The sequence below is a fragment of the Streptomyces sp. NPDC051173 genome, assembly GCF_040689515.1.
GTDB lineage: Bacteria > Actinomycetota > Actinomycetes > Streptomycetales > Streptomycetaceae > Streptomyces.
This window is the reverse complement of the sequence record NZ_JBFBBD010000015.1, coordinates 54,696-109,524: the sequence shown is the minus strand read 5'-3', so window position 1 is coordinate 109,524 and position 54,829 is coordinate 54,696. Positions and strand designations below refer to the sequence as shown.

At 72.4% G+C, this 54,829-nt stretch carries 56 protein-coding genes (2 of these 56 only partly in view); 32 read left to right on the top strand and 24 right to left on the bottom strand.

Annotation, left to right across the window (positions count from 1 at the left end):
* Window positions 1–210, bottom strand: partial view of a prolyl oligopeptidase family serine peptidase gene (locus tag AB0435_RS11970; RefSeq protein ID WP_366426796.1) — the 5' portion only. 1,842 nt of this gene lie to the left of the window's left edge; only the first 210 of its 2,052 coding nucleotides appear in the window; the start codon lies at window positions 208–210; its stop codon lies beyond the left edge, outside the window.
* Between the two features lie 70 nt (window positions 211–280).
* On the opposite strand from AB0435_RS11970, the gene AB0435_RS11965 reads away from it, so the two are divergent.
* The 5 genes from AB0435_RS11965 to AB0435_RS11945 all read left to right on the top strand — a co-directional run bounded on the left by AB0435_RS11965 (window position 281) and on the right by AB0435_RS11945 (window position 3,977).
* Entirely contained in the window at window positions 281–1,105 is an 825-nt protein-coding gene (locus AB0435_RS11965) for a HipA family kinase (RefSeq protein ID WP_366426795.1), read from the top strand.
* Window positions 1,102–1,497 carry a DUF3037 domain-containing protein gene (locus AB0435_RS11960; RefSeq protein ID WP_366002674.1) on the top strand — a complete coding sequence of 132 codons (396 nt, stop codon included), beginning with the start codon at window positions 1,102–1,104 and terminating at the stop codon, window positions 1,495–1,497. Before AB0435_RS11965 ends, AB0435_RS11960 begins: the two co-directional genes overlap by 4 nt.
* A 160-nt stretch (window positions 1,498–1,657) precedes the next feature.
* Complete coding sequence (gene fabG, locus AB0435_RS11955; RefSeq protein ID WP_366002673.1) at window positions 1,658–2,419, top strand: 3-oxoacyl-ACP reductase FabG; 762 nt, start codon at window positions 1,658–1,660, stop codon at window positions 2,417–2,419.
* Window positions 2,420–2,436: 17 nt separating this feature from the next.
* The gene (locus AB0435_RS11950) at window positions 2,437–3,189 is read left to right on the top strand and encodes an SDR family oxidoreductase (RefSeq protein WP_366002672.1); all 753 of its coding nucleotides are present in this window, start codon (window positions 2,437–2,439) and stop codon (window positions 3,187–3,189) included.
* A 101-nt stretch (window positions 3,190–3,290) separates the two neighbouring features.
* Window positions 3,291–3,977: a uracil-DNA glycosylase gene (locus AB0435_RS11945; protein WP_366002671.1), complete on the top strand. Its 687-nt coding sequence runs from the start codon at window positions 3,291–3,293 to the stop codon at window positions 3,975–3,977.
* 55 nt (window positions 3,978–4,032) lie between these two features.
* Here the strand turns inward: AB0435_RS11945 and AB0435_RS11940 are convergent, their stop codons facing one another.
* The 3 genes from AB0435_RS11940 to AB0435_RS11930 form a co-directional block, all read right to left on the bottom strand.
* Window positions 4,033–4,701: a hypothetical protein gene (locus tag AB0435_RS11940; protein ID WP_366002670.1), complete on the bottom strand. Its 669-nt coding sequence runs from the start codon at window positions 4,699–4,701 to the stop codon at window positions 4,033–4,035.
* 98 nt (window positions 4,702–4,799) lie between these two features.
* A complete protein-coding gene (locus tag AB0435_RS11935; protein WP_366002669.1) occupies window positions 4,800–5,315 on the bottom strand; it encodes a DinB family protein in 516 nt (171 codons plus the stop codon).
* A gap of 41 nt (window positions 5,316–5,356) precedes the next feature.
* Complete coding sequence (locus AB0435_RS11930) at window positions 5,357–5,953, bottom strand: TetR/AcrR family transcriptional regulator (RefSeq protein WP_366002668.1); 597 nt, start codon at window positions 5,951–5,953, stop codon at window positions 5,357–5,359.
* Window positions 5,954–6,027: 74 nt separating this feature from the next.
* Between AB0435_RS11930 and AB0435_RS11925 the strand changes: the two genes are divergently transcribed.
* From AB0435_RS11925 to AB0435_RS11915, 3 genes are all read left to right on the top strand, one after another.
* The gene (locus AB0435_RS11925; protein ID WP_366002667.1) at window positions 6,028–7,239 is read left to right on the top strand and encodes an FAD-dependent monooxygenase; all 1,212 of its coding nucleotides are present in this window, start codon (window positions 6,028–6,030) and stop codon (window positions 7,237–7,239) included.
* On the top strand, window positions 7,236–8,144 hold the full coding sequence (locus AB0435_RS11920; RefSeq protein WP_366426794.1) for a Gfo/Idh/MocA family oxidoreductase: 909 nt from the start codon (window positions 7,236–7,238) through the stop codon (window positions 8,142–8,144). Before AB0435_RS11925 ends, AB0435_RS11920 begins: the two co-directional genes overlap by 4 nt.
* A 91-nt stretch (window positions 8,145–8,235) precedes the next feature.
* On the top strand, window positions 8,236–8,871 hold the full coding sequence (locus AB0435_RS11915; RefSeq protein WP_366002665.1) for a maleylpyruvate isomerase family mycothiol-dependent enzyme: 636 nt from the start codon (window positions 8,236–8,238) through the stop codon (window positions 8,869–8,871).
* On the opposite strand, the gene lnt is transcribed toward AB0435_RS11915, so the two are convergent.
* Entirely contained in the window at window positions 8,840–10,396 is a 1,557-nt protein-coding gene (lnt, locus tag AB0435_RS11910; RefSeq protein WP_366426798.1) for an apolipoprotein N-acyltransferase, read from the bottom strand. The two genes, AB0435_RS11915 and lnt, sit on opposite strands and share 32 nt — an antisense overlap.
* Before the next feature lie 343 nt (window positions 10,397–10,739).
* Between lnt and AB0435_RS11905 the strand changes: the two genes are divergently transcribed.
* Window positions 10,740–11,921 (top strand): hypothetical protein, encoded by a 1,182-nt coding sequence (locus AB0435_RS11905; protein ID WP_366002664.1) that lies wholly within the window; start codon window positions 10,740–10,742, stop codon window positions 11,919–11,921.
* Here AB0435_RS11905 and AB0435_RS11900 read toward each other — a convergent pair.
* From AB0435_RS11900 to AB0435_RS11880, 5 genes are read right to left on the bottom strand one after another with little or no spacing between them, the layout of a single operon-like run.
* Window positions 11,813–13,246, bottom strand: coding sequence for a cytochrome P450 (locus AB0435_RS11900; RefSeq protein WP_366002663.1), 1,434 nt, complete (start codon window positions 13,244–13,246; stop codon window positions 11,813–11,815). The two genes, AB0435_RS11905 and AB0435_RS11900, sit on opposite strands and share 109 nt — an antisense overlap.
* On the bottom strand, window positions 13,243–13,881 hold the full coding sequence (locus tag AB0435_RS11895; protein ID WP_366002662.1) for an ATP/GTP-binding protein: 639 nt from the start codon (window positions 13,879–13,881) through the stop codon (window positions 13,243–13,245). Before AB0435_RS11895 ends, AB0435_RS11900 begins: the two co-directional genes overlap by 4 nt.
* On the bottom strand, window positions 13,862–14,227 hold the full coding sequence (locus tag AB0435_RS11890) for a DUF742 domain-containing protein (RefSeq protein WP_366426793.1): 366 nt from the start codon (window positions 14,225–14,227) through the stop codon (window positions 13,862–13,864). Before AB0435_RS11890 ends, AB0435_RS11895 begins: the two co-directional genes overlap by 20 nt.
* A complete protein-coding gene (locus tag AB0435_RS11885) occupies window positions 14,224–14,631 on the bottom strand; it encodes a roadblock/LC7 domain-containing protein (protein ID WP_361534179.1) in 408 nt (135 codons plus the stop codon). The genes AB0435_RS11890 and AB0435_RS11885 overlap by 4 nt, the downstream gene beginning before the upstream one ends.
* A gap of 4 nt (window positions 14,632–14,635) precedes the next feature.
* Window positions 14,636–16,165: an ATP-binding protein gene (locus tag AB0435_RS11880; RefSeq protein WP_366002660.1), complete on the bottom strand. Its 1,530-nt coding sequence runs from the start codon at window positions 16,163–16,165 to the stop codon at window positions 14,636–14,638.
* Window positions 16,166–16,575: 410 nt separating this feature from the next.
* Here AB0435_RS11880 and AB0435_RS11875 point away from each other — a divergent pair, with 410 nt between their 5' ends.
* Entirely contained in the window at window positions 16,576–19,293 is a 2,718-nt protein-coding gene (locus AB0435_RS11875) for an AAA family ATPase (RefSeq protein WP_366426792.1), read from the top strand.
* A gap of 18 nt (window positions 19,294–19,311) precedes the next feature.
* Here AB0435_RS11875 and AB0435_RS11870 read toward each other — a convergent pair whose 3' ends face one another.
* Window positions 19,312–20,322, bottom strand: a complete 1,011-nt coding sequence (locus AB0435_RS11870; RefSeq protein WP_366002658.1) for a Ku protein — start codon at window positions 20,320–20,322, stop codon at window positions 19,312–19,314.
* A 32-nt stretch (window positions 20,323–20,354) separates the two neighbouring features.
* On the opposite strand from AB0435_RS11870, the gene ligD (AB0435_RS11865) reads away from it, so the two are divergent.
* Complete coding sequence (ligD, locus tag AB0435_RS11865; protein ID WP_366002657.1) at window positions 20,355–21,257, top strand: non-homologous end-joining DNA ligase; 903 nt, start codon at window positions 20,355–20,357, stop codon at window positions 21,255–21,257.
* Between the two features lie 3 nt (window positions 21,258–21,260).
* Here the strand turns inward: ligD (AB0435_RS11865) and ligD (AB0435_RS11860) are convergent, their stop codons facing one another.
* Window positions 21,261–22,214, bottom strand: a complete 954-nt coding sequence (ligD, locus tag AB0435_RS11860; RefSeq protein WP_366002656.1) for a non-homologous end-joining DNA ligase — start codon at window positions 22,212–22,214, stop codon at window positions 21,261–21,263.
* 55 nt (window positions 22,215–22,269) lie between these two features.
* Entirely contained in the window at window positions 22,270–23,295 is a 1,026-nt protein-coding gene (locus tag AB0435_RS11855; protein ID WP_366002693.1) for a PHP domain-containing protein, read from the bottom strand.
* A 129-nt stretch (window positions 23,296–23,424) separates the two neighbouring features.
* On the opposite strand from AB0435_RS11855, the gene AB0435_RS11850 reads away from it, so the two are divergent.
* The gene (locus tag AB0435_RS11850) at window positions 23,425–24,846 is read left to right on the top strand and encodes an FAD-dependent monooxygenase (protein ID WP_366002655.1); all 1,422 of its coding nucleotides are present in this window, start codon (window positions 23,425–23,427) and stop codon (window positions 24,844–24,846) included.
* Between the two features lie 107 nt (window positions 24,847–24,953).
* Here the strand turns inward: AB0435_RS11850 and AB0435_RS11845 are convergent, their stop codons facing one another.
* Entirely contained in the window at window positions 24,954–26,381 is a 1,428-nt protein-coding gene (locus tag AB0435_RS11845) for a lipase maturation factor family protein (protein ID WP_366426791.1), read from the bottom strand.
* Window positions 26,382–26,449: 68 nt separating this feature from the next.
* On the opposite strand from AB0435_RS11845, the gene AB0435_RS11840 reads away from it, so the two are divergent.
* From AB0435_RS11840 to meaB, 4 genes are all read left to right on the top strand, one after another.
* Window positions 26,450–28,564 (top strand): SpoIIE family protein phosphatase, encoded by a 2,115-nt coding sequence (locus tag AB0435_RS11840; RefSeq protein ID WP_366002653.1) that lies wholly within the window; start codon window positions 26,450–26,452, stop codon window positions 28,562–28,564.
* A 148-nt stretch (window positions 28,565–28,712) separates the two neighbouring features.
* Complete coding sequence (gene mutA / locus AB0435_RS11835) at window positions 28,713–30,599, top strand: methylmalonyl-CoA mutase small subunit (protein WP_366426790.1); 1,887 nt, start codon at window positions 28,713–28,715, stop codon at window positions 30,597–30,599.
* Window positions 30,599–32,809 (top strand): methylmalonyl-CoA mutase, encoded by a 2,211-nt coding sequence (scpA, locus tag AB0435_RS11830; protein WP_366426789.1) that lies wholly within the window; start codon window positions 30,599–30,601, stop codon window positions 32,807–32,809. The genes mutA and scpA overlap by 1 nt, the downstream gene beginning before the upstream one ends.
* A gap of 4 nt (window positions 32,810–32,813) precedes the next feature.
* Complete coding sequence (gene meaB / locus AB0435_RS11825; RefSeq protein WP_366426788.1) at window positions 32,814–33,797, top strand: methylmalonyl Co-A mutase-associated GTPase MeaB; 984 nt, start codon at window positions 32,814–32,816, stop codon at window positions 33,795–33,797.
* Between the two features lie 189 nt (window positions 33,798–33,986).
* On the opposite strand, the gene AB0435_RS11820 is transcribed toward meaB, so the two are convergent.
* The 3 genes from AB0435_RS11820 to AB0435_RS11810 all read right to left on the bottom strand — a co-directional run bounded on the left by AB0435_RS11820 (window position 33,987) and on the right by AB0435_RS11810 (window position 35,984).
* On the bottom strand, window positions 33,987–35,039 hold the full coding sequence (locus AB0435_RS11820; protein ID WP_366426787.1) for an enoyl-CoA hydratase/isomerase family protein: 1,053 nt from the start codon (window positions 35,037–35,039) through the stop codon (window positions 33,987–33,989).
* 61 nt (window positions 35,040–35,100) lie between these two features.
* Window positions 35,101–35,622, bottom strand: a complete 522-nt coding sequence (locus AB0435_RS11815; RefSeq protein WP_366002648.1) for a hypothetical protein — start codon at window positions 35,620–35,622, stop codon at window positions 35,101–35,103.
* Window positions 35,623–35,660: 38 nt separating this feature from the next.
* Window positions 35,661–35,984 (bottom strand): nuclear transport factor 2 family protein, encoded by a 324-nt coding sequence (locus AB0435_RS11810; RefSeq protein ID WP_366002647.1) that lies wholly within the window; start codon window positions 35,982–35,984, stop codon window positions 35,661–35,663.
* A 129-nt stretch (window positions 35,985–36,113) separates the two neighbouring features.
* Here AB0435_RS11810 and AB0435_RS11805 point away from each other — a divergent pair, with 129 nt between their 5' ends.
* The gene (locus tag AB0435_RS11805) at window positions 36,114–36,911 is read left to right on the top strand and encodes a DUF4097 family beta strand repeat-containing protein (protein WP_366002646.1); all 798 of its coding nucleotides are present in this window, start codon (window positions 36,114–36,116) and stop codon (window positions 36,909–36,911) included.
* Window positions 36,912–36,930: 19 nt separating this feature from the next.
* Here the strand turns inward: AB0435_RS11805 and AB0435_RS11800 are convergent, their stop codons facing one another.
* Entirely contained in the window at window positions 36,931–37,662 is a 732-nt protein-coding gene (locus AB0435_RS11800) for a TVP38/TMEM64 family protein (protein WP_366426786.1), read from the bottom strand.
* Window positions 37,663–38,129: 467 nt separating this feature from the next.
* Here AB0435_RS11800 and AB0435_RS11795 point away from each other — a divergent pair, with 467 nt between their 5' ends.
* Together AB0435_RS11795 and AB0435_RS11790 are read left to right on the top strand one after the other, a co-directional pair.
* Complete coding sequence (locus AB0435_RS11795; RefSeq protein ID WP_366426785.1) at window positions 38,130–39,254, top strand: GTP-binding protein; 1,125 nt, start codon at window positions 38,130–38,132, stop codon at window positions 39,252–39,254.
* A 50-nt stretch (window positions 39,255–39,304) separates the two neighbouring features.
* The gene (locus tag AB0435_RS11790; RefSeq protein ID WP_366002643.1) at window positions 39,305–40,150 is read left to right on the top strand and encodes a fused MFS/spermidine synthase; all 846 of its coding nucleotides are present in this window, start codon (window positions 39,305–39,307) and stop codon (window positions 40,148–40,150) included.
* A gap of 34 nt (window positions 40,151–40,184) precedes the next feature.
* On the opposite strand, the gene AB0435_RS11785 is transcribed toward AB0435_RS11790, so the two are convergent.
* Entirely contained in the window at window positions 40,185–41,222 is a 1,038-nt protein-coding gene (locus tag AB0435_RS11785) for a hypothetical protein (RefSeq protein WP_366002642.1), read from the bottom strand.
* Between the two features lie 83 nt (window positions 41,223–41,305).
* Between AB0435_RS11785 and AB0435_RS11780 the strand changes: the two genes are divergently transcribed.
* The 3 genes from AB0435_RS11780 (at window position 41,306) to AB0435_RS11770 (ending at window position 43,657) form a co-directional block, all read left to right on the top strand.
* The gene (locus AB0435_RS11780; RefSeq protein ID WP_366002641.1) at window positions 41,306–41,761 is read left to right on the top strand and encodes a DUF4442 domain-containing protein; all 456 of its coding nucleotides are present in this window, start codon (window positions 41,306–41,308) and stop codon (window positions 41,759–41,761) included.
* 172 nt (window positions 41,762–41,933) lie between these two features.
* A complete protein-coding gene (locus tag AB0435_RS11775) occupies window positions 41,934–42,593 on the top strand; it encodes a DedA family protein (RefSeq protein WP_366002640.1) in 660 nt (219 codons plus the stop codon).
* 299 nt (window positions 42,594–42,892) lie between these two features.
* A complete protein-coding gene (locus AB0435_RS11770; protein WP_366002639.1) occupies window positions 42,893–43,657 on the top strand; it encodes an acyltransferase in 765 nt (254 codons plus the stop codon).
* Window positions 43,658–43,679: 22 nt separating this feature from the next.
* Here AB0435_RS11770 and AB0435_RS11765 read toward each other — a convergent pair whose 3' ends face one another.
* Complete coding sequence (locus AB0435_RS11765; protein ID WP_366002638.1) at window positions 43,680–43,907, bottom strand: hypothetical protein; 228 nt, start codon at window positions 43,905–43,907, stop codon at window positions 43,680–43,682.
* A gap of 137 nt (window positions 43,908–44,044) precedes the next feature.
* On the opposite strand from AB0435_RS11765, the gene AB0435_RS11760 reads away from it, so the two are divergent.
* A complete protein-coding gene (locus tag AB0435_RS11760) occupies window positions 44,045–44,866 on the top strand; it encodes a helix-turn-helix transcriptional regulator (protein ID WP_366426784.1) in 822 nt (273 codons plus the stop codon).
* Window positions 44,863–45,081: a DUF397 domain-containing protein gene (locus tag AB0435_RS11755; RefSeq protein WP_366426783.1), complete on the top strand. Its 219-nt coding sequence runs from the start codon at window positions 44,863–44,865 to the stop codon at window positions 45,079–45,081. The genes AB0435_RS11760 and AB0435_RS11755 overlap by 4 nt, the downstream gene beginning before the upstream one ends.
* 129 nt (window positions 45,082–45,210) lie before the next feature.
* Here AB0435_RS11755 and AB0435_RS11750 read toward each other — a convergent pair whose 3' ends face one another.
* A complete protein-coding gene (locus AB0435_RS11750; RefSeq protein WP_366002635.1) occupies window positions 45,211–46,080 on the bottom strand; it encodes an EamA family transporter in 870 nt (289 codons plus the stop codon).
* 118 nt (window positions 46,081–46,198) lie between these two features.
* Between AB0435_RS11750 and AB0435_RS11745 the strand changes: the two genes are divergently transcribed.
* From AB0435_RS11745 to AB0435_RS11715, 7 genes are all read left to right on the top strand, one after another.
* Window positions 46,199–46,771 carry an XRE family transcriptional regulator gene (locus AB0435_RS11745; RefSeq protein WP_366002634.1) on the top strand — a complete coding sequence of 191 codons (573 nt, stop codon included), beginning with the start codon at window positions 46,199–46,201 and terminating at the stop codon, window positions 46,769–46,771.
* 307 nt (window positions 46,772–47,078) lie between these two features.
* Window positions 47,079–48,923, top strand: coding sequence for an asparagine synthase (glutamine-hydrolyzing) (gene asnB, locus AB0435_RS11740; RefSeq protein WP_366002633.1), 1,845 nt, complete (start codon window positions 47,079–47,081; stop codon window positions 48,921–48,923).
* Between the two features lie 30 nt (window positions 48,924–48,953).
* A complete protein-coding gene (locus AB0435_RS11735; protein ID WP_366002632.1) occupies window positions 48,954–49,379 on the top strand; it encodes a MarR family winged helix-turn-helix transcriptional regulator in 426 nt (141 codons plus the stop codon).
* Window positions 49,380–49,580: 201 nt separating this feature from the next.
* Window positions 49,581–49,790 carry a hypothetical protein gene (locus AB0435_RS11730; RefSeq protein WP_366002631.1) on the top strand — a complete coding sequence of 70 codons (210 nt, stop codon included), beginning with the start codon at window positions 49,581–49,583 and terminating at the stop codon, window positions 49,788–49,790.
* A gap of 4 nt (window positions 49,791–49,794) precedes the next feature.
* Window positions 49,795–50,328: a DUF6879 family protein gene (locus AB0435_RS11725; protein ID WP_366002630.1), complete on the top strand. Its 534-nt coding sequence runs from the start codon at window positions 49,795–49,797 to the stop codon at window positions 50,326–50,328.
* Window positions 50,325–51,161, top strand: a complete 837-nt coding sequence (locus AB0435_RS11720) for a helix-turn-helix transcriptional regulator (RefSeq protein WP_366002629.1) — start codon at window positions 50,325–50,327, stop codon at window positions 51,159–51,161. Before AB0435_RS11725 ends, AB0435_RS11720 begins: the two co-directional genes overlap by 4 nt.
* A gap of 287 nt (window positions 51,162–51,448) precedes the next feature.
* The gene (locus AB0435_RS11715) at window positions 51,449–51,739 is read left to right on the top strand and encodes a hypothetical protein (protein ID WP_366426782.1); all 291 of its coding nucleotides are present in this window, start codon (window positions 51,449–51,451) and stop codon (window positions 51,737–51,739) included.
* A 428-nt stretch (window positions 51,740–52,167) separates the two neighbouring features.
* Here the strand turns inward: AB0435_RS11715 and AB0435_RS11710 are convergent, their stop codons facing one another.
* Window positions 52,168–52,635 carry a CoA-binding protein gene (locus tag AB0435_RS11710; protein ID WP_366002627.1) on the bottom strand — a complete coding sequence of 156 codons (468 nt, stop codon included), beginning with the start codon at window positions 52,633–52,635 and terminating at the stop codon, window positions 52,168–52,170.
* A 58-nt stretch (window positions 52,636–52,693) separates the two neighbouring features.
* Between AB0435_RS11710 and AB0435_RS11705 the strand changes: the two genes are divergently transcribed.
* A complete protein-coding gene (locus AB0435_RS11705) occupies window positions 52,694–53,320 on the top strand; it encodes a YigZ family protein (RefSeq protein WP_366426781.1) in 627 nt (208 codons plus the stop codon).
* Window positions 53,321–53,392: 72 nt separating this feature from the next.
* Here the strand turns inward: AB0435_RS11705 and AB0435_RS11700 are convergent, their stop codons facing one another.
* Together AB0435_RS11700 and AB0435_RS11695 are read right to left on the bottom strand one after the other, a co-directional pair.
* The gene (locus AB0435_RS11700) at window positions 53,393–54,289 is read right to left on the bottom strand and encodes a polysaccharide deacetylase family protein (RefSeq protein ID WP_366002625.1); all 897 of its coding nucleotides are present in this window, start codon (window positions 54,287–54,289) and stop codon (window positions 53,393–53,395) included.
* A gap of 322 nt (window positions 54,290–54,611) precedes the next feature.
* On the bottom strand, window positions 54,612–54,829 hold the 3' end of the coding sequence (locus tag AB0435_RS11695; RefSeq protein ID WP_366426780.1) for a LysR family transcriptional regulator. The gene runs 676 nt beyond the window's last position; the window shows 218 of its 894 coding nt (coding positions 677–894); its start codon lies off the right edge, out of view — the gene reads right to left on this strand; it ends in the stop codon at window positions 54,612–54,614.

The window sequence follows — 54,829 nt, the reverse complement described above, 5'->3', positions numbered from 1 at the left end:
CGGCAGCGGGCCGTCCGTCACCTCAGCCGAGGCGAGCAGCCGTTCCCGCCCGCCCTCGTGGAGCCACAGCTCGCCGAGCGGGTCCAGGCCGCCGCGCGTGCGGGTGAACACGACGCGGCGGCCGTCGGGTGAGACGGTGAAGTGGCCCGGGGCGCCGAGCGAGAAGCGCCGGCTGAGGGCGAAGCGGCGGGGGAAGGCGGAGATGTCCATGGCGCACCCTGACAGGGAGCGGCCCGCGGCCGCGACCGGATTCCGCCCACCACCGCAGTAGCCTGGGGCAATGCTCCCCGAAGTCATCGCCACCCGCTATGTCACGCCCTTGCGTGAGGGTGGCTCGCTCCCCGGCATCGTCGAGGCCGACGATCTCGGCACGTACGTCATGAAGTTCACCGGCGCCGGACAGGGCCGCAAGACGCTGGTCGCCGAGGTGATCTGCGGACAGCTCGGCCGCGCCCTCGGGCTGCGCGTGCCCGACCTGGCGCGGATCCAGCTCGACCCCGTCATCGGCCGGGGCGAGCCGGACCAGGAGGTGCAGGGGCTGCTCAAGGCCAGCGGCGGGCTCAACCTCGCCATGGACTTCCTGCCCGGTGCCCTCGGCTTCGACCCGCTCGCCTTCGAGGTCGACGCGGCCGAGGCCGGGCGCGTGGTGTGGTTCGACGCCCTCATCAACAACGTCGACCGCTCCTGGCGCAACCCCAACCTGCTGGTGTGGCACGGCGAGATGTGGCTCATCGACCACGGCGCCACCATGATCTGGCACCACAACTGGCCGAGCGCGCGGGCCGCGGCGGGCAGGGCGTACGACGCCTCCGACCACGTCCTCGCCTCCTTCGGCCCGGACGTCGTCGCCGCCACGGCAGCCCTCGCCCCGCGGGTCACCGAGGAACTGCTGACGGCGGTCGCCGCCGACGTGCCCGACGAGTGGCTCGTGGACGAGCCGGGCTTCGACGGCCCGGACGCCGTGCGCCGCGCCTATGTGGAGGTGCTGCTGGAGCGCGCCGCGACCGTCGGCGACCGCGTCACCCTCGGCGAACGCAGCAAGGACAAGCCCTCGCAGGCGCCGGAGTGGGTGCGTGTCAGGCTCGACGGAAGGGCCGGGACATGACCGGGCGCCACAACGGACGTGACGTTTTCGAATACGCGCTGCTGCGCGTCGTCCCCCGCGTCGAGCGGGGTGAGCTGATCAACGCCGGGGTCGTCGTCTACTGCCAGGCGAAGTCCTTCGTCGCCGCCCGCGTCCACCTGGACGAGGCGCGGCTGCTGGCCCTGGACCCGACGGCCGACGTCGCGGGCGTACGGGCCGCGCTGGGCGCCGTCGAGGGCGTCTGCCTCGGCGGGGAGCGGGCCGGGCAGGCCGCAGGTGACGATCCGGGGCGGCGCTTCCGCTGGCTGATCGCCCCGCGCAGCACCGTCGTGCAGCCCGGCCCGGTGCACACCGGCCTCACCGCGGACCCGGAGCGTGAGTCCGAGCGCCTCCTCGACCTGCTGGTCAGGTGAGCGACGTCAGGTGAGCGACGAGGCGTTGACAGCGGGTGGCGGGGCTTCTAGCGTCTGATCCGCCGAAGGTACTAAGCGGTCGCTCACCCGCCGGTGCGGGAGGGCGGTCCGCCGGGGCCCCTCGGCGCCGTCGACGTTTCCGAGGTGAGGAGAGCCCCGCATGTCCACCACCGAGCAGCGCGTAGCCGTTGTCACGGGCGCGGCCCGTGGCATCGGCGCGGCGACCGCCGTCCGGCTGGCCGAGGAGGGCCGGGCGGTCGCCGTCCTCGACCTCGACGAGGCGGCCTGCGCGGACACCGTGGAGAAGATCGCGGCGGCGGGCGGCAAGGCCCTCGCCGTCGGCTGCGACGTCTCCGACGCGGCCCAGGTCGAGGCCGCCGTCGCCCGGGTCGCCGCCGAGCTCGGCGCCCCGGTCATCCTCGTCAACAACGCCGGTGTCCTCCGCGACAACCTGCTGTTCAAGATGAGCGAGGACGACTGGGACACCGTCATGAACGTGCACCTGCGCGGTGCGTTCCTGATGTCGCGCGCCTGCCAGAAGCACATGGTCGACGCGGGCTTCGGCCGTATCGTCAACCTCTCCAGCAGCTCGGCCCTCGGCAACCGCGGGCAGGCGAACTACGCCGCCGCCAAGGCCGGCATGCAGGGCTTCACCAAGACGCTCGCCAAGGAGCTCGGCAAGTTCGGCGTCACCGCCAACTCCGTCGCCCCCGGCTTCATCGCCACCGACATGACCGCCGCCACCGCGGCCCGCGTCGGCATGGGCTTCGAGGACTTCAAGACCGCGGCGGCGAGCCAGATCCCCGTGCAGCGCGTCGGCGAGCCCGCGGACATCGCCAACGCCGTCGCCTTCTTCGCCGGTGAGCAGGCCGGCTTCGTCTCCGGCCAGGTGCTGTACGTGGCCGGCGGACCGCTCAACTGACGGGGGAGGACGGACATATGACCGTGCAGGACAGCGGAAAGGTCGCGCTGGTCACCGGCGCCAGCCGCGGCATCGGCTACGGCATCGCCGAGGCGCTGGTCGCCCGCGGCGACCGCGTCGTCATCACCGGGCGCAACGAGGACGCCCTCAAGGCCGCCGTCGAGTCCCTGGGCGCCGACCGGGTGATCGGTGTGGCGGGCAAGGCCCACGACGAGGCCCACCAGGCCGCCGCCGTGGAGCGCGCGATGGAGACCTTCGGGCGCGTCGACCACCTCGTCAACAACGCCGGTACGAACCCGGTGTTCGGTCCGATCGCCGACCTCGACCTCGCGGTCGCCCGGAAGGTCTTCGAGACCAACGTCATCTCGGCGCTCGGCTTCGCCCAGCAGACCTGGAAGGCGTGGCAGAAGGAGAACGGCGGGGCGATCGTCAACATCGCCTCCGTCGCCGGGCTGGGCGCCGCGCCCTTCGTCGGCGCGTACGGCATCAGCAAGGCCGCCATGGTCAACCTCACGCTCCAGCTCGCGCACGAGATGGCGCCGGGCGTGCGGGTCAACTGCATCGCCCCGGCGGTGGTGAAGACCAAGTTCGCCGCAGCCCTCTACGAGGGGCGCGAGGAGGAGGCCGCCGCCTCCTACCCGCTCGGGCGGCTGGGGGTTCCGGAGGACATCGGGGGCGCGGCCGCCTTCCTGCTCTCCGACGCCGCGGGGTGGATCACCGGACAGACACTCGTCATGGACGGCGGGATCCTCCTCAACGCGGGCTTCTGACCGGCTCCCGGCCCTCCGCCGGAGGGCCGGGCGTCAGGCGTTGTCAGTGGGCGCCGGTAGGTTCTCCGATGAGAGTGGAACGAACCCCGGAGGTTGTTGGCGTGACCGTCACCGACATGCTGCCCGAGTCCTGGCGCGGAGTCCTCGGCGAGGAGCTGGAGAAGCCCTATTTCAAGGAGCTCACCGACTTCGTCGAGGAGGAGCGGTCGAAGGCGCCGGTCTATCCGCCGCGCGGCGAGGTCTTCGCCGCGCTGGAGGCCACGCCGTACGACCGGGTGAAGGTCCTCATCCTCGGTCAGGACCCCTACCACGGCGCCGGGCAGGGGCACGGCCTGTGCTTCTCCGTCCGGCCCGGCGTGAAGACCCCGCCCTCCCTGCGGAACATCTACAAGGAGATGCGCGAGGAGCTCGGCCACGAGGTGCCGGACAACGGCTTCCTGATGCCGTGGGCCCAGCAGGGCGTGCTGCTGCTCAACGCGGTCCTCACGGTCCGCGGCGGCGAGCCCAACTCCCACAAGGGCAAGGGCTGGGAGAAGTTCACCGACGCGGTCATCCGCGCCGTGGCCTCCCGGCCCGACCCGGCCGTCTTCGTGCTGTGGGGCAACTACGCCCAGAAGAAGCTCCCCCTGATCGACGAGACACGGCACACCGTCGTCAAGGGAGCCCACCCCTCGCCGCTGTCGGCGAAGAAGTTCTTCGGCAGCCGCCCCTTCACCCAGATCAACGAGGCGGTGGCGGCCCAGGGGCACGAGCCGATCTCCTGGCAGATCCCCGACCTCGCCGTCTGACCCGGCGGCTGCGAGGAGGCCGTGCCCTTTGAGGGAGCGGCCTCCTCGCCGGGCCTCAGTGCCCGTACACCTGGCCGCAGATGCGCGAGGCGTCGCTGCCCTGCTCCCAGTGGCCGTAGGTGTGCCCGAGCGAGCAGACGCCGCTGCCGGAGCTCCGGGGCGGTGCCGCCGGCCGGGGTTCGGCGGCGCGGCCGGAGGTGGGGGGCGCCTGCGGTGGATTGCGGGGGAGGGGGGAGTCCTCGCCGGTGGGGCCGGGCCGGCCCGGTGGCTCGGGCGGGCGGCCGGAGGTCTCGGCCGGGCCCGAATCACGCGAGGCCGGGCCTGAATCGCGTGAAGGGGACGAGGAGTTCCTCGGAGGGCTCTTCGTGGACTCCGAGGGGCGGGAGTCGTGCGAGCGGTCCGCCGGTTCCCGGGGGTCGGCCGGATCCGCCGGTGCCGGGTCGGCGGGGTCCCTGGGATCTCCGGGGCTCCAGCCGTCCGTGGGTGTCCCCGGTGGTGCGTGGGAGGTCGGGTCCCGGGAGGGATCGCCCGGTGGCCCGCCCGAGGCGTCCGGTCCGATGTCGATCAGGGCCTCGCGGGGCCGGCCCGGACCGGCCGGCCCGCCGGGGCGGGAGAGGGAGTGCTGCCGGCCGTGGCCGGTGGGCTGGGAGGGGACGGCCACGCACCCGGTGGCGGCCACGAGGGCCGCTGCCACCAGGGCGGTCGCCGCAGGCAGACGATGCATTCGGTCAACTCTGCTGCCCGCTCGGGTGCGTTGGGAATTCCCCGCAGGGGTGACGCGCGGGTGGTGGCGCTCTTCCGCCGGCTGTCCCGCCTCGGCTCTCAGTCCCCGGTCGCCCCGTCGATGCGCTCGCGGATGAGGTCCGCGTGGCCGTTGTGGCGGGCGTACTCCTCGATCATGTGCGTGTAGATCCAGCGGAGGTCGAACTCCGCGCCGTCGCGCTGGTGGATGCCCCGGTCGTCGAGGGAGCGGCCGCGTGCCGCCTCGCGGGCCGCCGCGATCTCCGCCTGCCATGTGGCGTAGGCCTCCTCCCAGGTGTCCTGCTCGGTGACGTGGATGTCGCCGTCGGGCTCCTCGTCGCTGTAGAAGATCGGCCCGGCCGACCGCTCGCCGCCGAGCACGCGCCGGAACCAGCCGCGTTCGACCTCGGCCATGTGCCGTACGAGGCCCATGAGGGAGAGCGGCGAGGGCGGCGCCGAGGGCTCGCGCAGCTGCCGGTCGTCCAGCCCGGCGCACTTGAGGGCCAGGGTCGCGCGGTGGTAGTCGAGCCAGCTCTCCAGGCTGGTGCGCTCGTCGGAGACGGTGGGCGGTTCGGGGCGTTCGCTCGTGGTCGTCATGGTGGGCATCCTTCCGCCCGGACGCGCCGCGCCGCCACGGATTATCGCTCCAGCATGCCGCGCAGCAGTTCGCCGGCGCCGGCGCGGAGCTGTCCGAGGTCCGGGGCGTCGGTGTGGAAGGACCCGGCGACGCAGGAGAACATCATCCCCTCGCACCACGCCACGAGGGACAGCGCGTGCCGTTCCGGGTCGCGGGACCCGTTCGCGGCCATCAGACGGGTGAGGGGGTCGCGGAAGACGCGGCCCGCCGAGTCGTAGATCCGCCGCAGTTCGGGCCGCCGGGCCGCCTCCAGCGCCAGCTCGTAGCGGGCGATCAGCAGGGCCTGCTGCCCGGTCAGCGAGCGGTGCAGCGCGAGCGCGACGGCCTCGGCCAGCGCGTCGCGCCCGGCGTCCGGGCCCGGCAGTTCGGGCAGGCCCAGCACCTCGCTCTCACGGAGGGCGAGCCGCCGCACCGCGACCTCCAGCAGGGCGAGCCGGGTGCGGGCCTGGTTGGAGGTCGAGCCGAGCGGAAGCCCGGCCGCCTCGTCCACGGCGCGGTGGGTCAGCCCGCGCATGCCGCGTTCGGCGAGCAGGGCGAGTGCGGTGTCGGCGATCAGCTGGGCGCGCGCGGGACCGGTGGCGGTCTTCTCGACTGGCATGCGACCCAACCTATCGCCATCACTACAACGGTAGTAACCTGATGGCAACTACACCCGTAGTAATGGAGGGGATCATGCGCGAACTCCGCGCGGTCGTCATCGGCGGCGGCATCGGCGGGCTCACCGCCGCGGCCGCCCTGCACCACCACGGCTGGACCGTCACCGTGCTCGAACGCGCCGCCTCGCTCGAACCCGTCGGCGCGGGCATCGCCCTGGCCGCCAACGCCCTGCGGGCCCTCGACACCTTCGGCGCGGGCGACGCCGTGCGCGCCCTGTCCGGCTGGCAGGCCGAGGGCGGCCTGCGCCTGCCGAGCGGCCGCTGGCTCTCCCGTACGAGCAGCGCGGCCGCGGCCGAGCGCTTCGGCGGCCCGGTCGTCGTCGCCCACCGCGCCGAACTCGTCGCCCTCCTCGCCGCGAGGCTCCCCGAAGGGGCCGTCCGCACCGGCGCCCCCGCCACGCTCACCGACCCCGGCGGCCCCGGGCGGCCCGCCAGGGTGGCCGCCCCCGAAGGCGACCTGGAGGCCGACCTCGTCGTCGGCGCCGACGGCATACGCTCCGCCGTCCGCGGCACCCTCTTCCCGCACCACCCGGCCCCGCGCTTCACCGGCCTCACCACCTGGCGCATGGTCGTCCCACCGCCCGCCCGGCCCTTCCCCGCCCACGAGACCTGGGGCCGCGGCCTGCTCTGGGGCACCGTCCCGCTGCACGACGGGCGCGTCTACGCCTACGCGCAGGCCAAGGCGCCCGCCGGGAGCCGCGCGCCCGACGGCGAACTCGCCGAGCTGCGCCGCCTGTTCGGCGGCTGGCACCACCCCGTCCCCGACATCCTCGCCGCCGCCGACCCCGCTGCCGTGCTGCGCAACGACGTCCACACCTCCGCGGCGCCGCTCCCCGCCCACCACCGCGGCAGGGTCGCGCTGCTCGGCGACGCCGCCCACCCCATGACCCCGCACCTCGGCCAGGGCGGCTGCCAGGCCGTCGAGGACGCCGTGGTCCTGGCCCACCTCCTCGGCGAGGCCGGCGGCGACCCCGCCCGCGCGCTGCCCGCCTACACCGCGCAGCGCCTGCCCCGCACCACGGAGGTCGTCCGCCGCTCCGCCCGCGTCGGCCGGCTCACCGCCCTCTCCTCCGCGCCCGCCTGCGCCCTGCGCGACGCGGCCGTCGCCGTGGTGAACCGCTTCGGGCCCCGCCTCGCCTTGCGGAGCCTCGACGGAGTGGCCGACTGGCGGCCACCAGTACACCCGTATGCTGCTCAAACGGAATCGCGATCCCAGGAGGCTCTGTGAAGGTCGGCTGCATCGGACTCGGGGACATCGCGGAGAAGGCGTACCTTCCCGTTCTCGCCTTCCGGCCGGAGCTGGAGCTCCACCTCCACACCCGCACCGAGGCCACCCTCCACCGGATCGGGGACTCCTGCCGGGTCCCCCGCGAGCGGCGCCACACCACGCTCGACGGGCTCCTCGCGGCCGGTCTCGACGCGGCCTTCGTGCACGCCGCCACCGCCGCGCACCCCGAGATCGTCACCCGCCTCCTCGACGCGGGCGTCCCGGTCTACGTGGACAAGCCGCTCGCCTACGACCTCGCCACCAGCGAGAAGCTCGTGCGCCTCGCCCAGGAGCGCGGGGTGAGCCTGATGGTCGGCTTCAACCGGCGCCACGCGCCCGCCTACACGCAGTGCGCGGACCACCCGCGCGAGCTCGTCCTCATGCAGAAGAACCGCGTCGGCCTCGCCGAGGACCCCCGCACGCTCGTCCTCGACGACTTCATCCACGTCGTCGACACCCTGCGCTTCCTCGTGCCCGGCACCGTCGACCACGTCGGCGTGCGGGCCAGGATCCGCGACGGGCTCATGGAGCACGTCGTGCTCCAGCTCTCGGGCGACGGCTTCACCGCCATCGGCACCATGAACCGGCTGAGCGGCTCCACCGAGGAGATCCTGGAGGTCTCCGGCCAGGACACCAAGCGGCAGGTCGTCAACCTCGCCGAGGTGATCGACCACAAGGGCCAGCCGACGGTCCGCCGCCGCGGCGACTGGGTGCCGGTCGCACGGCAGCGCGGCATCGAGCAGAGCGTGCTCGCGTTCCTGGACGCGGTGCGGGCGGGCATGGTGCTCGACGCGACCGACGCCCTGCGCACCCACGAACTGTGCGAGCGGATCGTCCTGACCGCACTGGAGCAGGCCACCTCCTGAGCACCGCCAGGCTTGGCCATAGCGAATGCTGCTGGCCGTGAGAAGCGGCCGTTCTTGGACGCCGGCCCGCGCTGCCCACACCCTTGGTGGCATGGACATCAGAAGCGCGATCGCCGCCGAACGCCGGGAATTCGCAGACGTGTTGGACGGCCTGTCCGCCGAGCAGTGGGACGCGCCCTCCCTGTGCGCCGGGTGGCGGGTGCGGGAGGTCGCGGCCCATATGTCGCTGGGCTTCCGCTACTCCGTCCCCCAGGTGGTCTGGCAACTCGTCAAGGCGCGCGGCGGCCTCCACCGGATGACCGACCGGTGCGCGCGTGAGGACGCGGCCCGCTTCGCACCGCGCGAGCTCGCGAACTTCCTCCGGGACAACGCGCACCACCCCTGGACGCCGCCGGTCGGCGGCTTCGAGTCGGCGCTGGGGCACGACGTCGTCCACGGCCTGGACATCACGGTCGCGCTCGGCCTCGACCGGCGGGTGCCCGAGGACCGGGTGCGGGTGCTGCTGGAGAACGCGACGCCCAAGAGCGCGAAGTTCTTCGGCGCGGACGTGGCGGGGGTCGAGCTGCGGGCGGTGGACCTCGACTGGTCCTTCGGGGCCGGAGCCCCGGTGTCCGGCACGGCGCAGGACCTGCTCCTGCTCCTCTTCGGCCGCAAGCTCCCGCCCGGCCGTCTCCAGGAGGGCGCCCCGGCCCGCTTCACGGCCGCGCAGGCCGGCCCGGCCGCCTGAACCGGCGGACCGTGAGCCGGCAGACATACAGCACCACGCACGCCGCCGAGCCGATCGCCGTCCAGTCGCCTGTACGTACATACGGGCTCGTGCCCCGCGCCAGCGGGAGTTCGTAGACCTCTGACGTACTGCGGTCGGTGCCGAGGCGGTGGCCCACGGTCCGGCCGCGGGCGTCGGTCGCCGTACTGACTCCCGTCAAGGTCGCATGGACCATCGGGCGCCAGCTCTCGGCCGCGCGGAAGGAGGCGAGGGAGGCGTGCTGCTCCGGGGCCCAGCTGTGCTGGAAGGTGGAGGTCGAGGACTGGGCGACGAGCACGTCGGCACCGTCGGCCGCCAGCTTCCGGCTCATGTCCGGGAACGCCGTCTCGAAGCACACCAACGGCCCGATCCGCACCGTGCCCTGACGTGTGGTCACCTTCATCACCACCTGGTGGGTGCCGCGCCTGCGGTCCTCGCCCGCCGCCTTGCCCACGGACGTGGCCCAGCCGAGGAGCGAGCGCGCCGGTACGTACTCCCCGAACGGCACCAGCCGCATCTTGTCGTAGCGGTCGCCCGTGGGCCCGTCCGGCCCGACCAGCACGGAGCTCTTGAAGATGCCGGGCCGGTCCGAGCCCCGCGCGTCCACGTTCACCAGCAGATCGGCGCCGACCGTACGGGACAGCGCGGCCAGCCGGTCGCGCAGGCCGGCGCCGCGGCCGAGGTCCTCGCCGACGCTGCTCTCGCCCCACACCACGAGGTCCACGTGTTCTCCCGCCAGTTGGCGGGTGAGCTCCTCCTCGCGGTCGAAGCGCCGCTGCGGGCTCAGGATGCCGGAGACGACCCCCGGCTGGACGACGGCGATCCGCACGCTGCCCGCGCTCCGCGGCTCAGGGGCCCACAGCCATACGGCAGTTACGCAGAGTGCGCACACCAGCACCCCCGCGAGACCGACGGCCGGCCCGCTCGTACGTACGCCAAGCGGCCGAATCATCAACGTGACAGCGGTGTTCAGCGCCACCAGGAGGAAACTAACCAGCCAGATCCCGCCCACCGAAGCGACCTTCAAAGCGGGTGCGACCTGCCACTGACTCGCCCCGAACACCCCCCATGGCCCTCCCAAATACTCCCAGGAGCGGGCAAGTTCGACCATCAACCAGCCGGACGGCACGAGGGCGAGAGCGGCCAGCGCCCGGCCTGTCCCAGGTGAGCCGCTCAGCAGCCGGTGTGTGAGCAGGCCCCACGGGGCCCACAGCAGCCCCAGCAGCGCGGCCAGCACCAGAATGAAGATATGGAGGCTCGGTAGCAGCCAGTGATGGACGGCCAGCAGGAAGCCCGCGCCGCCGAGCCAGCCCTCGAACGCCGCCCGGCGGCCGTCGGCGGCCGAGCGGAGCAGCATCAGCCACGGCACAAGGGCCACATAGGCAAGCCACCACCACGCCGGCACCGGGAATGTCAGCGCCGGCAGGGCGCCCACCAGGACCGCAGCGACGGCGCGCGGCCGGGGGCGGGTGAGAAGAGCGGCGCGCCGCTCGGCCGACGGTGTCATCGCCATCCCGTGCCTCCCTTGTGCTCGACGGCCCTCCGGCTCCGGAGATCGTCGATCGTTCGTCCGTCCTACGCGTGCGCGAGTTCCGGCCATCCCGGGGATCTTCGAACAGTGCAGGCCGCTCGGGAAAAAACCCCGACAACGACGCGCAATATTCAACCGTTCCTACCCACCTGGAAAATGCCTTTGGCTCGATTCGATCAAAAACGGTCCAGTGTGAACCTTGCGTCCCACGCTGGAAAGGTGTGAGCGGGTATGTGCAGCGGGTTATCCGTGGTCCACCATGGGCAGGTAACCGCGCAAAAGTGGACAGGAACGCTGTGAGTCGGCCCGGGGAGGCGGCGTGACAGGCGTGCGAGACCGCATCGCAGTACAGCCTTTGGAGAGCATGCCCTTCTACTGCCCGATACCGCCGGCCGCGCATCCCCGCCTCCGGGAGATCGACGACGCCTCGGTGGACTGGATGCTCGAACGGGAGCTCGACACCCCGCCCCACCAGCGGCAGCGTCTCGTCCGGTGCGACTTCGGCGGCCTGACCGCCAGGACCATGCCCTACGGCCAGACCGGCCCGCTGGGCGTGGTCGCGAAGCTGCACTCGGTGCTCTTCTCCCTCGACGACGCGGTCTGCGACGAGGCGGGTGCGACGGCTCACGGCCTGGCCCATGTGACCTCACGCATCATGCGCGTCCTGGAGGCACCCACGCCGCAGTGGCCGGACGACACCCCCCACGCGGCCGCACTTCGCGCCATCCGCACGGAGCTGGTCGAGCACGCCACACCCCGCCAGCTACGGCGCTGGACCGAGGGCATGCGCACCTATCTGTCCGGTCTGGTGTGGGAAGCGGCCTGCCGCCGTGACCGGGCGCTGCCGTCCCTCAGCGACTACGCCGCGATGTGGATGCGCGCGATCGGGATGGCCCCGTCCACGGCCCTCATGGACGTGGCGGGCGGCTACGACCTCAACGACCACGACCTCGACCGGCCCGAGGTCCGGGCCCTCACCGAGATGACCTGGACCCTCGTGGCCTGGGACAACGACTTCTACTCACGGAACAAGGAGATCCAGCGGGCCGGTGACAACCTCAACCTGATCGACGTCCTCGCCCAGGAGCGGGACTGCGAGCCCGCCCGCGCCCAGGAGGAGGCCATGGCGATGCGCGACCGCGTCATGACCCTCTTCCTGCGCTTACGCGATCAGCTCTGGCCGCGGGCCGGGGTCGAGCTGCGCTGCTATCTGGTGGCCCTGGCGCACTTCGTCCGGGGCCACCTCGACTGGGCCTCGGCGTGCGCCCGCTACGCCGACCCGTACGGCGCGGCCGTCGCCCGGTGGTGGAAGTCCGAACCCTCGGACGACAGCCTGGCACCGCTGCCCGTCCCCTCCATCGCCTGGTGGTGGGAACAGCTGGAGACCGATCCCTATCCGCGCCGCAGCCAGCTCCTGAACGACCGCCACCACGACCACGACCCGCGCGACGCCGGGGCCTGGGCCGGGGGAGCGGGCGTGGCCACCGGCTGCACCGGCTGAACGACCCGGTCCGACCCCGTCGGACCGGGATCCCCGGTCTCCTCCGGCGGGGCCGGGGCCCGGGGCGTGAACTTGGCGGGCAGCTCCAGCAGATGACGGGACATCAGTGCCGAGGAGTACCTCAGCTCGGACTCCTCCACCGCCAGCGTGAGGTCGGGCAGCCGCAGGAGCAGCGCGTCGATGCTCGTGTCGGCGATCGCCCGGCCCACGTCCTGGCCCGGGCACTCGTGCTGGCCTCCGCTGAAGGCCAGGTGCGAGCGGTTGCCGTGGATGGGGGTGTCCGGGTCGGGGCGGACCACCGTGTCCATGTTGGCGGCGGCCAGCCCCAGCACCAGGGCGTCACCCTGTTTGATGTGCTGCCCGGCCAGCTCGGTGTCCTGGGTGGCCCAGCGGCCGAGGATGGTGATGAACGGCGGCTCGTCCCACAGCACCTGCTCCACCGCGTCCGGCAGGGTCATGTGACCGCCGGCGAGCGAGGCCCGGAAGCGGACGTCGGTGAGCACCATCTTCAGCGTGTTGGCGATGAGGTTCGCCGTGGTCTCGTACGCCGCGATCAGCACCAGCCGCAGGTGCTGCATCACCTCGTCGTCCGTCAGCCCCGAGGGGTGTTCCAGCAGCCAGCTGGTGAAGTCGGCGCCTGGCTCCACGTGCTTGCGGGCCACGAGCTTGCGGAGCGTCTCCAGCACGAACTCGTTGCTGGCGACGGCCGTCTCGGTCCCCTTGATCATGTCCCGGGCGGCATTGACCAGTTGCGGGCTGTACGCCTCCGGCATGCCGAGCAACTGCGTCATCGCCATCATCGGCAGCTGCTCGGCGAACTGGTGCACCAGGTCCGTGCGGCCCGACCGGCAGAACCGGTCCACCAGCTCGTTGGAGAACCGGGTGACGTACCGCCGGATCCCGCGCCTGTCGAAGCGCGCGATGCTGTCGTTGACCGCGCCGCGCCAGCGCTCGTGCTGCTGGCCGTCGGCGAAGACGCAGATGGGCTGCCAGGTGGCGATCGGCGCCAGCGGGTGCTCGGGGGTGAGCCGGCCCTCCCGCGACTCCCGCCAGAGCCGGGCGTCGCGGGAGAACCGCGAGGGGGTGCGGGCCACGTCCAGGTTCTCGCGGTAGCCGAGGACCAGCCAGGCGGGGAGGTCGCCGTGCAGCAGGACGGGCGCCACCTGGCCGTGCTCCTTGCGGAGCCGCTCGTACAGCCCCATGGGGTTGCTCTCGGCCTCCGGCCCGTAGAGCCGCGTGACGCCGCCCGGGCCGTGGGCCGCCGGGCACTGGGGGGGAGGCGCGACGGCAGCGTCGGCGCGGGAGTGTTCTGGGGGGAGGTTCACTGGGGCTCCGGGGAGACGGTCGTGAGGGTGTAGAGATAGCGCATGAGGGTGAGCAGGGTGTCGCGGCAGGACGCCCGGTCCCGGGCGTCGCACTCGACCATGGGCACGGAATCGTCGAGGTCCATCGCGGCCCGCAGCTGGGCCATGGGGTAGGTGGGGGCCTCGGGGAAGCGGTTGACGCCGACGACGAACGGCACGCCGCGCTCCTCCAGCCGGCCGATCACGTCATAACTGACCTCCAGCCGCCGGGTGTCGAGCAGCACCACCGCGCCGAGGGCCCCCTCGAAGAGGCCGTTCCACAGGAACCAGAAGCGCTCCTGGCCGGGGGTGCCGAACAGATACAGCACCAGCTGCTCGTTGATGCTGATCCGGCCGAAGTCCATGGCCACGGTGGTCTCGGTCTTGTGCTCGATGCCGGCGAGGTCGTCGACGCCGACCCCGGCCTGGGTCATCGTCTCCTCGGTGGTCAGCGGACGGATCTCGCTGACCGCCCCCACCAGGGTCGTCTTGCCGACCCCGAACCCGCCGACGATGACGACCTTGACGGCCGCGGTGGCCGAGGCCGGCAGGACGTCCTCGCTGCGTGGCCCCGCGTGGGTGTCGGAGCCGCGAGCGTCAGAGCCTTTGCAGTCCATTCATCACCGCCTCCAGAAGTTGGACGTCGGGCAGCGCGGCCGCCGGCACCGGCGGCCGGGCGTCCACCTGGCTGCCGGCCAGCAGCTCCGTGAGCAGCAGCGTCAGCGTGCTGACGGGCAGCTCCAGATAGGCCGATATCTCGGCGACCGACAGGGGGTAGTCGCACATCCTGACAATGGCGGCGTGCTCGGGCTGGAGCCCCGGATCGGTCTCCGTCCGGGACACGATCAGCGTCACCAGGTCGAGCTCCGCCTTCTTCTCCGCGCGCGTCTGACCGCCAGTGAGGATGTACAGCCGGTCCGGACTGCCTGGCGCCGTCGCGGGGTCGGGTCCGGCGCCGTTCATGTCATGGACCCACTGACCCGCGGCGGGCTGGTGAGGTGCGAGCCGATGCGGGCCACCAGGTCCCGCATCCGCATGCCCATCAGTTCGGCGTCGACGTCGTCGTCGGCCAGCACCGCCAGGAAGGCTCCGGCCCCGGCGGCCATCAGATAGAAGAATCCGCCGTCGACCTCGATGACGACCAGGCGCATCTGCCCGTCCCCGTGCGGGAATTCCGCGGCGATGGCCGTCGAGAGACTCTGCAGACCGGCACAGGCGGCGGCGAGGCGGTCCGCGGCATCCGGATCCGTGCCGTGCTGAGCCATGCGCAGGCCGTCCGAGGACAGCACGATCACGTGGCGGGTCTGCGGAACACTGGTTGCCAGGTCCTTGAGCATCCAGTCCATGTTGAACCGCGGCTGCGTCACTTGGCTACTCTTCCTTGTCTGATGGGGTGTCACTGTCCGGCCGGGTGGCGTCCGGCTCCGGGAGCTCCCCGTTGAGTCCTCTGGTGAAGGCGCCCAGCCACATGCCGGGCTGCTTGGGGGGTTCCTCCTGGTCGGCCTGCCGGACCGGCCGCGCGGTCTCGGCCCGTTCCCGCTCCCGTTCCCGCTGGGCGGCCGCCGCCCGGCCGAAGGGGAGCGGCGCGGGGCCGCGGCGCCGACGGCGCTGGGGCAGCCCGCTGTCCCCGAGCGGCGGGGGCACGAGGTGCTCCATCATCGGCGGCGGTGCCTCGGGGCCGGGCGCGGGGATCTTCTGGCCGGGCCGCCGCTTGGACTTGAAGGGGGGAAGCTTGGGGGCGCGCGCGATGTCGCCGCCGGGGTGCTTGCTCGCGGTGATCAGGTCCATGGGGATGACCAGCACCGCGCGCACGCCGCCGTAGGCGGAAGGCCGCAGCGACACCAGGAAGTTGTAGTCGCGGGCGAGCCTGCTGACCACCGCCAGGCCCAGCCGCGGCGCCTCGCCGAGGTCGTCCAGGTCCAGGGCGCCCTCGCGGTTGAGCACCCGGTCGGTCCGGCGGCGGGCCTCGTCGGTCAGGCCGACGCCGGCGTCCTCGATCTCCACCGCGATGCCGGACTGGATGTCGACGGCGGTGAGGTGCACCCGGGTCTGCGGGGGCGAGTAGCGGGTGGCGTTGTCCAGCAGCTCGGCCAGCGCGTGGATCACGGGCTCGACGGCGGCCCCGACCACGGCGACGTCCGCCACCGAGTGCAGGTCGACCCGCCGGTACTCCAGGATCCGCGACATGGCGCCGCGCAGGACGTTGTAGAGGGGGATCTCGTTCTTCCACTGGCGGCCGGGGCGGGAGCCGCCCAGCACCGCGATGCTGTCCGCGAGCCTGCCGGTCAGGGCGTTGCCGTGGTCGAGGTGGAGCAGATCGCCGAAGACATCCGGGTCGTTGCCGTGCTTGTGCTCCATCTCCCGGATGTCGTAGGCCTGTTGGTGGACGATGGCCTGCACCCGGCGGGCGATGTTGACGAAGGCGCGCTGCGCGGAGTCGCGCAGCCCCTCCTCGGCCTGCACCGCCTCGATCACGGACCTCAGCACCGAGCGGTGCGCGGTCGCGTACCCCGGCTCCAGGTCGTGGGCCGGCAGGGTGTGGCGCAGGACGACCTCGGTCGGCTCCCCCCGCTGGAGCAGACGGATCGCCTTGGGCAGCAGCTCCTTGGCCAACCGCCGTGTCTCCGCCTCGTGTTCGTCGAGCTGGTGGCGGAGCGTGGCCTCCTGCTCGGAGCACCGGCGGCGCAGCGCGGCGATCACCCGGCCCCGCCGGGCGGCCTCCGAGGCGGCCAGCGCCACCGCCACCGTGGCGACGGATCCGCACCAGGCCACCGGTGCGCGGGCGTCCGGCGTCACGGCGAAAACCGCCGCTCCCGTGCATACCGCCAGCACCAATGGGGAGATCAGCCATATCAGCGCGGAGACGGGCCGCCGTTGAACAGACGAACCGGTACCAACCATCGAGATCCTCGGAACTTATCGGAAGGCGTGGGTGCCGGAGCGCAGCGTTCTCCATGACCTGTGAGAACGGCGGCAGCACAGCACTTGTCCGCAGCGTGTCGTGGTCGTCACGACCCGTTGCGCGTCTGGAGCGTAGCCTGTCGCGCGCCGCTCCCGTGTGAAGTTGTCATATTCGCTGATTGGCCTGACGAGAGAATTCGAAAGCCTTCATAATGCCCTGCGAGGCAAATTCCGAAAGTGCTTCCGAATTACCTGAATAAAATTTCGATCGGTTTCGGACGTCATGTTCAAGCCGGTACCGGCTCCGGCCTGAAGGTCACGCTCCCGAGTGGTGCCTCTGCCGAACGCTGCCCCTGGTCCTGCGGACGGGGTTAGGCTCGCCCCACCACATCCTCCGGGGAGACAACGCCATGTCAGGGCCTCAGAGTGAACAGAACGCATCCGCCGCCCTGTTCGAGCGTGAGCTCGAGCTCAATACCGCGGTGCAGGCCGTGCACCGCTTGTGCGGGCACGTCGAAGAAGGGAGGACACGGCTCGGTGGCCTGCTGCTCTACAGCGGCAAAGCGGGCCTCGGCAAAACGGCCTTGCTGACCGAGGTCCGGCGGTACGCCGCGGAGAGCTGCCGGTGCACCGTGCTCTTCGCCCGCGGCAGCGAGCCCGCGCAGTCCGTCCCGTTCAACGTCGTGCGGCAGCTGGTCCAGCCGCTCCTCGCCGGGATGTCGGCGGACGCGCGCAAGGAGCTGCTCAGCGGCTGGTACGACATCGCCGGCCCGGCGCTCGGCATCGCCCCGCCGATCGGGCCGCAGGACCCCCAGGGCGTCCGCGACGGACTCGACTGGCTCATCACCCAACTCGCCGCCATCCACGAGTCGGTGATCCTCGTCATCGACGACGCGCACTGGGCCGACGCCGAGTCGCTGGCCTGGCTGACCTCCTTCGCCGCGCGGCTGAGCGAGACGCCGATGCTCGCGGTCATCGCCTACCGCCCGGCCGAACTGCCCGAGCACACACCGGCGTTCCGCGATCTGGTGGAGGGCCGCTCCTCCCGGCCCGTCGCGCTGCGGCCCCTGACGCCCGACGCCGTCGCCCGGTTGGTGCACAGGTCCTACGGCGACAAGGCCGACGCCCCGTTCTGCCGTGAGGTCTGGGCGGTCACCGGCGGCAATCCCTACGAGGCCGTCGAGCTGATCGCCAAGTCCCGCGACCGCGAGCTGAAACCGGTCGAGGAGTCCGCCTCCCTCCTGCGCGACCTCGGCGCGGAGACCCGGGGCAGCGGTCTGGTGAGCGCCGTCGAGCAGCTCGGCGCCCCGGTCCTGCGGTTCGCGTTCGCCTCGGCCGTCCTCGGCACCGAGATCTCGCCGACCATGGCGGCGAACCTCGCCGCCATGGGCCCCGCGCAGGCCGACGAGTGCGCGGACAAGCTGCGCGAGGCCCGTATCCTCAACGGCGCCGACCGCCTGGAGTTCGTCCACCCGCTGATCGCCACCGCCTTCTACCGGGCGATCCCGGCGGCCACCCGCACGGCGATGCACGGCCAGGCCGCCTGGGCGGTCACCGACGCCGGACAGGGCGCGGCCGCGGCCTCCCGCCACCTGCTGGAGGTCCACCCGGACGACGACGCCGAGCTGGTCGCACAGCTGCGGGTGGCGGCCCGCGAGCACCTCGCCGTCGGCGCCCCCGACGCGGCCCGCCGCTGTCTGGAGCGCGCGCTGCACGAGCCCCCGCCCGAGGAGGAGCGGGCCTCGCTGCTCTACGAACTGGGCTGCGCCACCCTGCTGACGTCACCGCCCACCACCGTCAACCACCTCAGGATGGCGCTCGCCCTGCCGCACCTCACCGACGAGCTGCGGGTCGACGCCACCTTCCGGCTCTCCCAGGCCTACGCCCACAACAACCAGCTCCAGGAAGCGGCGCAAGTGGTCGCCTCACAGGCCGAGCACACCCCGCCGGGTCCGGGCAGGATGCGGCTCCAGGCCGCGCACTATCTGTGGCAGGGCATCCAGGTCGAGGAGAAGGACTCCCAGGGCCGGTCGCGGCGGATCGCCGAGCTCGCCGACCACCTCCCCGGCCGGGACAACTCCGAGCGCGCGCTGCTCGCGCTCCGCGCCTTCGACGGCATGATCCGCAGCGAGGACGCCGTCCACGTCGTCGAACTCCTCGACCGCATCATGGTGGACGGGCGGCTGCCCAAGGGCCTGGACTGGACGAACAGCCAGTGGGGCTTCGAGCTCCCCAGCATGATCGGTATCACCTACGCCTACGCCGACCGGCTCGACCGCGCGGAGGAGCTCTTCAGCGAGGCCGTGCACGACTTCGAGCTCTCCGGCTGGCGCGGCGCCCACCTCGCGTTCGCCCACCACTTCCTCGGCCTGGCACACCGGCGCCGCGGCGAGCTGGTGGAGGCCGAGAAGCTGATCCGCAACGGGCTCAAGCTGGCCGCCCGCCTCGGCCCCGGCCTGCCCATCCAGTGGGACGGCACCTGCCTGCTGATCGACACCCTGCTGGCGCGCGGTCAGGTCGAGGCCGCGCAGGTCGTCGCCGAGGAGAACGGATTCCGCGCGCCCTACTCACCGGCGATCGTCATCCCGGACGCCGCCTGTCTGGCCGGTCGGCTCCTGCTCGCCCGGGGCCGCACCAAGGAGGCCGTCGCCGAACTGGAGGCGGCGGGCCGCAGGCTGGATGAGCGCGGCAGGCACCACACCCTCTGGGCGCCGTGGGCCTTCGACCTGGCCGACGCGATCGCGCCCGAGGACCCCGAGCGCGCCCGGTCGCTCGTGGACCAAGCGCTGCGGCACGCCGCCCGGTTCGGCACCGACACCGCCGTCGGCGAGGCGCTGCGCCGGTCGGCCTCGGTGTGCGAGCCGGCCGAGGCACTGGTGAAGCTCGACCAGGCCGTGACCCACCTCCGCAGGTCGCCGTGTGTGTACGAGTTCGCGGCCGCGCTGGTCGACCACGGTGTGGCGCTGCGCAGGGCGGGCCGTGCCGAGGAGGCCGCCGAGCGGTTCCGTGAGGGGCTGGACCTGGCCGAGAAGTGCGGCGCGGACGGCCTGGTCGAGACGGTCCGCGTCGAGACCGAACTGGCCGCCGCTCCTGAGGAGGTGGAGTCGACGGTGACAGCGCAGGGGTGAGCCCGGCGGGGGAGCGCGTCAGGAGGCGCGGCGGCCCGTCTTCTTCGCGGCGGCCTTCTTCGTTCCCTTGCCGGTGGATCCCGTGGAGGCGGTGCTCTTGGCGGTGTTCTTCGCCGTGGCCTTTCCGGCCCGGGAAGAGGCCGCCGAGGGCGCCGCCTTCTTGGCGGCCGCCCGCTTCCCCGTGTCCGGCTTCTTCGCCGGGGCCCGCGCCGCCTTCCGGGCGGGCCCGGCTCTCCCCGGTCCCTCCGCGGGCTTCTTCGCGGCCGTGTCGATGGACGCCTGCAGAGCCGCCATCAGGTCGATGACGTTGTCCGGCGCGGGAGCCGTGTCCTTCCTGGACGGCGCGGGCCTGTCGGAGAGGTGGGCCGAGATGAGCTCGCCGAGGGCGACCTCGTACTCGTCCTCCAGCCCGTCGAGGTCGAAGTCCTCGGACAGCGTGTCCATCAGACTCGTGGCCATCTTCAGCTCCTGCGGCCGTACGGTCACCGAGCCGGGCGGGGCCAGGCCCGCGCTGTCGCGGATCTCGTCGGGCCAGTACATCGTGTGGAGGGTCAGCAGCTCGCCGTGGACCCGCAGCAGCGCCAGCGACTCCCGGGTGCGCAGCGCGATCTTGGTCACGGCGACCCGGTCGGTCTGCTTGAGGGTCTCGCGCAGCAGGACGTACGGCTTGTTCGCCGCGGCGCTCTCCGGGGCCAGGTAGTAGGAGCTCGTCAGCTGGAGCGGGTCGATGCGGCCCGCGTCGACGAACGCCAGGACGTCGATGAGCTTCTTGCTGGGCAGCGGCAGTCCCGCCAGCTCCTCCTGGGTGACGACGGCGGTGTGGCCCTCGTCGTCCTCGAAGCCCTTGGCGATGTGCTCGTAGTCGACCTGCTCGCCGCAGGCGTCGCAGACCCGCTTCAGGTGGATCCGCCCGCCGTCCGCGTCGTGGACCTGGTGCAGCTTGACGCCGTGCTCCTGGACCGCGGCGTAGAGCCGTACCGGCACCGAGACCAGCCCGAAGCCGATCGCACCCTTCCACATGGTTCGCATAGTTTTTTCCCTCCGAGGGGAATTCCTACCTTATGCCCGCATCTTCGGAGAGGCAGGCGGTGGAGATCGAGGGGCACCGGCTCGCCCTCACCCACCTCGACCGCGTCCTCTTCCCCGCCACGGGGCACACCAAGGCCCAAGTGCTGCGCTACTACGCCGAGGTCGCCGCGGTGATGGTGCCCCACACCGCCGGCCGCCCGGCGTCCTTCGTCCGCGCGCCCGAGGGGCCGGAGGGCCAGTCCTGGATCGCCAAGAACCCGCCCGGCGGGGCGCCCGGCTGGGTGCGCCTCGTCCCGGTGGAACACCGCGAAGGGGTCACCGAGCAGGTCGTCGTCGACTCCACCGCCGCCCTGATCGCCATGGCCAACCTCGGGGCGTACGAGTTCCACGTGCCCCAGTGGACGGCCGCCGCCGGGCCCGGCGCGCACGACCGCCTCGTCCTCGACCTCGACCCCGGGCCGGGCGCCGACCTGGTCGTCTGCTGCCGCGTCGCCCAGCGGCTGCGCCAGCTCCTCGACGACGACGGCCTCACCGCCCACGCCGTCGTCTCCGGCTCCAAGGGCCTGCACCTCTACGCCCCGCTGCACCCCGCCCCGGGGCGTACGGTCTCCGCCTACGCCAAGGAACTGGCCGCCCGCATGATGGGCGAACACCCCGGTCTTGTCGTGGTCTCCATGGCCCGCGTGGAGCGCCGGGGCAAGGTGCTCATCGACTGGTCGCAGAACGCGAGCGCCAAGACCACGGCCGCGCCCTACACCGTCCGGCTGCGCGACCGGCCCGGCGTGGCAGCCCCGGTCACCTGGGACGAGGTCGCGGCCTGCCGCGATCCGGGCGCGCTCGCCTTCACCCCCGAGCAGGTCCTGGACCGCGTCGCCGACTACGGGGACCTGCTGGCCCCGCTCACCGGCGACGCCACACGCGCCGCGCTGCCCTGACGGTCACCCCAGCCGGGTCAGGTCCGGGCGCAGCCGGTGCCAGACGGGGTGCCGCAGGTGGCCCGCGGGGGTCCAGCCGGAGAACGTGATCTCGGCGACCAGCTTGGGCTCGACCCAGTGCGCGGCCGGTACGTCCACCGGGCTCGCGAAGGGCGGGCCGGGGCGCGCGAGCACCTCCAGATAGCGGGCGAGCTCCCGCCGCTCCCGCTCGGACAGGCCGGAGCCCACGGAGCCGACGCAGCGCAGCCCGGCCGGCTCCTGAAGACCGACCAGGACGGCGCCGGGCAGCCCGGTGAGCATGCCGCGGCCCTCCGTCCAGCCGCCGATGATCACGTCGACGGTGTTCACGTGCTTGGTCTTGCGCCATTCGGGTGAGCGGACGCCCGGGGTGTAGGGCGAGGCCAGCCGTTTGGCGACGACGCCCTCGTAGCCCGCCTTCAAGGTGGCCTGCCACGCCCTCCGCCCGTGCCCCTCCATGTGGGCGGGCACCGAACAGTGCGGCCCGCCCAGGCCCAGCGCGGCGAGGGTGTCCCGGCGGTCGCGGTAGGGGGTGGCCAGCAGGGGCCGGCCGTTGAGGAACATGACGTCGAACAGCATCAGATGGACGGGGTACTCCATGGCCAGCTGTGCCGCGCGGCGCGGGTTCAGCACGCCCATCCGGCGCTGCAACAGCCCGAAGTCCGGCTGCCCCTGGGCGTTGAGCACCACCACCTCGCCGTCGAGGACCGCGGCCCGGCGCCGGAACCGCTCGCCGAGCGCGCGCAGCTCGGGATAGGTGACGGTCGCGTCGTTGCCCGCGCGTGTGACCAGCCGCAGGCTCCCGTCGCCGGGCGCCTCGACCACGCACCGCACGCCGTCCCACTTGACCTCGAAGGCCCACTCGGCGTCGTCGCCCTTGGCCGGCAGCGGGGCGGACGTGGCGAGCATCGGCTGGATCGCGGGGATGGGGGCGCCCATGTCTTCGATGATCGTGGCGAACGGGTGCGGGCGCAGCTCGGATCCGGAGAGTGGATCACCGCGACCCGGTCCAGGACAGCAGTTCCTCCAGCGGCCACGTCGTCACCACCCGGTCCGCCGGTACACCGCATTCCGCCGCCCGCGCGCACCCGTACACCTGCCAGTCCAGCTGGCCCGGGGCGTGCGCGTCGGTGTCGACGGAGAACAGCACGCCCGCGTCGAGCGCCTGCCGGATGAGCCGGCGCGGTGGATCCAGCCGCTCCGGGCGGCTGTTGATCTCCACGGCCTTGTCGAAGCGGGCGCAGGCGGCGAAGACCATCGCCGCGTCGAAGTCCGACTCCGGGCGGTGGCCGAGGAGCCGTCCGGTGCAGTGGCCCAGGACGTCCACGAGCGGGTTGGCGACGGCCGCGACCATCCGGCGGGTCATGCTGCCGGCGTCCATGCGCAGCTTGGAGTGGACGGAGGCGACCACCACGTCCAGCTCCTCCAGCAGCCCTGGCTCCTGGTCGAGGGAGCCGTCGTCGAGGATGTCGCACTCGATCCCCGTGAGCAGCCGGAACCCGCCGTCTTCCGCGGCGAGCCGCTCGTTGACCTCGGCCACGACGCGGAGCTGGGCGCGCAGGCGCTCGGGGGACAGCCCGCGGGCGATGGTCAGGCGGGGGGAGTGGTCGGTCAGCACGGCCCACTCGTGCCCGAGCGAGCGCGCGGCGCGGGCCATGGCCTCGATCGGGCTGCCCCCGTCCGACCAGTCCGAGTGCAGGTGGCAGTCGCCCCGCAGCAGTGCCCGCAGGCTCTCGCCGCCCTCGGCCAGCGGCTCGGCGGCCTCCTCCTTTTCCTCCTCCAGACGCGCCAGATAGCCGGGGACGGCACCGCTCAGCGCCTCGGCCACCACGGCGGCCGTCTTCGGGCCGATGCCCTTCATCTCGGTCAGCGAGCCGCTCTCCGCCCGCCGCCGCACCTCGTCCGCGGGCAGCGACCCGATCACCTCGGAGGCCGTACGGAACGCCTTCACCCGGTACGTGGGCGCCTGCGCGCGCTCCAGCAGGAACGCGATCCGGTCCAGGGCCTCCACCGGGTCCATGACTGCCACCGCCTCGACTCGTCGGCCGCCTCCGGTCCCACGGTGCGGGATCGCGGGGCGCCGCGCACGCCCGTCCGTCCGCGGGTGAGTCCGTGAGTAACGCCGGGCCCGCCAGGGGAGGGTTCCGGCATGAGTGCCTCCCACAACAGCAGCGCCCCCCGCCCCGGCAGCCGCGCGGTGGTCCTCGGCGCGGGCATGGCCGGGATGCTGGCCGCGTCCGTCCTCGCCCGCCACGTCGACGAGGTGGTGATCGTCGACCGCGACCGGCTGCCCGACGGCGCCCATCCGCGGAAGGGGCTGCCGCAGGCCCGCCACGCCCACCTGCTGATGTCCGGCGGGGCGCGGGCCGTCGACGCGCTGCTGCCCGGCACGCTGGAGCGGTGGGTGCGGGCCGGCGCCCGGCGGATGGCGCTGACGGCGGGGCTGGTGGTGCTGGGCCCGCGGGGGTGGTTCCCGCGCCTGCCCGGTACGCAGTTCCTCCTGGCCTGCACCCGTGACCTGCTGGACCTGGTGGTCCGCGAGCAGGTGCTGGCCCTGCCAGGCGTCGTCCTGCGTGACGGTACGGAGGCGGTGGCGCTGCTGGGCGACAGCGGCCGGGTCACGGGCGTGCGGGTCCGTGAGACCGGGGAGCACGCCGCGCGGGAGCTCGGCGCCGACCTGGTCGTCGACGCCTCGGGCCGGGGCTCCCAGGCCGCGCGCCGGCTGACGGACCTCGGGCTGCCGGTCGTCCACGAGGAGACCGTCGACTCCGGTCTGGTCTATGCCACCCGGATCTTCCGGGCGCCGCCCGGCACCGAGAGCTTCCCCGTGGTCAGCGTCCAGCCCGACCCCGGCTCGCGGCGGCCCGGCCAGGGCGCGACGATGCTGCCCGTCGAGGGCGGCCGCTGGCTGGTCACCGTCTCCGGCACGCGCGGCGGCGAACCCTCGCGCGAAGCCGGGGACTTCGAGCCCTTCATCCGTGGCCTGCGCGACCCGCTCATCGCCGATCTGATCGACCGGACCGAGCCCCTCACCGACGTCCACATCACCCGCAGCACCGTCAACCGGCGCCGCTTCTTCGAGAACCTCCCCTCGTGGCCCGAGGGTTTCGTCGCGCTGGGCGACGCCGTCGCCACGTACAACCCGGTCTACGGGCACGGCATGTCCGTGGCCGCGCAGAGTGCCACCGTGCTGCGGGACGCCCTGCGGGAGGCGGACGTCGACTCCCCGGGCCTGGCCCGGGGGATCCAGCGGTCGGTGGCCCGGGTGACGGGCGGCGCCTGGGACCTGGCCACCGGGGAGGACATCAACTACCCCGGCGCGATCGGCAAGAGGCCGCCCGCGGCGGCCCGGCTGCTGCGCGGCTACACCCAGCGCATGATGTGGGCGGCGACCGGCGACCCCCTGGTGCTGCGGGCGCTGATGGACGTCATGACGCTCTCCGCGCCCGTGACGCACCTGGTCAGGCCGTCGGTGGCGCTCGGTGTGGCACGCGGGCCCGGCGGCCGGGCGCAGTCCGGGCCGTCGATCACCCCGGCGGAGCTGGAGCTGTGCGGTTTGGCGCCGCGCTGAGGTGACGGCGGTGTCCGGCGGGTCTTCGGCTGCGGGGCGTTCGCCGCCTACGGCGGGAGCTCCCCACGGGAGCGTCCTCCGCGAAGCAGTGGTGCGGAACGGCGCGGTCAGCGGCGGAGGGCCACCGGCGGCAGGAATTCGTGTTCGAGCGTCCGGTGCCACCAGGCGCCGGTCTCCCGCCGCTCCCGCCGGGTGGTGAAGCGGTAGAGGTAGACCCGGGCGCGCACATGCGTGGGCGGCGCGCCGGGGAAGGGGTTGTGCCGGATCAGGCGCAGCGTGTCCGGGTCGTTGACCAGCAGGCGTTCCATGAACGGGCCGAACCACGGCTCGGCGTACGCGGGGGAGATCCCGGCGAACCACATCATCCAGTCGAGCCGCAGGTGGTACGGCGCGAACTGGCGCGGCAGCCGCAGGGGATCGCCGGGCTTGCCCTTGAAGCCGTACTCCCGCCACGCCGTGTCCCGGGTGATCCGCTCCTCGTCGGTGCCCTCGACGACGACCTCGTGGCGGCGGCGGTTGACGCTGCCGAACGCGCCGTAGGTGTTGACCAGGTGCAGGGCGTTGAAGGACATGTTCATCCGCTGGTGGTGCGAGAGCATGTTGCGGGCCGGCCACCAGCTCAGCACCGCCACCATGGCCGTCGCGGTGAGGACCAGGACGTCGAACCACAGCGGCGGCCCGGCGAGTGGGGCGTGCCGGGGGAGGGCGAGGAGGTCCGCCAGGGCCGCGCCGTCGACCGCGGCGAAGGCCAGCACGATGGTCAGCCAGTTGAGCCAGGCGAAGTTGCCGGAGATCACCAGCCAGAGCTGGGTGCAGATGATCACGCCCGCCGCGACGCTCGCGACGGGCTGCGGGGTGAAGAGGGCGAGCGGGACGACGAGCTGGGCCACGTGGTTGGCGCCGGTCTCGACCCGGTGCAGCGGCCGCGGCAGGCGGTGGAAGTACCAGCTCAGCGGGCCGGGCATCGGCTGGGTCTCGTGGTGGTAGTAGAGGCACGTCAGATCCCGCCAGCAGCTGTCCCCGCGCATCTTGATCAGCCCCGCGCCGAACTCGACGCGGAACAGCAGCCAGCGCATCAGCCACAGCACGAGCACGGGCGGGTCCGTCCGCGCGTTGCCGAGGAAGACCGCCAGGAACCCGGCCTCCAGCAGCAGCGACTCCCACCCGAAGCCGTACCAGGTCTGGCCGACGTTGACGACCGACAGATACATCACCCACAGCGCCGCCCACATCAGCATCGACGCCCACAGCGGCACCGCGTCCGCGCCGCCCGCCACGACCGCCGCCGACAGCAGCGCGCCCACCGCCGTCCACCCGGCGAAGAAACGGTCCGAGTAGTGGAGGTGGAAGACCCCGGGCGCCCGTCGGAAGGGCACTCTCCGGGTGAAGTGCGGCACCGGCAGCATGCCCCGCTCGCCGATGAGCGCGCGGAACTGGAGGAGGGCCGCCAGGAAGGCGACCAGGTAGACCGCGGCGAGCGCCCGCTGGAGGATCAGCCTGCTCAGCCAGTACCCCGATGCCGTGAACCACTCCATGGCGTATCCGTACCACTGAAGCGCACAGTCACATCGAAGAAACAGGCAAAAGGTGTCAGAGTAGCCCTATGGTTGATCGGGGAGCGACGCCTGCCGCCGTCCCGGACGCTTCGACGCCGGACGAATGGCCCGCTCGCCCGGAAGTGAGCCTTGCCCTCAACCGCGTCGGCAGCTTCGACTGGGACCTCGACAGCAGCCGGCTGCACCTGGACACGGTGGCGCTCGGCCTCCTCAACGTCCCCCCGGAGGACTTCGACGGCCGGATCTCCGGCCTCGCCGGCCACCTGCCCAGGGCCGACGCCACCAGGCTCGACAGCCTCGTCGCGCGGGCCATGAAGGACGGCAGCGAGACGTACGGCACCTACTACCGCGTACGCGACGACGACGGCACCCTGCGCTGGACCTACACCCAGGGCCGGATCCTGCGCGACGGCGACGGCCGTCCCCGCCGCATCATCGGGATCGTCCGCGACGCCACCGAGGAGCTCCGGCACGCCGCCGACCCGCGCGAGCCGCAGGAGGAGCACCGCGACCAGACCAGCGTCGTCGAGACCACCACCGCCGCCCTCGCGCACGCGCGGACCGTGCAGGACGTCATCGACTTCTTCAAGGACTCCCGCGCCGTGCGGCACCTCGGCGCCGACCTCCTCGTCCTCGGCCTGCTGGAGTCCGGACGCATCCACATGGTCGCCGAAGGGCCCGAGGAGCACTACATCCCCGGCACCCGCTACACCCGGATCGACGACAACTTCCCCATGAGCGAGGTCATCCGCACCCTCTCGCCCCGCTTCATCGAATCCCCCGAGGAGTTCGCCGAGCACTACCCCTGGCTCTGGGAGAACATCGAGGACATCGGCATCTGCTCCGCCGCCTACCTCCCGCTGATCGCCCAGGCCCGCCCCATCGGCGCCCTCGGCCTCCTCTACCGCGAGGGGCGCGGCTTCACCCGCCAGGAGCGCAACCTCTTCATCGCCCTCGGCAGCAGCCTCGCCCAGAGCCTGGCCCGCGCCATGCTCTTCGACCAGGAGCACGACCTCGCCGAAGGACTGCAGCAGTCCATGCTGCCCCGGCGCATCCCCGACGTCCCCGGCGCGCAGATCGCCGTGCGCTACCGCTCCGCCCGGATGGGCCGGGACATCGGCGGCGACTGGTACGACGCCGTCCCGCTGCCCGGCGGCCGGGTCGGCGCCGTCATCGGCGACGTCCAGGGCCACGACACCCACGCCGCCGCCGTCATGGGCCAGCTGCGCATCGTCCTGCGCGCGTACGCCTCCGAGGGCCACGCCCCCGCCACGATCATGGCCCGCGCCTCCACCTTCCTCCACGAACTCGACACCGACCGCTTCGCCACCTGCGCCTACGCCGAGGCCGACCTCTCCACCGGCCTCGTCCAGATCGTCCGCGCCGGACACATCGACCCGCTGCTGCGGCACAACGACGGCACCTGCCGCAGACTCCCCGTCGCCGGCGGGCTGCCGCTCGGCCTCTCCGCCGAGTTCGGCCGCCTCGACTACCCCGTGACGACCGTCGAACTCGACCCCGGCGAGACCCTGTTGCTCTTCACCGACGGCCTCGTCGAACAGCCCGGCTCCGACCTCGACGAAGGCATGCGGCTGCTCTCCGACATCGTCCGCGAGGGCCCCTACGACCTCCACGAGCTCGCCGACCGCCTCTGCGACGTCGTCGAGGAGCGCGTCGGCGAGGACGACACGGCCGTACTCCTCCTGCGCCGCCACGGCGCCACCACCCGCAGCGGCAGCCGCCTCCAGCAGCACATCGCCCCCGCCGACCCCGAGGCGCTCCAGGCCGCCCGGCACATGATCCGCGCGGCCGTGCGGTCCTGGGGTGCCCGGGAGCGCTCCGACGAGATCGAGCTGGTCGCCGACGAGTTGGTCACCAACGCCCTGCTGCACACCGACGGCCCCGCCGTGGTCACCATCCGCATGCTCCCGGGACCCGAACGCCGGGTGCGGGTCGAGGTCGAGGACAAGTCCAGCGCCCTGCCGAGGCGGCGCGAGCCGGGGGAGTCGGGCGTCTCGGGGCGCGGCCTGCTGCTGGTCGACCGGCTCGCGGACGTCTGGGGCGTGGAGTCGCGCGGCACCGGCAAGTCGGTCTGGTGCGAATTCGTCCTGCCGGAAGGGAAGGAGGAGCCGGAGGAGGGGCGGGAGGGGGAGACCGGCTGAGGGCGCCGACCGAGGGCACCGGGGTCAACCCGCCGGATGCCCCACGGAAGCGAATCAGAGTGAACCAGAAGCGAAACTGAAGCGAAGAGGTCAAGGTCACAGCCGTATGGGCTGCTGCCGGACGCGGGTGCTCCCCTAGCCTTCCCCCATGACGGTCCTGCCAGACGAAGGCTTCTCCCTGGCCGCCGAGTTCCCGGACTCCACCCGCGAGCAATGGCAGCGCCTCGTGGAGGGCGTGCTGCGCAAAGCGGGCACATCGGATGCATCCGGCTCGGCCGCCGAAGGCGCGCTGACCACCCCGCTCCAGGACGGGCTTGCCACCCGCCCCCTCTACACCGCGGAGGACGCGCCCCCCGCGCCCGGTTACCCCGGTTTCCACCCGTTCGTCCGAGGCGGGCGCACGGAGGGAACGGCCCTGTCCGGCTGGGACGTCCGCCAGCGCCACGCCCACCCCGACCCCCGGCGCGCCAACGAGGCCGTGCTCGCCGACCTGGAGAACGGGGTCACCTCGATCTGGCTGACCGTCGGCGCCCACGGCCTGCCCGCCGGCGGCATCGCCACCGCCCTCGAAGGCGTCTACCTCGACCTGGCCCCCGTCGTCCTCGACGCCGGACCCGACGTGGAAGCGGCCGCTCGCGAACTGCTGCGCCTGCACGACGAGCACGGTGTCCAGCGCACGGCCACCGGCAACCTCGGTGCCGACCCGCTCGGCACCCTCGCCCGCACCGGCGCGGACGCCGACCCGTCCGAAGGGCTCGCGGCGGCCGCCGACCTCGCGGCCCGCTGCCTGCGCGACCGCCCCGGCCTGCGCGCCCTCACCGTCGACGCCCTGCCCCACCACGACGCCGGCGGCTCGGCCGCCCAGGAGCTGGGCGCCTCCCTCGCCACCGGCGTCGCCTACCTCCGCGCGCTCACCGACCGCGGACTCGGCGTCGACCAGGCCTGCGCCCAGCTGGAGTTCCGCTACGCGGCCACCGCCGACCAGTTCCTCACCATCGCCAAGCTCCGCGCCGCCCGCCGCCTGTGGGCCCGCGTCGCCGAGGTCAGCGGAGCCACCACCACGGGCGCCGCGCAGCGCCAGCACGCCGTCACCTCGTCGGTCATGATGACCCGCCGTGACCCGTGGGTGAACATGCTGCGCACCACCATCGCCTGCCTCGGCGCCGGAGTGGGCGGCGCGGACGCCGTCACCGTCCTGCCCTTCGACGCCGCCCTCGGCCTGCCCGACGCCTTCGCCCGCCGCATCGCCCGCAACACCTCCTCCGTCCTCCTGGAGGAGTCGCACCTGGCCAGGGTCATCGACCCCGCGGGCGGCTCCTGGTACGTGGAGCGGCTCACCGACGAGCTCGCCCACGCCGCCTGGGCCTGGTTCCAGGAGATCGAGCGGGCCGGCGGCCAGGCCGCCGCACTGCGCTCCGGGCTGATCGCCGAACGCCTCGCCGACACCTGGCGGCAGCGGAGCGAGGACCTCGCCACCCGCCGCGAACCCATCACCGGCGTCAGCGAGTTCCCGAACCTCGGCGAGCAGCCCGTGCCCCGGGACCCCGCGCCCGCCGCCCCCGGCGGCGGCCTGCCCACGGTCCGCCGCGACGAGGCGTACGAAGCGCTGCGGGCCCGCTCCGACGCCCACCTGGCCGCGACCGGCACCCGGCCCCGCGTCTTCCTCGCCGCCCTGGGACCCGCCGCCGCGCACACCGGCCGGGCCACGTTCGCCGCCAACCTCTTCCAGGCGGGCGGCATCGAGCCCGTCCACGACCCGGTGGCCGTCGACGCGGACACCGCCGCCGCGGCCTTCGCCCGCAGCGGCGCCCGCGTGGCCTGCCTCTGCTCCAGCGACAAGCTCTACGCCGACCAGGCCGGAGCCGTCGCCACCGCCCTCAAGGAGGCGGGCGCGGCACGGGTGTTCCTCGCCGGCCGCCCGGAGGCCGCACAGGGGGAAACCTACCGACAGGCCGGAGTCGACGAGTTCGTCTTCGCGGGCGGCGACGCCGTCACCGTCCTCACCTCCGTCCTCGACCGCATGGGAGTGGCCTGATGCCCATCCCCGACTTCACCGGCATCGACCTGGACCCGGCGGGCTGTTCTCCTGATGCCCCCGCCGACTCCGGACCGTGGCGGGCCGCACTCAAGGAGAGCACCGGCCACAGCCCCGAGGACCTCGTCTGGGAGACCCCCGAAGGCATCGGCGTCAAGCCGCTCTACACCGCCGACGACCTGCGCGGACTGGACTTCCTGGGCACGTACCCCGGCATCGCGCCGTACCTCCGCGGGCCGTATCCCACGATGTACGTCAACCAGCCGTGGACCATCCGCCAGTACGCGGGCTTCTCCACGGCCGAGGAGTCCAACGCCTTCTACCGCCGCAACCTGGCGGCCGGTCAGAAGGGCCTCTCCGTCGCCTTCGACCTGCCCACCCACCGCGGCTACGACAGCGACCACCCGCGGGTGACGGGCGACGTCGGCATGGCGGGCGTCGCCATCGACTCCATCTACGACATGCGGCAGCTCTTCGACGGCATCCCGCTGGACCGGATGAGCGTGTCGATGACGATGAACGGCGCGGTGCTGCCCGTCCTCGCCCTCTACATCGTCGCCGCCGAGGAACAGGGCGTACCGCCCGAGAAGCTGGCCGGGACCATCCAGAACGACATCCTCAAGGAGTTCATGGTCCGCAACACCTACATCTACCCGCCCGGGCCCTCCATGCGGATCATCTCCGACATCTTCTCCTACACCTCGCAGAAGATGCCGCGCTACAACTCCATCTCCATCTCCGGCTACCACATCCAGGAAGCCGGGGCGACGGCCGACCTCGAACTCGCCTACACCCTCGCCGACGGCGTGGAGTATCTGAAGGCGGGCATCGACGCCGGGCTCGACGTCGACGCCTTCGCGCCGCGCCTGTCCTTCTTCTGGGCGATCGGCATGAACTTCTTCATGGAGATCGCCAAGCTCCGCGCGGCCCGCCTGCTGTGGGCCAGGCTCGTCAAGCGCTTCGAGCCGCAGAACGCCAAGTCGCTCTCGCTGCGCACCCATTCGCAGACCTCCGGCTGGTCGCTGACCGCGCAGGACGTCTTCAACAACGTCGCGCGGACCTGCGTCGAGGCCATGGCGGCCACCCAGGGGCACACCCAGTCCCTGCACACCAACGCCCTCGACGAGGCGCTGGCCCTGCCCACCGACTTCTCCGCGCGCATCGCCCGCAACACCCAGCTCCTCCTCCAGCAGGAGTCCGGCACCTGCCGGGTCATCGACCCCTGGGGCGGCAGCGCGTACGTCGAGAAGCTCACCCACGACCTCGCGCGCCGCGCCTGGCAGCACATCGAGGAGGTCGAGGCCGCGGGCGGCATGGCCCAGGCCATCGACGCGGGCATCCCCAAGCTGCGCGTCGAGGAGGCCGCCGCCCGCACCCAGGCCCGCATCGACTCCGGCCGGCAGCCCGTGATCGGCGTCAACAAGTACCGCGTCGACAGCGACGAGCAGATCGACGTCCTCAAGGTCGACAACTCCTCCGTGCGCGCCCAGCAGATCGAGAAGCTGCGGCGGCTGCGCGCCGAACGCGACGAGACCGCTTGCCAGGACGCCCTGCGCGCCCTGACCGCGGCCGCCGGCTCCGGCCCCGGCGCGGGCCTGGAGGGCAATCTGCTGGCCCTCGCCGTGGACGCCGCCCGCGCCAAGGCGACCGTCGGTGAGATCTCCGACGCCCTGGAGAAGGTCTACGGGCGGCACGCCGGGCAGATCCGTACGATCTCCGGTGTGTACCGCGAGGAGGCAGGGCCGTCGTCCGGGGTCGAGCGCACCCGCGCGCTGGTCGAGGCGTTCGAGCGGGAGGACGGCCGCCGGCCGCGCATCCTGGTGGCCAAGATGGGCCAGGACGGCCACGACCGCGGCCAGAAGGTCATCGCCACCGCCTTCGCCGACCTCGGCTTCGACGTCGACGTCGGCCCGCTCTTCCAGACGCCCGAGGAGGTCGCCCGGCAGGCGGTGGAGGCCGACGTGCACATCGTCGGCGTCTCCTCGCTCGCCGCCGGCCACCTCACGCTCGTGCCCGCCCTCCGCGAGCAACTGGCCGAGCAGGGCCGGGAGGACATCATGATCGTCGTCGGTGGTGTCATCCCGCCGCAGGACGTCGAGCCGCTGCGGGAGATGGGCGCCGCCGCCGTCTTCCCGCCCGGCACCGTCATCCCCGACGCCGCCCACGACCTGCTGAAGACCCTCGCCGGGGTCCTCGGCCACGAGCTGTGAGCCCATGGCACGCAGCATCGATGTGGACGCGTACGTCAAGGGCGTGCTCGACGGCGAGCGGGCGACCGTCGCCCGCGCCATCACGCTCGTGGAGTCGACCCGCGCCGACCACCGGGAGGCCGCCCAGCGGATGCTGACCGAGCTGCTGCCCCACGCGGGCACGGCCCGGCGCATCGGCATCACGGGTGTGCCCGGTGTCGGCAAGTCGACCTTCATCGACGCCCTCGGCACCCTGCTGACCGGGCTCGGCCACAAGGTCGCCGTGCTCGCCGTCGACCCCTCCTCCAGCCGGACCGGCGGCAGCATCCTCGGCGACAAGACCCGCATGGAGCGGCTCGCCGTCGACCCCGCCGCCTTCGTCCGGCCCTCGCCCACCGCCGGGACCCTCGGCGGGGTGGCCCGCGCCACCCGCGAGACCATCGTGGTGATGGAGGCCGCGGGCTACGACGTGGTGCTCGTCGAGACCGTCGGCGTCGGCCAGTCGGAGACGGCCGTCTCCGACATGGTCGACACCTTCCTCATGCTCACCCTCGCGCGCACCGGCGACCAGCTCCAGGGCATCAAGAAGGGCGTGCTCGAACTCGCCGACGTCATCGCCGTCAACAAGGCGGACGGTCCGCACGAGCGCGACGCGAAGTCCGCCGCGCGTGAACTGGCCGGTGCGCTGCGGCTGTTGCGGGCGCCCGACGCGGCGTGGAACCCGCCGGTCCTCACGTGCAGCGCGCGTGAGGGCACGGGCCTCGACACGCTCTGGGAGCGGCTGGAGCAGCACCGGCGGGTGCTCGACGCGACGGGTGCGCTGGCCGCGCGCCGCCGTGACCAACAGGTGGACTGGGTCTGGGCGATGGTCCGCGAACAGCTCCTGACGGAGCTGCGTGAGCATGCCGACGTACGCGGGCTGGCCCCCTCGCTGGAGTCCGCCGTCCGCGACGGCACGCTCCCCGCGAGCCTCGCCGCTGAGCGCTTGCTTCGCGCGTTCCGGTCTTGAGGCGGGGTGAGTGGGTGGGTGCGGGTGGTGTCGTCCCCGCACCACCGCTGCGCGGCGGTGTCCTCAAACGCCGGACGGGCTGGATTTGGCTGATATGGGTGCGTAATTCAGCCCGTAGTGGTATCTGGGAGAGTTTGAGGACACCGCGCGGAGCGCGGTCCGGGGTCTGGGGCGAAGCCCCAGTTTCGCCTACACCAGGCCCAACTCCGCACCCCCCAGCGGAGCGAAGTGGCGAGTCACGTCGGCCTCCGACACCTCGGCCAGGGTCGAAGGTGACCACCGCGGGCGGCGGTCCTTGTCGACGACCTGGGCCCTGATGCCCTCCACCAGATCCGCGTCGGCCAGCGACGCGCAGGAGACGCGGTACTCCTGGTTCAACACCTCGCCCAGCGTGGACAGTCGGCGGGCCCGGCGCAGCGCGGCCAGGGTCACCTTCAGTGCCGTGGGCGACTTCGTCGCCATGGCCTCGGCCGCCTCCTTCGCCTCGGGGACGCCGGAATCCCGCAGCCGGGCGAGGATCTCCTCGACGGAGCCGGCGGCGTAGCAGTGGTCGATCCACTCCTGGTGCGGGGCGAGCGCGCCGGGCGGGGCGGGTGCCGCGTGGGCGCGCACCGCTTCGGCCGGGTCGGTGTCCGCCAGGGCCGCGGCGAAGTCCGCCAGCCGGGCCCGCGGTACGAAGTGGTCGGCGAAGCCGCTCCGTACGGCGTCACCCGCGTCGAGCCGGGCCGTGGTCAGGGCCAGGTGCGTGCCCAGCTCGCCGGGCGCCCGGGAGAGGAGATAGGTGCCGCCGACGTCGGGGGCGAAGCCGATGCCCGTCTCCGGCATGGCGATCGCCGACCGTTCGGTGACGATCCGTACGCCGCCGTGTGCCGAGACGCCGACGCCGCCGCCCATCACCAGGCCGTCCATGAGGGCGACATAGGGCTTGGGGAAGGCGGCGATGCGGGCGTTGAGCCGGTACTCGTCCCGCCAGAACGCCCGGGTCGCCCCCGCCCCGCCGCCGGCGCGGGCGTCGTCGTGGATGAGCCGGATGTCCCCGCCCGCGCACAGCCCCCGTTCACCGGCGCCGTCGATCACCACGGTGGCCACCGCGTCGTCGTGCTCCCAGGCCGTGAGCGCCGCGTCGACGCGGCGCACCATGTCGTGGGTGAGGGCGTTGATGGCGCGGGGGCGGTTGAGGGTGATGCGGCCCGCCCGGCCGTCGCGGCGCAGGAGTACGGCGTCGTCGTCAGTGCTCGTCATCGTCCCACTCTCGCAGGAGCGGGGCGGGCGGCGGACGCGAGATCGGTCACCCTCCGCGTGCTCAGCGGACCGGGCCGACCCAGTGGACGCTGTCGTTCTTCCCGCCGAAGTCCGGGCGGACCTCGATGTCGACCCGGCCGGTGTTCGCGGGCGGCACGTCGAAGGCGAAGGTGGCCGTGGCGGACTTCCCGGCCGCCAAGGGCCCGCTCAAGGGGGTGCCCACGCCACGCGCGGTGTCGAAGATCTGCTCGGCCCGGTCGGCGCCCTGCCCCGCCGTCACGCTGACCAGCAGCCCGGTCACCTGGAACGTCCGCCCGGTGCCGTTCGTGACCGTCACCATGAACGTGATGGGGGAGTTCTCCGGCCTGTGGCCGAGCGAGGTGACGCTCGGCTTGAACGCCGTCGGCCGGGTCACCTTGACCTTCAGCCCGTCGTCGTACGCGTAGGTGTCCTCGAACGCCACCACGCGGGTGCCCCCCACCGACGAGGCCGCTCCCGACGGGGACACCGTGTGCCCGGCCGGCCCGCCGCCGCTGCCCCCGCACGCGGTCAGGAGGGCCAGCGCGCCCGCGGTGATCCCCACGCGCCGGGCCCGCCCTGCCGCGCGGGGCTGAAGGTTTGTCACGCCTGTCCGGTCTCGAAGCGGCTGACCTTGCCGCCCCCGTCGACGGTGAAGTGCCACCGCGTGCGCATCGCGCCCCAGGTGTCATTGCTGTAGCGGGCGACGAGCGAGCGCCCGCCGTCCGACTCGGACTCCACGTCCATGTGCCCGTGCGAGGAGAAGATCTCCTTGTCCGCCCACTGGGTCAGATCCCGGTCCGAGCCGTCGTCCGACATCGTCGCCCCGGGGGCCAGCGCGGCCCGGAAGGCGGCGGTGTCGTTGGCGTTGATGGCGTTCACCAGGGCGCGTACGGCAGGATCGGACAGGTCGTCGGTGGGGATCACGGGTCTGCTCCTCGCGTGTACACCTGATGTGTGGGCGTGTCCAGGACAGCACCGCCGGGCCTCGACCGCCCGTTGTGTTCCCCCGTCCGCGTCCCCGTCCGCCGCCTCCGCCAACAAGGAATCGCCCCCATGCCTCAGACGTTCCACCGCCTCCCGCACCGAGCCCGCCGGGTGCCCGAGGACCGCAGGGCGGGGCGGAGGAGCCTGGGTCTCGCGGCCCTCGCCACGGTCACGGGTCTCCTGCTGGCCGGGTGCGGCTTCGGCGACAGCGCCAGGAAGACGGCGACCGAGGAAGCCGTCGTCACGGAACCCGTGACGGCCGTCGAGATCCTCGGCAACCGCGGAGGGGCCATCGAGATCACGCCCGGCACGGGCCCCGGCGTCACCATCCACCGCACCCTCCACTACGGAGGCCCCACCAAGCCCACGCCCACCCACGAGCTCTCGGCGGGCGTGCTGACCTTCCACAGCGGCTGCGGTCACAACTGCTTCGTCGACTACGCGCTGACCGTGCCCGCCGCCGCCCACGCCAGACTCGGCACCAGCAGCGGCCCGGTCACGGTGCGCGGCCTGGCCGGCGCGGACATCGGCACCGGCTCGGGCGAGGTGACCGCCGCCGCCCTCACCGGACCGCTCGCCGTCAGGACCCACTCCGGCCGGATCACCGGGACCGAACTGTCCGGCACCACGGCCACCGTGTCCGCCTCCTCGGGCCCGGTGCACCTGTCCTTCGCCCGGCGCCCCGCCTCGGTGACCGCCCGCACCACCTCCGGGGACGTCGAACTGACCGTGCCCTACGGCACCTACCACGTGGAGACCGGCACCAGCTCCGGCAGCAGCGAGGTGGGGGTACGCAAGGAGGAGTCCGCCGACGCGAGGCTCTCGGTCCGTACCAGCTCCGGCAACGTGAGGATCGACGCGAGCTGACGTCCGGGTCCGGCAGGCGCTACGTACGGGCCGGCCAGCCCTGCGCACGCGACGCCCGCAGCGCCTGCCCCTTCCTGCGCCACGCCACGATCACCGCCGCGAGCCCCGTGATCGCGATGAACGCCGTGGCGGCGAGGAACGCCGGCGACGTCGGCGAGGAGGCGTGGCTGCCCGCGATGACGTACGCGGCCGTGTTCGGCAGGCTGCCGAGCCCGGTCGCCAGCAGGAACGGCGCCCAGCCCATCCGGGAGACCGACGCGCAGTAGTTGGCGGCCGCGAACGGGACGCCGGGGAACAGCCGGATCGCCATCATCGACCGGAAGCCGTGCCGGCTCAGCTGCCGGTCCGCCGCCGTCAGCCAGCGGCCGCGCAGCAGCGGCCGCAGCGCGTCCTGCCCCAGCAGCCGCCCCAGCCCGAAGGAGAGGCCCGACCCCAGCACCGTGCCCACCACGGCGACCGCCGTGCCGACGGGCCCGCCGAAGAGCGCGCCCGCCGCGAGGTTGAGGATCGGGCGCGGCACGAACGACGCCGTGCACAGCCCGTACGCGCCGGCGAACAGCACCACGGCCGCGCCGCCGGACGTGTGCGGCGGCCAGCCGTCGGCGAGCAGCCGCTCCGGCCGGAACGCCAGCACGGCCGCCGCGGCACCGGCCAGCAGCGCGACGAGCAGCCCCAGCCGGAACCAAGGGGACAGCAGCGCACGGGAGCGGCGCCCTGCGGGACCGGGGGAGGACGCGGCGGATTCGAGCATCGCTGGAGCCTAACCGACCCGCCCGTAAAGCCGCTGTGATCGCGGTGAGACGGTGCGGAACGCGCACATTCGGTCGTCGCCTGTTCGCCCGCCGGACACCACGCCCACCGCGAACCGGACACCACGCCCACCGCGAACCGGACACCACGCCCACCGCGAACCGGGCATCTCGTCGAGCGGCCGCGCGGAGCGCCAACGCCCGTGCGGGGGAAAACCATTCGACGCCCCGCACCCCGTGCGCGAGCATCGACAGCGTGTGCCGGCCCGCCCACCCCCTGCCGACGCCCGCCGCCGCGGGCGCGCCGGTGGCTGCCGCCGACCCCCGCCGGGCCATGGGCCCGAGCCACCACGGCCACAGGCGACGCTGACTCTTCCCGGATCGCTCCACGGACCCCGAAGGGAAGGGTCGGCCCGGCCCCCGGGGTCCGCGCGAAGGCACCGCACCACAGCACCCGGGGAAGGGAACCATGCCCAAGCAGGCATACGTGCGCACCAAGCCGCACCTCAACATCGCGACCATGGGACACACCGGCCATGGCAAGACCACGCTCACCACCGCCATCACCCGACTCCTCGGCACCCGCCCCGCTCCCCGCCGCCCCGGCACCGCGCCCGTCCCCCACGTCGCCTACGAGACCGGCACCCGCCACTACGCCCACGCCGACCTGCCCGGCGGCGCCGACCGCGTCAAGCACATGATCGCCGCGACGGCCGGGCTCGACGGGGCGATCCTCGTCGTCTCCGCGCTCGACGGCATCGGACCGCGGACCGCCGAGCACCTCCTGCTCGCCCGCCAGTCCGGCGTACGGCACCTGGTCGTCGCCCTCAGCAAGGCGGACGCCGGCGGGCCGGAGCTCACCGAACTCGTCGAACTGGACACCCGCGCGCTCCTCACCGCGCACGGCTACGACGGGGCCCACACGCCCGTCGTCCGCGTCTCCGCGCTGCGCGCCCTGGACGGCGACCCCCGCTGGACGGGCACGATCGAGGCGCTGCTCGACGCAGTCGACACCTATGTGCCCACACCGCGGCGCCGCACGGACGAGCCTCTCCTGCTCCCCGTGGAGCGGGTGTTCACCCTCACCGGGCGGGGCACCGCCGTCGCCGGGGCGATCGAGCGCGGCACCGTCCGCCCCGGAGCGGCGGTCGACATCGTCGGGCGGCCGGGCGGACCCCGCCGCGCCGAGGTCACCGGCCTGGAGACCTTCGGCGAACCCATGGCGGGCGCGCGGGCCGGGGACAGCGTCGCACTGCTCCTGCGCGGGGTGGAGCGCCACGAGGTGCACCGCGGCGATGTCATCGCCACGCCAGGAAGCGTCCTGCCCAGGCGCCGCTTCCGCGCCCGCGTGCGACTGCTGTCGGCGGCGGAGGGCGGCCGCTCCCGGCCGCTCGCCACCGGCTGCCGGGCGCAGCTCCACTTCCGTACGGCCGACGTGCCCGGCACGGTCGACCTCGGACCGCACGGCTCCGCGCTCCCCGGCCGTCCGCTCACCCTCACGGTCACCCTGGACCGCCCCGCACCCCTCGAACGGGGCGTTCCGCTGACCCTGCGCGAAGCCGGCCGCACGATCGGGGTGGGAGAGGTGGTGTGACCGGGCCCGTTCCGTCCGGAACGGGCCCTCGGGCGCCGCACAATGGGGGAGTGGAAGAACCCATACCCGTGACCCAGGACGTCGACTGCGGCACCGCCAAGCTGCTGCCCGACATCGACCGCCGAAGAGCCTGGCTGCTCACCGTCGACGGCGCACCGCAGTCGTACGTGGACCTGGACGACCCGGCGCACCTCGAATTCGAGTACGCCCGGCGCGTCGCCCACGTGCTGGACTCCGCCGCGGAGCCCGGCCGCGCGCTGGACGTGCTGCACCTCGGCGGCGGAGCCCTCACCCTGCCCCGCTACGTCACGGCCACCCGGCCCGGCTCCCGGCAGCGCGTCGTCGAGGCCGACCGCGGCCTCCTCGCCCTGGTCGCCGAACACCTCCCGCTGCGCGCGGACTCCGGCATCGACGTACGGGCAGGCGACGCCCGTACGGAACTGGAGGCGGCGGCCGACGCCTCCGCCGACGTGATCGTCGCCGACGTCTTCGGCGGCTCGCGGGTGCCGGCCCACCTCACCTCGGTGGAGTTCGCGCGCTCGGCCGCCCGGGTGCTGCGCCGTGACGGCCGCTACGCCGCCAACCTCGCCGACGGCGCCCCCTTCGACTTCCTCCGGTCCCAGGTGGCGACCTTCGGCGCGGTCTTCGCGCACCTGTGCCTGATCGTGGAGCCCTCGGTGCTGCGGGGGAGGCGCTTCGGCAACGCCGTGCTCGTGGCCTCGCACGGTGAGCTCCCGGTGGCGGCCCTCGTGCGCCGGGCCGCCGCCGACGCCTTCCCCGCGCGGGTGGAGCACGGGGAGGCGCTGGCGCGGTTCGCGGCGGGGGCGGCCGTCGTGGCCGACGCGGACGCGGTGCGGTCGCCGGAGCCGCCGGGCGGCGCGTTCAGCGTGGGCTGAGCCCAGGCTTGACACGCCGCGCCGGGGGCGCGGCTCAGGAGCTCTTGAGCGGGCGCAGCGAGCTCATGATCTTCTTGACGGTGTCGTCGGGCAGCTCGCCGTCGACACCCTTGTCCGCGTAGAGCACCCACGTCGCCAGGTCGTCATTGGTGTCCTTGTAGGTCACCGTGAAGGACTTGCCGTCGGAGGAGCACTTGTCGGTCTTCTTCACGCCGGTCACCGTGGCGGAGGCCGCGTAACCGGTGATGCCGTGGTCGCTCTTGAAGGGCTTGGCGTCGGTGCTGTCGAGCTTGCCCGTCTGCTTCTGGTCGTAGCCCGCGATCAGCCAGTTCCCGGCCTCGATCTTGGCGGCGCTCTCCTCGCTCTTGGCGCCCTGCGCGCCCTTGGTGCCGACCGCGGCCGACTGGGAGTTCTTCCCGCACACCCCCTGCTTGTAGTAGGCGGGGGAGCTCATGGTGATCAACGGCTTGCCCTTGTCGTCCGAGAAGCCGACCGACATGCCGGGGCTGTCGACCGTCCACTCCGCGGGGACGTCGTAGGCGATGTGCCGCTTGCTGCTGACGACCACCTTCCAGCCGTCGATCACCGGCTTGACCTCCGCGTCACCGCCGCGCGGATTGTCCAGGGGCGCGTCCGAGGAGGGTGCGGGCGAGGACGGCGCGGCGGCGGAGGACGCCGCCGAGGGGCCGTCCTTCGCCTCGGTCTTCTTGTCGTCGCCCTTCATGACGACGACGCCCGTGACCACGGCGGCGGCGACCACGGCCACCGCGGCGGTGACCGCGATGATCGTGGTGCGCTTACTCCCGCCCCGCGGCGGCTTCGGCCCGCCGGGGCCGGCCGGTCCGGTCCACTGCGGCGCGGTCTGCGCGGTCTGCGCGGGCGGTCCCGGCGGCGGACCGGGCGGGCCCAGCGGAACGGGCTGCTGGTACGGATTCGGCTGCCCGGGGCCGGGCTGCTGCGCGTACCCCGGCTGCTGGTACGGGTTGGGCTGCGTCGGGTACCCCGGCTGCTGGTACGGATTCTGGTCCTGCGGGTTCTGCTCGCCCCCGGGCGGCTGCTGTCCTGGCCACATGGCCGATAACCATAGAGGCATACCGCGGCCCGGGTGACGGGAGCCCCTTCCCGCCATTCCTACCGACTGGTAACTTCTGCGGTATGTCTGAGACCCAGCCCTCGATCGGCGACATGCTCGTGGCCACGGTGCCCATGGCCCGTACGCTCAACCTCGTCTTCGAGGAGACCACCGCGGAGCGCGCCGTCGTCCGCCTGCCCGACCAGCCCGACTACCACAACCACGTCGGCGGCCCGCACGCCGGCGCGATGTTCACCCTCGCCGAGTCCGCGAGCGGCGCCATCGTCCTCGCCGCCTTCGGCGACCAGCTCTCCCGCGCCGTGCCGCTGGCGGTGCGCGCCGAGATCGGCTACAAGAAGCTCGCCAAGGGCCCCGTCACCGCCACCGCCGAGCTGGGCCGCACGGCGGCCGAGGTCGTCGCGCAGCTGGACGCGGGCGAGCGCCCGGAGTTCCCCGTCCACATCGCGATCACCCGCGAGGACGGCGCGGTGACGGGCGAGATGACCGTGGTCTGGACCCTGCGGCCCAACGACGCGTAGGGGTGGTCGCGGGAGCCGTCCTCCCGGATGCCGACGGGCCTGTGGTCGAACACATAGGTCATCGGTGGCAACCCGCGGGCCGCTGAGCGAGTCCTTTCCTCCAGTAGGCTTCCCGGCGTGCGCCCGTACGGCGTACGCCGGGTAAGGGTCGTCAACCGGGGAGGAACCGGCGTTGCACATCCAGGAGTGGCTCGAAACAGTACCGGCGGTCGCCGTCTACCTGATGGTGGGCGGGGTCATCGGGCTGGAGAGCCTGGGCATCCCGCTTCCCGGTGAGATCGTCCTCGTCAGCGCCACGCTGATGGCCGCCACGCAGGACCACATCAATCCGTACATCTTGGGTGTCTGCGCCGTCGCGGGCGCGATCGTCGGTGACTCCATCGGCTATCTGATCGGCCGCAAGGGCGGCCAGCCGCTGCTGGACTGGCTCGGCCGGAAGTTCCCCAAGCACTTCGGGCCGAAGCACGTGGCCACCGCCGAGCGCTCGTTCAAGAAGTGGGGCATGTGGGCGGTCTTCGTCGGCCGCTTCATCGCCCTGCTGCGGATCTTCGCCGGTCCGCTGGCGGGCGTGCTGAAGATGCCGTACTGGAAGTTCCTCATCGCCAACGTCCTCGGCGGCATCGCCTGGGCCGGTGGCACCGTCGCGGTGATCTACACCGTCGGCAAGGTCGCCGAGAAGTGGCTCAAGCAGTTCTCCTACCTCGGCCTGGTGGCCGCGGTGCTCTTCGGCCTGGGCTCGTTCGTCGTCATGCGGATCAAGGCCAAGAAGGCGGAGAAGGCCGAGGCCGCCGAGGAGTCGTCCGGGACCGAGGCCGTCGCCACGGTCGACTGACCCGCGACCGTCCGGGCACGAAAGGCCCCGGGCCCCCACCTCCACGGAGAGGCGGGGGCCCGGGGCTTTTCACGTGCCCGGCCGGGTCAGACAGCGTCGGGGCCGGGCGCTTGGCCCGGATGCGGCGGGTGGTTCGTGAAGTACGCGACCGACCTGTGGGACCGCTCGACGGTGGAGCGCTGGGCGGACGACTGCACCCGCCTCCTGGCGGAGGAGGTGCGGCGGGCACGCGGCAGGTAGGGGGAAGATCACAGCTCACCGGCTCTGCCGGGACGGATCCGGCTGAGTACGGTGAGCGGGTGCCGAAGAACCGGAACACGTTCTCATTCGACGCCCCCGAGGCTCTCCGGGCCTGGGGGCGTCGTGCCGCGTCCCGCGCGGTCCACCGCGGCTGGCGGTGGGTCCAGCGGGCCGGCGCGGTGACCGCGGAGCACCCCGGTCCGTACCGCTTCGCCCGGATCGGGCCCGCCACCCGGCTGGCCTTCCCCCTGGGCACGGTGTTCGGCGAGCAGTGGATCGAGCTGGGGGACCACTGCATCATCGGCGAACAGGTCACCTTGACGGCGGGCATGATGCCCGGCCTCGACCTCGGTCCCGAACCCGTGCTGAGCCTCGGCAACGGCGTGGTCCTCGGCCGGGGCAGCCATGTGGTCGCCTCCCAGCGGGTGACCTTCGGCGACGACGTGTTCTGCGGCCCGTACGTCTACGTCACCAGCGACAACCACTCCTACGACGACCCCGGTCAGCCCATAGGCAGGCAGTGGCCGCGCAGCGCGCCCGTCTCGATCGGCCCGGGCAGCTGGCTGGGGACGGGGGCGGTGATCCTGCCGGGCGCGAGGCTCGGGCGGAACGTCGTCGTCGCGGCCGGCGCCGTGGTCCGCGGCGAGGTGCCGGACCACTGCGTGGTCGCGGGCGCGCCCGCGAAGGTCGTACGGCGCTGGGAGCCGGAGACGGGCTGGGTCCCGCCGCTGCGCACGCCGACGCCGGTGCCGATCCCTGACGGGGTGACCCCGGAACAGTTGCTGGCCCTTGAAGACCCCGGGGCAGGCTCCCGAACCCCCTGAAGCGGCCGAGGCCCGGTGCGCATCAGTCCACGCTCCGCGGGCCGAGTCCGAGGGTGCGGCGTTCCTCGTCGGTGGCCAGGCGGACGGCCGTCGCCGGTGCCGTCCACCGCTCGGCGCTCCCGACCCCGGCGAGTGTGTACTTCTCGCCGTCGAACGCGTGGGACACGCCCAGCCGGCCGGTGGTCCTGTCCACCACAAGGGCGCCGGACCGGTAGCCGGTCCAGAGTGCCGCACCCGTCGTCTCCGTCATTGCGTTCGAGCCTCCGTGTGTTCCGCTCGTACGGAGCGGGCAACTCCATGTAGTAGAAAGAGAGTTGCCCAGGCCATGTGCGATCACCAGGTCGGCGGCGTTGACTTCTGCAATTGTCAAGACGGAGGGCTGCACTCGTGACGTATGCAGACGATCTGGACCCGACATCTTCCGTACTCGCGTTCTATGCAGACGACCTGCGGACGCGCCGTGAGGCGGCGAAGATCAAGCAGCGGGAGTTCGCGGGCATGGCACACATGGCTCCGTCGTTGCTCAACAAAATCGAAGCGACGAAGCGACTGCCGACCGAGGCTCTTTCGCGGCTCGCTGACGAGACGTTCGGGACGGGAACGCACTTTCAGCGTCTTTGGCGGCTCGTCATCAAGTACGCCTACCCCTCATGGTTCCGGCCCTTCGTCGAGCTGGAGGAGGCCGCCTCGGCCATCCGGTCCTTCCAGGTGCAGGTGGTGCCGGGCCTCCTCCAGACGGAGGCATACGCGCGAGCGGTCTTCTCCGCACGCCGCATCGACCCCGACGAGCTGGAGGAAAAGGTCGCGGGGCGGCTTGCCCGACAACACATCCTCACGCGCGATAGGCCCCCGGAGCTATGGGTCGTGCTGGACGAGAACGTGTTGCGCCGCCCCATGGGCGGGGTCGCCACGATGCGCGATCAACTCAGGGGCATCATCGAGGCGTCCGAGACGCCCAGCACCGTTGTCCAGGTTGTCCCGTACTCGGTAGGCGGACACGCGGGGGCCGGTGGGCCGTTCGCCGCTCTGACTCTTGATGAAGGGCCTGATGTGGTCTCGGTGGACGGTTTCCTGCAAGGGCAGATCCTGGCAGACCCGGCAGACGTAAAGGCTGCAAGGCGTGCCTATGATCTTCTGACGGCCGCCGCCCTGTCGCCCGCCCAGTCAATCGACATGATCGCCGATGCCCTGAAGGAATTCAGCTCATGACAAACATAGACAGCCCACCCGGCACGGCTTGGCATAAGTCCAGTTACAGCAACGACAACGGTGACTGCGTCGAATGGGCGCCCGCCTTCGCGGAATTCGACATCGTCCCGGTCCGTGACAGCAAGAACCCTCACGGCCACGCGCTCATGTTCACGCTGGGCGCGTGGTCGGCCTTCGTCGGCGCGGTGCGGCAAGAGGATCTGCGTCCCGCGTGATCCCTTGGACGTCGATCCCCCGCCGAGCGACGCGCAGTTGGCCCGGGTGCGGGCAGAGTGGGATGCCACAGACTGAGAAGCAGATACGCAACTGCCGCTGCCCAGGGGCGCATTCGAGGTCGTCACGGCTCAGCCCGCCGCCAGCAGCACCGTGCCCACCAGCGCCAGCCCCGCGCCCGTCGCCTGGACCGAGCGGAGCCGTTCGCTGAGGACGCCGCGCGCGGCAAGTGCCGTGACCACGGGATAGAGCGAGGCCAGCACGGCGGCCACGGTCACCGGCCCGCTGTTCGCGGCGAGGTTGTACGTACCGTTCGCCGCCACGTCGGCGAGGCCGACGAAGGCGAGCGCGGGCAGCGCGGCCCGTACCGCGGCCCGGCCGCCGTCCTCCGGCAGGGCCCGGCCGCCGCGCCGTACGGACACCCACAGCGCGGTCCCGCCGACCAGCACGTTGCACACCCGCTGCACGAACAGGGCGAGGAAGAGCCCGGTCAGGGTGGTCGACGCCTCCGCGATCAGGGCCATCACCGCACCGAACCCGAAGGCCGCGCAGAGCGTGTGCACCAGCGTCTGCCGCTGGATGGGCGCGCCGCCGCGCGCCGGTCCGCTGGCGAGGACGACCCCGGCGACGGCGACCAGGATCCCGGCGAACTGGAGCAGTCCGGGCCGCTCCCCGACGGCGATACCCACGCCGACCGGCACCGCGACCCCGCCGAGCGCGCCCAGCGGCGCGACGACGCCCATCGGGCCGCTGGCGAGGGCGCGGTAGAAGCAGAGCATCGCCGCCGGGCCGATCAGGCCGGCGGCCGCCGCGAACCACAGCCGGGGCCCGGCCTCGGTCCAGCCGCCGGTGGCGACGACGACCGTGCCGAGCACGCCGACGGCCAGCAGCTGGGAGACCAGCACCACGGTCAGGGCGGGGATGCGACGGGTGAGCAGCCCGCCGCCGAAGTCGGCGAGACCCCACAGGAGGCTGGTGGTCAGGGCGAAGACCGCTGTCATCGGAGAAACCTCGCAGTACAGTGTGCTGAACGGTGCGGTACAGCGCACCGTAGTTCAGTTTGTTCGACCATGCCACCCAAAATCTTGTACCGAAGAGTCCGAGGGAAGACTGAAGACCGTGACGGACCTCGATCAGCTCACGCAGTCGCTCGCCCGCAACCTCAAGCGCTGGCGCGGCGAACGCAACTTCACCCTCGATGCCCTGGCGGCCCGCTCCGGCGTCAGCCGCGGCATGATCATCCAGATCGAGCAGGCCCGCACCAACCCCAGCGTCGGGACCACCGTCAAGCTCGCCGACGCGCTCGGCGTCAGCATCACCACCCTCCTGGACCAGGAGCGGGGCGCGACCGTCCGGCTCGTGCCCGGGGCGGAGGCCGTGCGCATGTGGTCGACGGAGGCGGGCAGTCACACCACGCTGCTCGTCGGCGCGCAGGGCCGGGGGCCGCTGGAGCTGTGGGACTGGCGCATCGCCCCCGGTGACAGCAATGTCTCCGACCCGCACCCGCCTGGCACGGTCGAGCTGCTCACGGTGACGTCCGGCGCTCTCACGCTCGTGGTGGCCGGCGAGGAGCACACCGTGCCCGCCGGGACGTCGGCGACCTTCGACGGCGGCGTCCCGCACACCTACCGCAACGACGGCTCGGAAGACGTCACGATGACGATGGCCGTGGCCGTCGCCCCCGCCCACTGACGCTCCCACGGGGGCTTGGGTAAAACCTCTCCCACGGCCGCGCGTCCACCGCACCCGGCGAAGCGGACCCCGTCGTACCGCGAAGCCGCAGTTCAGGGTCGGCTCCGCCCGTGCCGGGCCCCTCCGTGCGGGCGGCCGCGCGCACGGGGAGCCGGTCGGGGTGAGGTTGACGGAGTCGCGTCGCAGGCGGACGATTTATATAGGTGCTCGATACAACAGACGTGCGGGGGTCGCCGAGCCGGTGCCGCGCAAGCGTCGTGCCCGCTCACGCTTCCCGGCGGCCCCGGCCGGACCAGGAGGTCATGGCATGTGTGGCATCACCGGCTGGATTTCCTTCGACCGTGACCTGCGCTCCGCGCAGCAGACCGTGGACGCGATGACCGAGACGATGTCCTGCCGCGGCCCCGACGACAGCGGCACCTGGGTCAAGGGACCCGCGGCACTCGGCCACCGCCGCCTCGCGATCATCGACCTGGCCGGCGGCCGGCAGCCGATGACCGCGCGGCGGGCCGACGGCAGCGAGGTCGTCCTCGTCTACTCCGGCGAGGCGTACAACTACACCGAACTGCGCGCGGAGTTGATCTCCCGCGGCCACCGCTTCCGCACCGACTCCGACACCGAGGTCGTCCTGCGCGGCTACCTCGAATGGGGCGAGGCCGTCGCCGAACACCTCAACGGAATGGCCGCGTTCGCGATCTGGGACGAGCAGCGCGAGCGCCTCGTCATGGTCCGCGACCGCATGGGCATCAAGCCGTTCTACTACTACCCCACCACCGACGGCGTGCTGTTCGGCTCCGAGCCCAAGGCGATCCTCGCCAACCCCGCGGCCGAGCGGAGTGTCGGCCTCGAAGGGCTCCGCGAGCTCTTCTCGTTCATCAAGACCCCCGGCCACGCCGTCTGGGAGGGCATGCACGAGATCGAGCCCGGCACCGTCGTCACCGTCGACCGCAACGGCCTGCGCGCCCACGTCTACTGGGCGCTGCGCACCCGCCCGCACACGGACGACAAGGACACCTCGATCGCGCACGTCCGCACGCTGCTCGACGACATCATCCGCCGTCAGCTCGTCGCCGACGTCCCGCGCTGCACCCTGCTCTCCGGCGGTCTCGACTCCTCCGCCATGACCGCGCTGGCGGCCCGTCAGCTCGGCGAGGCGGGCGAGACGGTGCGCAGCTTCGCCGTCGACTTCGTCGGCCGGACCGAGAACTTCGTGGCAGACGACCTGCGCGCCACCCCCGACACGCCGTTCGTGCACGACGTGGCCCGCCTCTCCGGCACCGACCACCAGGACATCGTCCTGGACTCGACCGCCCTCGCCGACCCCGAGGTGCGCTCCAAGGTGATCCGGGCGCGGGACATCCCGGTGGGCTTCGGGGACATGGACTCCTCCCTCTACCTCCTGTTCAAGGAGATCCGCAAGCACTCGACCGTCGCCCTGTCCGGCGAGTCGGCCGACGAGGTCTTCGGCGGCTACAAGCAGTTCTTCGACGAGGAGGCCCGCCGGGCCGACACCTTCCCCTGGCTCGTCCGCCACGCGCGGGACTTCGGTGACGACGACGGCATCCTGACCGCGGGGCTGACCGACGCCCTCGACCTGGACTCCTACGTCCAGGACGGCTACAACGCCGCGGTCAAGGACGTCGAACGCCTCGAAGGCGAGAGCGACTTCGAGTTCCGCATGCGCAAGATCTGCTATCTGCACCTCACCCGCTTCGTGCGGATCCTCCTCGACCGCAAGGACCGCGCGAGCATGGCTGTCGGGCTGGAGGTGCGCGTGCCCTTCTGCGACCACCGGCTCGTGGAGTACGTCTACAACACGCCGTGGTCGCTGAAGTCCTTCGACGGACGCGAGAAGAGCCTGCTGCGGGAGGCCACCGCCGACGTCCTGCCGCAGTCCGTCTACGACCGCGTCAAGAGCCCGTACCCCTCCACCCAGGACCCCCAGTACGCCGTCGCCCTCCAGCGCCAGGCGAAGGACCTGCTCGCCCGGCCCTCGCACGCCGTCTTCGGCATCATCGACCGCGACTGGCTGCGCCGGGCCGCGCACGACGACGCGCCCCAGATCACCCAGGCGTCGCGGCACGGCCTGGAGCGCACGCTGGACCTGGCTCTGTGGTTGGACATGTACTCGCCCACTATCATGATCCCCTGATCGGAACCGTACGGGGCGGTGGGCAGAGCGATGACGATCGGTGACGACGAGGCGCTGCACCTGGTGATCTCCCTGCACCGGCTCACCCGGAGCCTGCGCAGGGCCTCCACCGCGGGCAGCGTCCAGCCCACCCACATCGCCATCCTGGTGCTGCTGGCCAAGGGCCCGGCCCGCATCGGCGAGATCGCCGCCTGGGTGCCCTGCTCCCAGCCCACCGCCACCTCGGCCGTCCTGGCCATGGAGGCGTCCGGCCTGATCCGTCGCGCGGCCGACCCGACCGACGGCCGCGCCTGCCGGGTCACGCTCACCGAACGCGGCGCCGCCGCCCTGGCCGGCCTCGCGCGCGGCGAGGCCGAGGTGCTCTCCAGGCGCCTCGCCTCGCTGCGCCCCGACGAGATCCGGCAACTCGTCGACGTGGGGCCGCTGTTGCGGAGGCTCGCGGAAGCCACCGACTGAGGGCCCCGCCCGCGGTCAGCCCAGGCGCGGGATCTCGATCGCCGGAGGGCGGTGGCATGACTCCCTGGTCTTTCCTGGCCCCCGTGGCGGCCCTTCGCTGGGTTGCTGTGGGGGCCATGTTGTTTCTCGGTGGTCTTGCTGACAGATCGCGGAGGCGCGGGGCATGCTGTGCCGACCGCTTCCGAGCAGAAGGGAACCGCCATGGCGCGACGCCTGAAGATGCTTGGCACCACTTCGGAGGACAACGACTGTCCGACGCTGTACGAGGACCTGGACACGGGCGAGATTCTCGTGCAAGGCGAGAGGGTCGACGATCCGGAAGACGTGGCGCAGCTCCGCGCCGTGAAGCCCGCTGAAGGCTTCGTGGTGGTCCCGCGTGAGCTGCTGATTCGCTTCGCCCCGAAGGAGTAGGCGAGTGCCGGAGCTGGTCAGTACCTCGGTACTGAACGAGCTGTTCGACAGTTTCGAGCACACCGCATGGCGGCTGGAGACGCAGCGCTCGTACGAGGCCGACATCGAGTCGGACCGGTTCAAGCGCTGGGCTCGCGGTGAGGGGTACAGCCCAGCAGGGCGCGAAGCGTTCCTGAACAGCCGTCGCGATCTGGCCAAGCAGGGCAAGCGCGTGGAGCGCGTGCGGCTCGTGGACGATCCGCCGACCGACAACCAGCGGTACCTACTCGACGGGGCTCCGGTCACCATCGAGGCCGGGGAGGACATCCGGCACCTGTGGCGCGCTGATGCTGAGTGCCTGGCGCTTCCCATGGCGGACTTCTGGCTGTTCGACTCCCGCACCCTGGCCCGCTTCCATCATGAGGACGGCCGGACGCTCGGGCTGGAGCTGGTGACCGAGCCGGCTGATGTGCTGGCGGCCTGCCAAGTCCGCGATGTGGCCTGGCACTTCGCTGTCCCGTACGAGGAGTTCACCGCGCGGGTACCTTCCGCTATGTGAGCACCGATTTCCAACGAGCCCGGGAAGCCCTCGGCGCGCGGCTGCGTGAGCTGCGCACCGAGGGCGGGCTTACTGGCAGACAGCTGGCCGAGCAGTGCGGCTGGGTCCACTCCAAGGTCTCCAAGCTGGAGAACGGCCGCCAGACAGCCGCCCCAGAAGACCTGGAGGCGTGGGCACGGGCCTGTGGGACTCCCGGGGAGTCTGAGGACCTACAGCGCCGCATGCGGGGGCTGGAGACGCATGTGCAGTCTCGCCGCCGTCAGCTTGCCGCCGGGCATGCCCCGATAAACGAACAGTCAGTCGTCGAGTACCGGCAGACTCGCACGGTCCGGGCCTACGAGGCGACCGTGATCCCCGGCCTGTTCCAGACCCCTGACTACGCGCGCGCCCTGCTGACGCACAATGCCTCCCTTCATCAGACCCCCCGGGACACCGAGGCGGCCGTGCGTGCCCGCATGAAGCGGCAAGAGGTGCTGTACGAGCCCGGTAAACAGCACCGGATCATCTTGTGGGAGGCAGCCCTTCACGCTCTGCCCTGCCCCCCGGTGACGCTCGCTGCACAGCTTGACCGGCTCGCTGGATTGGTCGGGCTGGACACGGTGTCGTTCGGCATCGTCCCTCTCGGGGTGCCGCTGACGCTGACCCCGAGGCACGGGTTTTGGATCTTTGATGAGCGGCTGGTGCGCGTCGAAATGATCAGCACGGAGCTTCGGCTGGACGAACCGTCCGACGTTGCACTGTACGGGCGCGTCTGGGATCGGCTGAATGACGCGGCGGTGTACGGCGCGGAGGCCCATCGGGTCTTGGCTCATGCGCGCCGTGTTCTCGGGTGACCTGCGAACCATTGAGGAGATCGCGAACCAGCGCGAGAAACAACGAGAAACTTCGAGGGGTCCGGAAGCGACACCGCCCTAGCGTGCTGGGGCATGACAACGACCATGTCGGGACCGGTGACGCTGTCCATGCCGACACTGGAGCCCACGCCCGTGGATGGATGCGAAGTGTGTGCAGCGCTGGCCAAGGAGCGGGAAGCGGCCCGCAGACGGGGCAACCACTCCAAGGTCACGGACATCAATGTCGAGATCGCACGACACCCTCACGCGCGGAGGAGGTCCGCCCGATGACCCGCTACTTCCGGTTCGGTGAGTTCGAGATTGTCCAGAACCCCGACGAGCCGCCGGCGTTCGGTGCCGTCTGCGTGGCGCACCCCAAGGAGTGCCACGAGCACTCGGGGAACGTCTCGGACGTCAAGACCGTGCACAAGTGGATCGCGGGGCACGCGCGGGACACGGGGCACCTGGACTTCGACCGGAACATGGGCGACAGGTGCCACGTCATCCCGCCCGAGGGTGCGATCGTCGCCGGTTCGATCGTGTCGCCGGAGCACGCTCGCGCCGCCACCCCGGCGTAACCGACTCCCGCCGGGGCGCTGCGTAGAGGCTCAGGGCCCAAGGCGGGGTTCCACGCACCACCCCAACCCGATACAACCAAAGGGAGGCCCGTTGTGGGTACGGATGGAGTGAACGGCTACGACGTGGCGGGCAACGAGATCATCAGTGCCCCCGAGCCGGAGCCCGACGAGGACGGCGACGGAGATGACAAGTAGCACCCCCGGGTCAGGTGACGGAAGTGCCCGCGCGACAGCCCGCCGGTTCCTGAAGCGCGAGTTCCCCGAAGCGTCTGAGCTGTCGTGGCTGTGTTCCACGCACAAGGACCCGGAAGCGATGCAGCTGGTCTTGCGAGCCCGGTATGTGTGTAGGCACTGTCAGCGTGAGCGCATCCGCGTCTGACACCCGCCCCGGTCGGCACTCTTCCGAGCGTTGGCCGGGGCCGACGCGTCTACATGCTGGGGAGTGCCCCGCTCCCGCGCCCTGGCGTGCTGGCCCCGGAGGCTGACCGGTACTCCAGGGACTTGAGTTCGATCGCCGGGCAGCGGTCCATCACCATCGAAAGACCGGCCGCGCGCGTCCGCTCGTACGCCTCCTCGTCCACGACGCCCAGCTGGAACCACACCGCCTTCGCGCCGATCGCCACCGCCTCGTCCGCGACCGCCCCCGCGAGGTCGCTGTTGACGAAGACGTCCACCACGTCGACGGGGAAGGGGATCTCCGCGAGCGTCGCGTACCCCTTCTCCCCGTGCACCGTCTCCGCCTTGGGGTGGACGGGCACGACGCGCTTGCCGTACCGCTGCAACACCTGGGCGACGCCGTACGCCGCCCGGCCCTCGTTGGACGACAGGCCGACGACGGCCCACGTGTCGCCGGTCTCCTCGATGATCCTGCGGATGATCCCCGCCTCTGCATACATGCAGAGCTCAACGAGCACCCCCTCCGGACCATTCCCGGACTGCGCATAAGGTGGCGGGATGCAGGACCAGTACCGGACGGTGGCGCGCGCAGGCGTCCACGAGATCGAGATCAACAAGTCGCGCTTCCTCTGCGCGCTCGCGCCCGCCGCGACCGAGGAGGAGGCCCAGGCCTTCATCGCGCGTGTCCGCAAGGAGCACCCGACCGCCCGCCACCACTGTTTCGCGTACGTCCTCGGCGCCGACGGCTCCGTCCAGAAGGCGAGCGACGACGGGGAGCCGGGCGGCACGGCCGGCGTCCCCATGCTCCAGATGCTCGTGCGCCGCGAAGTGCGGTACGTGGTCGCCGTCGTCACCCGCTACTTCGGCGGTGTGAAGCTCGGCGCGGGCGGGCTCATCAGGGCCTACGGCGGTGCCGTCGGCGAGGCGCTCGACGTCCTCGGCACGGTGACCCGCCGGCGGTTCCGGCTGGCCACCGTCACCGTCGACCACCAGCGGGCCGGGAGGCTGGAGAACGACCTGCGGGCCACCGGGCGGGCCGTGCGCGAGGTGACCTACGGCGCCGACGTCCGCATCGAGGTCGGCCTGCCCGAGGCCGAGGTCGAGGGCTTCCGCGCCTGGCTGGCCGACACCACCGCGGGCACGGCGGGCCTGGAGCTCGGCGGCGAGGCGTACGGCGACGCCTGAACCGGCGGGCCCGCCCGGCCCGCCGGATCGGACCCCGCCGGATCAGGCCTCACAGGATCGGACTCCGCAGGATCAGACGTAGTCCTCCAGCCGCGCCAGCGCGTAGCCCTGCTCCGTCGCCTGGCGCAGCACCGTGCGCAGCATGTCCGGCATGGTGGCGTTCCACGCCTGCGGGCCGTTGAAGTGCGTGAGGATGATGTCGCCGGGGTGGAACCGCGGGTCGTCCTCGCGGTAGTCGATCCGGTCCGGGAACGCCTCCTCATTCCACAGCGGCGCGGCACGCGCCCCGCACTCCTCGGCGACGGCGAGGGTGCCCGCGTCGAAGTCACCGAAGGGCGGCCGGAACAGCCACGGGCGGACACCGATCTCGTTCTGCAAGATGTCCTGCTGGCCGCAGACCTCCGCGCGCTGCTCGTCCTCGGAGATCGTGATCATCTGCGGGTGGTGCAGGGTGTGGTTCTGGATGGACGCGCCCTGCGCGTGCAGGTCGCGGAAGTAGCCGTAGTCGTCGCTCGCCGACTCGTCGGTGAGGAACGCGGTGACCGGGATGTCGAGGTCCCGCAGCATCTGCAGGAACGAGTGGTCCTTCGCCGCGCCGTCGTCGATCGTCAGGAAGACGACCTTCTCCTCGGTCGGCACGCTCGCGAAGACGGGGATCAGCCCGGAGCCCTGGTCCGCCCAGTCGGGCGTGGTCAGCTGCGGTTTGACCTTGGGCGGGGGCGGCGCCACGAGCGGCGGCTGGTCCAGCCCCCACTTCTTGGCGGCCGACATCCGCTCTTCGCGCGTCAGCTGCTGCACCTGGGCCGCGCCGGCCTGCGCGTGTCCGTCGTCCTGGTGGGTCTCCAGGGGCGGCGTCCCCCAGGTGGCGCAGGCGCTGCCGCCGGCGAGGAGCAGAAAGGCGGCCAGCAGCCGGGTGACGGGGCGGCGGGCCGCCGCCGGAGGAGTGCGTACGGAGCGTATGAGTCGCATAGTCCGGATCCTGGCAGCGGGATCCGGCGGGCGCGCGCCCGGTTACGCCCATCGGGTCCGCGCGCGGCGCACGGGGGTGACGGTCCGTCGCCCGGGCCGTGCCGCCGGCGATTCGGTACCGGGGTGGCGGCCGTCCCCCTCGCCGCCTGTCTCCGCCTGACCGGACAGGGCGTCGAATGCCGCGTGACGCCGAGGCGGGCACGCGGCCGCCGAAGGCCGTGGGCGACTTCGGTGGCTGATCGCCCCAAGGGTGCCGCCCGGACGTGTCGGCTGATCCGGAGACGTGCGCTGCCGTAACGGGGACGGCGGCGCACGCACGGCGTCACGACGGGACCGGCGGCCCGGTGTGGCAGGCCTCGATCAGGGAGCGTAGTTCGGCGCGGGGTGGGTCGGGGCGGACCGCGAGGAAGGCCGGCATCGCAGGGGCTGGGTTGCTCAGGGGGCGGAAGACCACGCCTGGGACGGCCAGTTGGCGGGCGTAGGGTGCGTAGAGGACGGTCCAGGACGGTTTGCCGTAGCCGATCGTGGCCAGTGTGTCCT

What these genes read in the sequence shown, in the direction of transcription:
- AB0435_RS11780 (WP_366002641.1), top strand. Translation starts at nt 41,306, where the DNA reads ATGTCTGAGACCCAGCCCTCGATCGGCGACATGCTCGTGGCCACGGTG.
- AB0435_RS11845 (WP_366426791.1), bottom strand. Translation starts at nt 26,381, where the DNA reads ATGGAGTGGTTCACGGCATCGGGGTACTGGCTGAGCAGGCTGATCCTC.
- AB0435_RS11935 (WP_366002669.1), bottom strand. Translation starts at nt 5,315, where the DNA reads ATGACGACCACGAGCGAACGCCCCGAACCGCCCACCGTCTCCGACGAG.
- scpA (WP_366426789.1), top strand. Translation starts at nt 30,599, where the DNA reads ATGCCCATCCCCGACTTCACCGGCATCGACCTGGACCCGGCGGGCTGT.
- AB0435_RS11750 (WP_366002635.1), bottom strand. Translation starts at nt 46,080, where the DNA reads ATGACAGCGGTCTTCGCCCTGACCACCAGCCTCCTGTGGGGTCTCGCC.
- AB0435_RS11965 (WP_366426795.1), top strand. Translation starts at nt 281, where the DNA reads ATGCTCCCCGAAGTCATCGCCACCCGCTATGTCACGCCCTTGCGTGAG.
- AB0435_RS11960 (WP_366002674.1), top strand. Translation starts at nt 1,102, where the DNA reads ATGACCGGGCGCCACAACGGACGTGACGTTTTCGAATACGCGCTGCTG.
- meaB (WP_366426788.1), top strand. Translation starts at nt 32,814, where the DNA reads ATGGCACGCAGCATCGATGTGGACGCGTACGTCAAGGGCGTGCTCGAC.
- AB0435_RS11820 (WP_366426787.1), bottom strand. Translation starts at nt 35,039, where the DNA reads ATGACGAGCACTGACGACGACGCCGTACTCCTGCGCCGCGACGGCCGG.
- AB0435_RS11700 (WP_366002625.1), bottom strand. Translation starts at nt 54,289, where the DNA reads ATGCGACTCATACGCTCCGTACGCACTCCTCCGGCGGCGGCCCGCCGC.
- fabG (WP_366002673.1), top strand. Translation starts at nt 1,658, where the DNA reads ATGTCCACCACCGAGCAGCGCGTAGCCGTTGTCACGGGCGCGGCCCGT.
- AB0435_RS11855 (WP_366002693.1), bottom strand. Translation starts at nt 23,295, where the DNA reads ATGGACCCGGTGGAGGCCCTGGACCGGATCGCGTTCCTGCTGGAGCGC.
- asnB (WP_366002633.1), top strand. Translation starts at nt 47,079, where the DNA reads ATGTGTGGCATCACCGGCTGGATTTCCTTCGACCGTGACCTGCGCTCC.
- AB0435_RS11940 (WP_366002670.1), bottom strand. Translation starts at nt 4,701, where the DNA reads ATGCATCGTCTGCCTGCGGCGACCGCCCTGGTGGCAGCGGCCCTCGTG.
- AB0435_RS11710 (WP_366002627.1), bottom strand. Translation starts at nt 52,635, where the DNA reads ATGTATGCAGAGGCGGGGATCATCCGCAGGATCATCGAGGAGACCGGC.
- AB0435_RS11705 (WP_366426781.1), top strand. Translation starts at nt 52,694, where the DNA reads ATGCAGGACCAGTACCGGACGGTGGCGCGCGCAGGCGTCCACGAGATC.
- AB0435_RS11930 (WP_366002668.1), bottom strand. Translation starts at nt 5,953, where the DNA reads ATGCCAGTCGAGAAGACCGCCACCGGTCCCGCGCGCGCCCAGCTGATC.
- AB0435_RS11925 (WP_366002667.1), top strand. Translation starts at nt 6,028, where the DNA reads ATGCGCGAACTCCGCGCGGTCGTCATCGGCGGCGGCATCGGCGGGCTC.
- AB0435_RS11890 (WP_366426793.1), bottom strand. Translation starts at nt 14,227, where the DNA reads ATGAACGGCGCCGGACCCGACCCCGCGACGGCGCCAGGCAGTCCGGAC.
- AB0435_RS11950 (WP_366002672.1), top strand. Translation starts at nt 2,437, where the DNA reads ATGACCGTGCAGGACAGCGGAAAGGTCGCGCTGGTCACCGGCGCCAGC.
- mutA (WP_366426790.1), top strand. Translation starts at nt 28,713, where the DNA reads ATGACGGTCCTGCCAGACGAAGGCTTCTCCCTGGCCGCCGAGTTCCCG.
- AB0435_RS11800 (WP_366426786.1), bottom strand. Translation starts at nt 37,662, where the DNA reads ATGCTCGAATCCGCCGCGTCCTCCCCCGGTCCCGCAGGGCGCCGCTCC.
- AB0435_RS11755 (WP_366426783.1), top strand. Translation starts at nt 44,863, where the DNA reads ATGACAAACATAGACAGCCCACCCGGCACGGCTTGGCATAAGTCCAGT.
- AB0435_RS11895 (WP_366002662.1), bottom strand. Translation starts at nt 13,881, where the DNA reads ATGGACTGCAAAGGCTCTGACGCTCGCGGCTCCGACACCCACGCGGGG.
- AB0435_RS11795 (WP_366426785.1), top strand. Translation starts at nt 38,130, where the DNA reads ATGCCCAAGCAGGCATACGTGCGCACCAAGCCGCACCTCAACATCGCG.
- AB0435_RS11805 (WP_366002646.1), top strand. Translation starts at nt 36,114, where the DNA reads ATGCCTCAGACGTTCCACCGCCTCCCGCACCGAGCCCGCCGGGTGCCC.
- AB0435_RS11880 (WP_366002660.1), bottom strand. Translation starts at nt 16,165, where the DNA reads ATGGTTGGTACCGGTTCGTCTGTTCAACGGCGGCCCGTCTCCGCGCTG.
- AB0435_RS11730 (WP_366002631.1), top strand. Translation starts at nt 49,581, where the DNA reads ATGGCGCGACGCCTGAAGATGCTTGGCACCACTTCGGAGGACAACGAC.
- AB0435_RS11785 (WP_366002642.1), bottom strand. Translation starts at nt 41,222, where the DNA reads ATGTGGCCAGGACAGCAGCCGCCCGGGGGCGAGCAGAACCCGCAGGAC.
- AB0435_RS11915 (WP_366002665.1), top strand. Translation starts at nt 8,236, where the DNA reads ATGGACATCAGAAGCGCGATCGCCGCCGAACGCCGGGAATTCGCAGAC.
- AB0435_RS11715 (WP_366426782.1), top strand. Translation starts at nt 51,449, where the DNA reads ATGACCCGCTACTTCCGGTTCGGTGAGTTCGAGATTGTCCAGAACCCC.
- ligD (WP_366002656.1), bottom strand. Translation starts at nt 22,214, where the DNA reads ATGGGCGCCCCCATCCCCGCGATCCAGCCGATGCTCGCCACGTCCGCC.
- AB0435_RS11840 (WP_366002653.1), top strand. Translation starts at nt 26,450, where the DNA reads ATGGTTGATCGGGGAGCGACGCCTGCCGCCGTCCCGGACGCTTCGACG.
- AB0435_RS11735 (WP_366002632.1), top strand. Translation starts at nt 48,954, where the DNA reads ATGACGATCGGTGACGACGAGGCGCTGCACCTGGTGATCTCCCTGCAC.
- AB0435_RS11765 (WP_366002638.1), bottom strand. Translation starts at nt 43,907, where the DNA reads ATGACGGAGACGACGGGTGCGGCACTCTGGACCGGCTACCGGTCCGGC.
- AB0435_RS11850 (WP_366002655.1), top strand. Translation starts at nt 23,425, where the DNA reads ATGAGTGCCTCCCACAACAGCAGCGCCCCCCGCCCCGGCAGCCGCGCG.
- ligD (WP_366002657.1), top strand. Translation starts at nt 20,355, where the DNA reads ATGCCCGCATCTTCGGAGAGGCAGGCGGTGGAGATCGAGGGGCACCGG.
- AB0435_RS11875 (WP_366426792.1), top strand. Translation starts at nt 16,576, where the DNA reads ATGTCAGGGCCTCAGAGTGAACAGAACGCATCCGCCGCCCTGTTCGAG.
- AB0435_RS11870 (WP_366002658.1), bottom strand. Translation starts at nt 20,322, where the DNA reads ATGCGAACCATGTGGAAGGGTGCGATCGGCTTCGGGCTGGTCTCGGTG.
- lnt (WP_366426798.1), bottom strand. Translation starts at nt 10,396, where the DNA reads ATGACACCGTCGGCCGAGCGGCGCGCCGCTCTTCTCACCCGCCCCCGG.